The organism is Streptomyces sp. NPDC085481 (genome assembly GCF_044541845.1).
Classification (GTDB): Bacteria; Actinomycetota; Actinomycetes; order Streptomycetales; family Streptomycetaceae; genus Streptomyces.
Map to the genome: position 1 here is coordinate 1 of NZ_JBITTJ010000009.1, position 54,665 is coordinate 54,665.

General features: G+C 72.6%; 52 protein-coding genes, 1 rRNA gene, 1 pseudogene and 3 riboswitches. Of the genes and pseudogenes, 32 read left to right on the forward strand and 22 right to left on the reverse strand.

The window, feature by feature from the left end:
* The 11 genes from rrf to ACIGEZ_RS19880 all read left to right on the forward strand — a co-directional run.
* Positions 1-92: ribosomal RNA gene (gene rrf / locus ACIGEZ_RS19830) — 5S ribosomal RNA — on the forward strand; the annotation flags it as partial.
* Positions 93-231: 139 nt separating this feature from the next.
* Positions 232-840: a CDP-alcohol phosphatidyltransferase family protein gene (locus tag ACIGEZ_RS19835; RefSeq protein ID WP_399832750.1), complete on the forward strand. Its 609-nt coding sequence runs from the start codon at positions 232-234 to the stop codon at positions 838-840.
* A gap of 116 nt (positions 841-956) precedes the next feature.
* Positions 957-3,452: a sugar phosphate nucleotidyltransferase gene (locus ACIGEZ_RS19840; protein ID WP_399832752.1), complete on the forward strand. Its 2,496-nt coding sequence runs from the start codon at positions 957-959 to the stop codon at positions 3,450-3,452.
* 111 nt (positions 3,453-3,563) lie between these two features.
* Complete coding sequence (locus tag ACIGEZ_RS19845; protein WP_399832754.1) at positions 3,564-4,493, forward strand: DUF881 domain-containing protein; 930 nt, start codon at positions 3,564-3,566, stop codon at positions 4,491-4,493.
* Positions 4,490-4,822, forward strand: coding sequence for a small basic family protein (locus tag ACIGEZ_RS19850; RefSeq protein ID WP_015032176.1), 333 nt, complete (start codon positions 4,490-4,492; stop codon positions 4,820-4,822). Before ACIGEZ_RS19845 ends, ACIGEZ_RS19850 begins: the two co-directional genes overlap by 4 nt.
* 5 nt (positions 4,823-4,827) lie before the next feature.
* Positions 4,828-5,778, forward strand: coding sequence for a DUF881 domain-containing protein (locus tag ACIGEZ_RS19855; protein WP_399832756.1), 951 nt, complete (start codon positions 4,828-4,830; stop codon positions 5,776-5,778).
* Between the two features lie 60 nt (positions 5,779-5,838).
* Positions 5,839-6,801, forward strand: a complete 963-nt coding sequence (locus tag ACIGEZ_RS19860) for an FHA domain-containing protein (RefSeq protein WP_399832758.1) — start codon at positions 5,839-5,841, stop codon at positions 6,799-6,801.
* A 28-nt stretch (positions 6,802-6,829) separates the two neighbouring features.
* A complete protein-coding gene (locus ACIGEZ_RS19865) occupies positions 6,830-7,573 on the forward strand; it encodes a MerR family transcriptional regulator (RefSeq protein WP_399832760.1) in 744 nt (247 codons plus the stop codon).
* 53 nt (positions 7,574-7,626) lie between these two features.
* A complete protein-coding gene (locus ACIGEZ_RS19870) occupies positions 7,627-8,100 on the forward strand; it encodes a bifunctional nuclease family protein (RefSeq protein ID WP_265866874.1) in 474 nt (157 codons plus the stop codon).
* A gap of 240 nt (positions 8,101-8,340) precedes the next feature.
* Entirely contained in the window at positions 8,341-8,964 is a 624-nt protein-coding gene (locus ACIGEZ_RS19875; RefSeq protein ID WP_399832762.1) for a MerR family transcriptional regulator, read from the forward strand.
* Between the two features lie 81 nt (positions 8,965-9,045).
* Positions 9,046-10,440 (forward strand): DNA polymerase IV, encoded by a 1,395-nt coding sequence (locus tag ACIGEZ_RS19880; protein ID WP_399832764.1) that lies wholly within the window; start codon positions 9,046-9,048, stop codon positions 10,438-10,440.
* Positions 10,441-10,478: 38 nt separating this feature from the next.
* Here ACIGEZ_RS19880 and ACIGEZ_RS19885 read toward each other — a convergent pair whose 3' ends face one another.
* Complete coding sequence (locus ACIGEZ_RS19885) at positions 10,479-10,853, reverse strand: PRC-barrel domain-containing protein (RefSeq protein WP_399832766.1); 375 nt, start codon at positions 10,851-10,853, stop codon at positions 10,479-10,481.
* Positions 10,854-10,967: 114 nt separating this feature from the next.
* Positions 10,968-11,066: riboswitch (glycine riboswitch) on the forward strand.
* A gap of 179 nt (positions 11,067-11,245) precedes the next feature.
* Here ACIGEZ_RS19885 and gcvP point away from each other — a divergent pair.
* A complete protein-coding gene (gcvP, locus tag ACIGEZ_RS19890) occupies positions 11,246-14,131 on the forward strand; it encodes an aminomethyl-transferring glycine dehydrogenase (protein ID WP_399832768.1) in 2,886 nt (961 codons plus the stop codon).
* Positions 14,132-14,220: 89 nt separating this feature from the next.
* Here the strand turns inward: gcvP and ACIGEZ_RS19895 are convergent, their stop codons facing one another.
* Both ACIGEZ_RS19895 and ACIGEZ_RS19900 read right to left on the reverse strand, forming a co-directional pair.
* Positions 14,221-14,427: a DUF5999 family protein gene (locus tag ACIGEZ_RS19895; RefSeq protein ID WP_399832770.1), complete on the reverse strand. Its 207-nt coding sequence runs from the start codon at positions 14,425-14,427 to the stop codon at positions 14,221-14,223.
* 304 nt (positions 14,428-14,731) lie between these two features.
* Positions 14,732-15,343 carry a hypothetical protein gene (locus ACIGEZ_RS19900; RefSeq protein WP_399832772.1) on the reverse strand — a complete coding sequence of 204 codons (612 nt, stop codon included), beginning with the start codon at positions 15,341-15,343 and terminating at the stop codon, positions 14,732-14,734.
* 482 nt (positions 15,344-15,825) lie between these two features.
* On the opposite strand from ACIGEZ_RS19900, the gene ACIGEZ_RS19905 reads away from it, so the two are divergent.
* Positions 15,826-17,334 (forward strand): glutamate--cysteine ligase, encoded by a 1,509-nt coding sequence (locus tag ACIGEZ_RS19905; protein WP_399832774.1) that lies wholly within the window; start codon positions 15,826-15,828, stop codon positions 17,332-17,334.
* A 48-nt stretch (positions 17,335-17,382) separates the two neighbouring features.
* Positions 17,383-18,189: a CPBP family intramembrane glutamic endopeptidase gene (locus ACIGEZ_RS19910; protein WP_399832776.1), complete on the forward strand. Its 807-nt coding sequence runs from the start codon at positions 17,383-17,385 to the stop codon at positions 18,187-18,189.
* Between the two features lie 70 nt (positions 18,190-18,259).
* Here the strand turns inward: ACIGEZ_RS19910 and ACIGEZ_RS19915 are convergent, their stop codons facing one another.
* On the reverse strand, positions 18,260-19,069 hold the full coding sequence (locus ACIGEZ_RS19915) for a PhzF family phenazine biosynthesis protein (RefSeq protein WP_399832778.1): 810 nt from the start codon (positions 19,067-19,069) through the stop codon (positions 18,260-18,262).
* A gap of 231 nt (positions 19,070-19,300) precedes the next feature.
* Between ACIGEZ_RS19915 and ACIGEZ_RS19920 the strand changes: the two genes are divergently transcribed.
* Positions 19,301-19,921 carry a PadR family transcriptional regulator gene (locus tag ACIGEZ_RS19920; RefSeq protein ID WP_399832780.1) on the forward strand — a complete coding sequence of 207 codons (621 nt, stop codon included), beginning with the start codon at positions 19,301-19,303 and terminating at the stop codon, positions 19,919-19,921.
* Positions 19,922-20,002: 81 nt separating this feature from the next.
* Here the strand turns inward: ACIGEZ_RS19920 and ACIGEZ_RS19925 are convergent, their stop codons facing one another.
* Both ACIGEZ_RS19925 and ACIGEZ_RS19930 read right to left on the reverse strand, forming a co-directional pair.
* Positions 20,003-20,431 carry an SRPBCC family protein gene (locus ACIGEZ_RS19925; RefSeq protein WP_399832782.1) on the reverse strand — a complete coding sequence of 143 codons (429 nt, stop codon included), beginning with the start codon at positions 20,429-20,431 and terminating at the stop codon, positions 20,003-20,005.
* Between the two features lie 71 nt (positions 20,432-20,502).
* A complete protein-coding gene (locus tag ACIGEZ_RS19930) occupies positions 20,503-20,715 on the reverse strand; it encodes a hypothetical protein (protein WP_399832784.1) in 213 nt (70 codons plus the stop codon).
* A 253-nt stretch (positions 20,716-20,968) separates the two neighbouring features.
* Here ACIGEZ_RS19930 and ACIGEZ_RS19935 point away from each other — a divergent pair, with 253 nt between their 5' ends.
* The 3 genes from ACIGEZ_RS19935 (at position 20,969) to ACIGEZ_RS19945 (ending at position 23,779) form a co-directional block, all read left to right on the forward strand.
* Positions 20,969-21,499, forward strand: coding sequence for a Clp protease N-terminal domain-containing protein (locus ACIGEZ_RS19935; RefSeq protein ID WP_399832786.1), 531 nt, complete (start codon positions 20,969-20,971; stop codon positions 21,497-21,499).
* Between the two features lie 41 nt (positions 21,500-21,540).
* Positions 21,541-22,572: an EamA family transporter gene (locus tag ACIGEZ_RS19940; protein WP_399832788.1), complete on the forward strand. Its 1,032-nt coding sequence runs from the start codon at positions 21,541-21,543 to the stop codon at positions 22,570-22,572.
* A gap of 175 nt (positions 22,573-22,747) precedes the next feature.
* The gene (locus tag ACIGEZ_RS19945; RefSeq protein WP_399832790.1) at positions 22,748-23,779 is read left to right on the forward strand and encodes a DMT family transporter; all 1,032 of its coding nucleotides are present in this window, start codon (positions 22,748-22,750) and stop codon (positions 23,777-23,779) included.
* An 11-nt stretch (positions 23,780-23,790) separates the two neighbouring features.
* Here the strand turns inward: ACIGEZ_RS19945 and ACIGEZ_RS19950 are convergent, their stop codons facing one another.
* Both ACIGEZ_RS19950 and ACIGEZ_RS19955 read right to left on the reverse strand, forming a co-directional pair.
* Positions 23,791-24,438: an FMN-binding negative transcriptional regulator gene (locus tag ACIGEZ_RS19950; RefSeq protein ID WP_399832792.1), complete on the reverse strand. Its 648-nt coding sequence runs from the start codon at positions 24,436-24,438 to the stop codon at positions 23,791-23,793.
* 9 nt (positions 24,439-24,447) lie between these two features.
* Complete coding sequence (locus ACIGEZ_RS19955; RefSeq protein WP_399832794.1) at positions 24,448-25,116, reverse strand: pyridoxamine 5'-phosphate oxidase family protein; 669 nt, start codon at positions 25,114-25,116, stop codon at positions 24,448-24,450.
* Between the two features lie 35 nt (positions 25,117-25,151).
* Here ACIGEZ_RS19955 and ACIGEZ_RS19960 point away from each other — a divergent pair, with 35 nt between their 5' ends.
* Positions 25,152-26,483 carry an aminotransferase class I/II-fold pyridoxal phosphate-dependent enzyme gene (locus ACIGEZ_RS19960; RefSeq protein WP_399832796.1) on the forward strand — a complete coding sequence of 444 codons (1,332 nt, stop codon included), beginning with the start codon at positions 25,152-25,154 and terminating at the stop codon, positions 26,481-26,483.
* A 14-nt stretch (positions 26,484-26,497) separates the two neighbouring features.
* Here ACIGEZ_RS19960 and ACIGEZ_RS19965 read toward each other — a convergent pair whose 3' ends face one another.
* Positions 26,498-27,487, reverse strand: a complete 990-nt coding sequence (locus ACIGEZ_RS19965; RefSeq protein ID WP_399832798.1) for a DMT family transporter — start codon at positions 27,485-27,487, stop codon at positions 26,498-26,500.
* A gap of 74 nt (positions 27,488-27,561) precedes the next feature.
* Between ACIGEZ_RS19965 and ACIGEZ_RS19970 the strand changes: the two genes are divergently transcribed.
* Positions 27,562-28,467: a LysR family transcriptional regulator gene (locus ACIGEZ_RS19970; RefSeq protein WP_399832800.1), complete on the forward strand. Its 906-nt coding sequence runs from the start codon at positions 27,562-27,564 to the stop codon at positions 28,465-28,467.
* A gap of 66 nt (positions 28,468-28,533) precedes the next feature.
* On the opposite strand, the gene ACIGEZ_RS19975 is transcribed toward ACIGEZ_RS19970, so the two are convergent.
* Positions 28,534-29,001, reverse strand: coding sequence for a pyridoxamine 5'-phosphate oxidase family protein (locus ACIGEZ_RS19975; RefSeq protein WP_399832802.1), 468 nt, complete (start codon positions 28,999-29,001; stop codon positions 28,534-28,536).
* Between the two features lie 91 nt (positions 29,002-29,092).
* Here ACIGEZ_RS19975 and ACIGEZ_RS19980 point away from each other — a divergent pair, with 91 nt between their 5' ends.
* Positions 29,093-29,773, forward strand: coding sequence for a cysteine hydrolase (locus ACIGEZ_RS19980; RefSeq protein WP_399832804.1), 681 nt, complete (start codon positions 29,093-29,095; stop codon positions 29,771-29,773).
* Here the strand turns inward: ACIGEZ_RS19980 and ACIGEZ_RS19985 are convergent.
* Positions 29,760-30,242 (reverse strand): Rieske (2Fe-2S) protein, encoded by a 483-nt coding sequence (locus ACIGEZ_RS19985; protein ID WP_399832806.1) that lies wholly within the window; start codon positions 30,240-30,242, stop codon positions 29,760-29,762. The genes ACIGEZ_RS19980 and ACIGEZ_RS19985 overlap by 14 nt on opposite strands.
* 140 nt (positions 30,243-30,382) lie before the next feature.
* Between ACIGEZ_RS19985 and ACIGEZ_RS19990 the strand changes: the two genes are divergently transcribed.
* Complete coding sequence (locus ACIGEZ_RS19990) at positions 30,383-31,990, forward strand: SDR family oxidoreductase (protein WP_399832808.1); 1,608 nt, start codon at positions 30,383-30,385, stop codon at positions 31,988-31,990.
* Positions 31,987-32,287 (forward strand): annotated as a pseudogene (locus ACIGEZ_RS19995) (deoxyribodipyrimidine photo-lyase); the annotation flags it as partial. The gene ACIGEZ_RS19990 and the pseudogene ACIGEZ_RS19995, both read left to right, overlap by 4 nt.
* 103 nt (positions 32,288-32,390) lie before the next feature.
* On the opposite strand, the gene ACIGEZ_RS20000 reads toward ACIGEZ_RS19995, so the two are convergent.
* The gene (locus ACIGEZ_RS20000) at positions 32,391-33,725 is read right to left on the reverse strand and encodes an ROK family protein (RefSeq protein WP_399832810.1); all 1,335 of its coding nucleotides are present in this window, start codon (positions 33,723-33,725) and stop codon (positions 32,391-32,393) included.
* 125 nt (positions 33,726-33,850) lie between these two features.
* On the opposite strand from ACIGEZ_RS20000, the gene ACIGEZ_RS20005 reads away from it, so the two are divergent.
* The 5 genes from ACIGEZ_RS20005 (at position 33,851) to ACIGEZ_RS20025 (ending at position 40,810) form a co-directional block, all read left to right on the forward strand.
* The gene (locus ACIGEZ_RS20005) at positions 33,851-35,167 is read left to right on the forward strand and encodes an extracellular solute-binding protein (protein ID WP_399832812.1); all 1,317 of its coding nucleotides are present in this window, start codon (positions 33,851-33,853) and stop codon (positions 35,165-35,167) included.
* A gap of 13 nt (positions 35,168-35,180) precedes the next feature.
* A complete protein-coding gene (locus ACIGEZ_RS20010) occupies positions 35,181-36,179 on the forward strand; it encodes a carbohydrate ABC transporter permease (protein ID WP_399832814.1) in 999 nt (332 codons plus the stop codon).
* Entirely contained in the window at positions 36,172-37,026 is an 855-nt protein-coding gene (locus tag ACIGEZ_RS20015) for a carbohydrate ABC transporter permease (RefSeq protein ID WP_399832816.1), read from the forward strand. The genes ACIGEZ_RS20010 and ACIGEZ_RS20015 overlap by 8 nt, the downstream gene beginning before the upstream one ends.
* Positions 37,027-37,130: 104 nt before the next feature.
* On the forward strand, positions 37,131-38,513 hold the full coding sequence (locus ACIGEZ_RS20020) for a GH1 family beta-glucosidase (RefSeq protein ID WP_399832818.1): 1,383 nt from the start codon (positions 37,131-37,133) through the stop codon (positions 38,511-38,513).
* Positions 38,514-38,632: 119 nt separating this feature from the next.
* Entirely contained in the window at positions 38,633-40,810 is a 2,178-nt protein-coding gene (locus ACIGEZ_RS20025) for a discoidin domain-containing protein (RefSeq protein ID WP_399832820.1), read from the forward strand.
* Here ACIGEZ_RS20025 and ACIGEZ_RS20030 read toward each other — a convergent pair.
* The 6 genes from ACIGEZ_RS20030 to ACIGEZ_RS20055 all read right to left on the reverse strand — a co-directional run bounded on the left by ACIGEZ_RS20030 (position 40,801) and on the right by ACIGEZ_RS20055 (position 44,326).
* Positions 40,801-40,995: a hypothetical protein gene (locus tag ACIGEZ_RS20030; protein ID WP_399832822.1), complete on the reverse strand. Its 195-nt coding sequence runs from the start codon at positions 40,993-40,995 to the stop codon at positions 40,801-40,803. The two genes, ACIGEZ_RS20025 and ACIGEZ_RS20030, sit on opposite strands and share 10 nt — an antisense overlap.
* Positions 40,981-41,191, reverse strand: a riboswitch (cobalamin riboswitch). (Overlaps the previous gene by 15 nt.)
* An 11-nt stretch (positions 41,192-41,202) precedes the next feature.
* Positions 41,203-41,604, reverse strand: coding sequence for a hypothetical protein (locus ACIGEZ_RS20035; protein WP_399832824.1), 402 nt, complete (start codon positions 41,602-41,604; stop codon positions 41,203-41,205).
* A complete protein-coding gene (locus tag ACIGEZ_RS20040) occupies positions 41,597-42,460 on the reverse strand; it encodes an energy-coupling factor ABC transporter ATP-binding protein (RefSeq protein WP_399832826.1) in 864 nt (287 codons plus the stop codon). The genes ACIGEZ_RS20035 and ACIGEZ_RS20040 overlap by 8 nt, the downstream gene beginning before the upstream one ends.
* A 1-nt stretch (position 42,461) precedes the next feature.
* Complete coding sequence (cbiQ, locus tag ACIGEZ_RS20045) at positions 42,462-43,217, reverse strand: cobalt ECF transporter T component CbiQ (RefSeq protein ID WP_399832828.1); 756 nt, start codon at positions 43,215-43,217, stop codon at positions 42,462-42,464.
* A 6-nt stretch (positions 43,218-43,223) separates the two neighbouring features.
* A complete protein-coding gene (locus ACIGEZ_RS20050; protein ID WP_399832830.1) occupies positions 43,224-43,616 on the reverse strand; it encodes an energy-coupling factor ABC transporter substrate-binding protein in 393 nt (130 codons plus the stop codon).
* A complete protein-coding gene (locus tag ACIGEZ_RS20055; protein WP_399832832.1) occupies positions 43,613-44,326 on the reverse strand; it encodes an energy-coupling factor ABC transporter permease in 714 nt (237 codons plus the stop codon). The genes ACIGEZ_RS20050 and ACIGEZ_RS20055 overlap by 4 nt, the downstream gene beginning before the upstream one ends.
* 29 nt (positions 44,327-44,355) lie before the next feature.
* A riboswitch (cobalamin riboswitch) is annotated at positions 44,356-44,539 on the reverse strand.
* A gap of 260 nt (positions 44,540-44,799) precedes the next feature.
* Here ACIGEZ_RS20055 and ACIGEZ_RS20060 point away from each other — a divergent pair.
* Positions 44,800-45,996, forward strand: coding sequence for an MFS transporter (locus ACIGEZ_RS20060; RefSeq protein WP_399832834.1), 1,197 nt, complete (start codon positions 44,800-44,802; stop codon positions 45,994-45,996).
* Positions 45,993-47,072: a sugar ABC transporter permease gene (locus ACIGEZ_RS20065; RefSeq protein ID WP_399832836.1), complete on the forward strand. Its 1,080-nt coding sequence runs from the start codon at positions 45,993-45,995 to the stop codon at positions 47,070-47,072. The genes ACIGEZ_RS20060 and ACIGEZ_RS20065 overlap by 4 nt, the downstream gene beginning before the upstream one ends.
* On the opposite strand, the gene ACIGEZ_RS20070 is transcribed toward ACIGEZ_RS20065, so the two are convergent.
* Positions 47,059-48,267 (reverse strand): acyl-CoA dehydrogenase family protein, encoded by a 1,209-nt coding sequence (locus ACIGEZ_RS20070; RefSeq protein WP_399832838.1) that lies wholly within the window; start codon positions 48,265-48,267, stop codon positions 47,059-47,061. The two genes, ACIGEZ_RS20065 and ACIGEZ_RS20070, sit on opposite strands and share 14 nt — an antisense overlap.
* A gap of 148 nt (positions 48,268-48,415) precedes the next feature.
* On the opposite strand from ACIGEZ_RS20070, the gene ACIGEZ_RS20075 reads away from it, so the two are divergent.
* Positions 48,416-50,212: a CoA transferase gene (locus tag ACIGEZ_RS20075; protein WP_399832840.1), complete on the forward strand. Its 1,797-nt coding sequence runs from the start codon at positions 48,416-48,418 to the stop codon at positions 50,210-50,212.
* Complete coding sequence (locus ACIGEZ_RS20080) at positions 50,209-51,894, forward strand: class I adenylate-forming enzyme family protein (protein WP_399832842.1); 1,686 nt, start codon at positions 50,209-50,211, stop codon at positions 51,892-51,894. Before ACIGEZ_RS20075 ends, ACIGEZ_RS20080 begins: the two co-directional genes overlap by 4 nt.
* A gap of 154 nt (positions 51,895-52,048) precedes the next feature.
* Here the strand turns inward: ACIGEZ_RS20080 and ACIGEZ_RS20085 are convergent, their stop codons facing one another.
* From ACIGEZ_RS20085 to ACIGEZ_RS20095, 3 genes are read right to left on the reverse strand one after another with little or no spacing between them, the layout of a single operon-like run.
* Positions 52,049-52,894, reverse strand: a complete 846-nt coding sequence (locus ACIGEZ_RS20085; RefSeq protein ID WP_399832844.1) for a metal ABC transporter solute-binding protein, Zn/Mn family — start codon at positions 52,892-52,894, stop codon at positions 52,049-52,051.
* A complete protein-coding gene (locus tag ACIGEZ_RS20090) occupies positions 52,852-53,721 on the reverse strand; it encodes a metal ABC transporter permease (RefSeq protein ID WP_399832846.1) in 870 nt (289 codons plus the stop codon). The genes ACIGEZ_RS20085 and ACIGEZ_RS20090 overlap by 43 nt, the downstream gene beginning before the upstream one ends.
* A complete protein-coding gene (locus ACIGEZ_RS20095; protein WP_399832848.1) occupies positions 53,718-54,353 on the reverse strand; it encodes an ATP-binding cassette domain-containing protein in 636 nt (211 codons plus the stop codon). The genes ACIGEZ_RS20090 and ACIGEZ_RS20095 overlap by 4 nt, the downstream gene beginning before the upstream one ends.
* Between the last annotated feature and the right edge of the window lie 312 nt (positions 54,354-54,665).

Sequence of the window (54,665 nt, forward strand, 5' to 3'; positions counted from 1 at the left end):
CGCCCGGTTACATTCCGAACCCGGAAGCTAAGCCTTTCAGCGCCGATGGTACTGCAGGGGGGACCCTGTGGGAGAGTAGGACGCCGCCGAACAATTTTTAGCCTCAACCCCCGGACCTTGTCCGGGGGTTGAGGCATTTTTGCGTTCCGGGTCACCCCTGTGCACCCGGCCCTCGTGGCTGAGGGTAAGGTCATGGGGAATTGTCAGCTCGTTACCACAGGAGGCCCCCGGGTGGAGGTCCAGGAGACTCGCGTTCAGACGGACCGGGTGCTCACCATCCCCAACATCCTCAGCATGGCCCGCCTTGCCGGCGTGCCGCTCTTCCTGTGGCTGATCCTCCGACCCGAGTTCGGCGGGCCCAACAGTGACGGCTGGGCGCTGCTCGTCCTGGCGCTCAGTGGTGTCAGTGACTATCTCGACGGGAAGCTCGCCCGGCGCTGGAATCAGGTCAGCAGTCTCGGCCGGCTGCTCGATCCGGCCGCCGACCGGCTGTACATCCTTTCCACCCTCGTGGGACTCACCTGGCGGGAGATCCTGCCGCTCTGGCTGACCCTCGTCCTTTTGGCCCGTGAGCTCATGCTGTTGGTGGCCGTGGGAATCCTCCGCCGGCACGGCTATCCGCCGCCGCAGGTGAACTTCCTCGGCAAGGCCGCCACTTTCAACCTGATGTACGCGTTCCCGCTGCTGCTGCTCAGTGACGGAACCGGCTGGCTTTCGTCACTCGCTGAAGTTTTCGGGTGGGCCTTCGCCGGATGGGGTACAACTCTGTATTGGTGGGCAGGGATCCTCTACGTGGTCCAGGTCCGTCGACTCGTGAAGGCGGATACCGCGGCCGATTGAGCCCGTCCGTCCTGTGCCGTGCAACGTCGCCGGCAGGATCGAGGACGCCCGTGGGCCTAAGAACGGACAGGTGAAGTCGGCAGGACCGTCGTCTCTTCAAGGAGGACGCTTCCGACATGAAGGCCGTCGTGATGGCTGGTGGCGAAGGCACCCGCCTTCGCCCCATGACCTCGAGCATGCCCAAGCCTCTCCTGCCGGTGGTCAACCGGCCGATCATGGAGCATGTCCTGCGACTGCTCAAGAGGCACGGTCTCAACGAGACCGTCGTCACCGTGCAGTTTCTCGCTTCCCTCGTCCGGAACTATTTCGGGGACGGCGAAGAGCTCGGAATGGAGCTCACGTACGCGAACGAAGAGAAGCCGCTCGGGACCGCGGGGAGTGTGAAGAACGCCGAGGAGGCGCTGAAGGACGATGCCTTCCTCGTCATCTCAGGGGATGCGCTCACCGACTTCGACCTCAGCGACCTCATCGCCTTCCACAAGGCGAAGGGTGCTCTCGTCACCGTCTGTCTGACCCGCGTGCCCAATCCCCTCGAATTCGGCATCACGATCGTCGACGAAGAGGGAAAGGTCGAACGATTCCTGGAGAAGCCCACCTGGGGACAGGTCTTCTCGGACACCGTGAACACGGGCATCTACGTCATGGAGCCCGAGGTCTTCGACTACGTCGAGGCCGACGTTTCGGTCGACTGGTCGGGTGACGTCTTTCCGCGGTTGATGAAGGACGGCAAGCCGATCTACGGCTATGTCGCCGAGGGCTACTGGGAGGACGTCGGCACCCACGAGAGCTACGTCAAGGCGCAGGCCGACGTCCTGGAGGGCAAGGTCCAGGTCGACATCGACGGCTTCGAGATCTCCCCCGGCGTCTGGGTCGCCGAGGGGGCGGAGGTCCACCCCGACGCCGTACTGCGCGGGCCGCTCTACATCGGCGACTACGCCAAGGTGGAGGCCGGCGCGGAGATCCGCGAGCACACCGTCATCGGATCCAACGTCGTCGTCAAGAGCGGTGCCTTCCTGCACAAGGCCGTCATCCACGACAACGTCTACATCGGGCAGCAGAGCAACCTGCGCGGCTGTGTCATCGGCAAGAACACCGATGTCATGCGGGCGGCCCGGATCGAGGACGGGGCCGTCATCGGGGACGAGTGCCTGATCGGCGAAGAATCGATCGTGCAGGGCAATGTGCGGGTCTACCCGTTCAAGACGATCGAGGCCGGCGCGTTCGTCAACACCTCCGTCATCTGGGAGTCCCGAGGACAGGCTCACCTGTTCGGCGCACGGGGTGTGTCCGGCATCCTCAACGTGGAGATCACGCCCGAGCTGGCGGTCCGGCTGGCCGGCGCGTACGCCACCACGCTGAAGAAGGGCTCGACCGTCACCACCGCGCGCGACCACTCCCGGGGTGCACGCGCGCTCAAACGGGCGGTGATCTCGGCGCTGCAGGCCAGCGCCATCGACGTACGCGACCTGGAGAACGTGCCGCTGCCCGTGGCCCGGCAGCAGACGGCGCGGGGCAGTGCCGGCGGGATCATGGTGCGGACCTCGCCCGGTGTGCCGGACTCCGTCGACATCATGTTCTTCGACGAGCGGGGCGCGGACCTCTCCCAGGCGGGGCAGCGCAAGCTCGACCGGGTCTTCGCACGTCAGGAGTACCGGCGGGCCTTCCCCGGTGAGATCGGTGACCTGTCGTTCCCGGCGAGCGTCTTCGACTCGTACACGGGCTCGATGCTGCGGAACGTGGACACCTCGGGGGTCGCCGAGGCGGGCCTGAAGGTGGTCGTCGACGCGTCCAACGGCAGCGCTGGGCTCGTTCTGCCGAGCCTGCTCGGCAGGCTCCAGGTGGACTCGCTGACGATCAACCCCGGTCTCGACGAGTCGCGGCCGACCGAGTCCGCCGAGAGCCGGCGTGCCGGTCTCGTGCGGCTCGGGGAGATCGTGGCGTCGGCGCGGGCCGCGTTCGGGGTGCGCTTCGATCCGGTGGGTGAGCGGCTCTCGCTCGTCGACGAGCGGGGGCGGATCATCGAGGACGACCGGGCGCTGCTGGTGCTGCTCGACCTGGTGGCGGCCGAGCGGAGGTCCGGGCGGGTGGCGCTGCCGGTGACGACCACGCGGATCGCCGAGCAGGTCGCCGCGTACCACGGCACGCAGGTCGAATGGACGACGACCTCACCGGACGACCTCACGAGGGTCGGCCGGGAGGAGTCGACGATCTTCGGTGGTGACGGCCGGGGCGGGTTCATCGTGCCGGAGTTCAGCAGTGTCTTCGACGGTGCCGCCGCGTTCGTCCGGCTGATCGGTCTGGTGGCGCGTACCCAGCTCACGCTGAGCCAGATCGACGCGCGGATTCCGCGCGCCCATGTGCTCAAGCGGGACATCGCGACGCCGTGGGCCGTCAAGGGTCTGGTGATGCGCCGGGTGGTGGAGGCGGCCGGGGAACGGTCCGTGGACACCACCGACGGCGTGCGGGTGGTGGAGGCCGACGGGCGCTGGGTGATGGTGCTGCCGGACCCGGCGGAGGCGGTCACCCATCTGTGGGCGGAGGGTCCCGACGACACGTCCGCGCAGGCGCTCCTCGACGAATGGTCGGCCGTGGTCGACAGCGCAGGTCACTGAGCGGTCGAGGGACGGACGAGGCCGCGGAGCCGGGTGGTGCCTTCGGGTACCGCCCGGTTCCCCGGTGGGGCCATTCGGCGGTAGGGCGTGCGACGTGCGACGATGTGCGGCATGTCGCAGCAGCCCCCCGTTCGGAGCACAGGAACGCCACCTCCGCGTCCGGACGCTTCCATGTCGCTGCTGAACAACGTGATCGACCACGCCCTGGACGACGGGTACGCGGAGGCGTCGGCCCGTCGCGCGGCGGAGGGCGGCGGGCTCCCCCGTACGCTGCGGGCCAAGCTGGGACTCGCGGCCGGGCTGGTGCTGGCGGCGGCCGTGGTCACGCTGGGTGCGGCCGAGGCGCGGGTGTCCGCGCCGGTCGTCGCCAAGGAGCGGCAGGACCTGATCGACCGGATCGAGTCGGAGACGTCGGCGGCCGACAAGCTGGAGCAGGACGTCGAGCGGATCCGTGCCGAGGTCGGCGAGCGTCAGCGCAAGGCGCTGGAGCAGCACGGTGGTGACCAGGCGGAGCTGGTGGCGCTGCTGTCCGGGGCGACCGCCGTGCACGGTCCGGGCGTGAAGCTGGTCGTGGACGATGCCAAGGACGCCGACTCGGGCGGGGGCGGTCCGCGGGAGAGCGCGGGTTTCTCGGACACGGGGCGGGTGCGTGACCGGGACATGCAGCGGGTCGTGAACGGGCTGTGGGAGTCGGGCGCGGAGGCGGTCTCGATCAACGGGCAGCGGCTGACCGCGCTGTCGGCGATCCGGGCCGCGGGCGACGCCATACTGGTCGACAACAAGCCGCTGGTGCCGCCGTACACGATCCTCGCCGTCGGCGACGGGCAGCGGCTGAGCACCGCGTTCCAGGACAGCGCCGACGGGCAGTATCTGCACGCGCTGCAGGAGAACTTCGGGATCCGTACCAGTATCTCGGCCGAGGGCGACGTGCGTCTGCCGGCCGCGCCGAGCCTGATCGTACGTACAGCAGAGCCGAGGGGAGCCGGGGCGGCCAAGGCCACCGGGCGGGCCACGGCCGACACAGGGAAGGGCACATCTTGATCGCCGTACTGGGCCTGATCGTGGGAGTCGTGGTCGGACTGTTGGTCCGGCCCGAGGTTCCGGCGGTGGTCGAGCCCTATCTTCCGATCGCCGTGGTCGCCGCCCTGGACGCGGTCTTCGGCGGGCTGCGAGCCATGCTCGACGGGATCTTCGTCGACAAGGTCTTCGTGGTGTCGTTCCTGTCGAACGTGGTGGTGGCCGCGCTGATCGTCTTCCTGGGCGACAAGCTCGGTGTCGGTGCGCAGCTGTCGACCGGTGTGGTCGTCGTGCTCGGTATCCGGATCTTCTCCAACGCGGCCGCCATCCGGCGGCACGTGTTCCGGGCGTGAGGCCGATGAGCGAGAACGACAGGAATCCGCTTCCGGGCGAGGGCGCCGAGGGATCCGAGGGCGTCAGCGGCACCGAGGGCGTCAGCGGCGAGGGCGTCAACGGCGGCGACCGCCGCGATGGCGGCGATGCCGGCAACCGTGCCGACGGCGCCGAGCGCGCGCAGGACGAGGTCGTGACGGGCGACGGCGTGCGGGACGAGACGCCCGCGTCGCCTGCGGCCCCCGTCGCGCCGGTGGTCAGCGGCAGGCAGCGGCTTGCCGCCAGTCTGTGGCCGCCGCGGGTGAGCCGGGCCCAACTCATCGTCGCCCTGCTGCTGTTCGTGCTCGGTCTCGGGCTCGCCATCCAGGTGCGGTCCACCAGCGACAACAGCGCGCTGCGCGGCGCCCGCCAGGAGGACCTGGTGCGGATCCTCGACGAGCTCGACGACCGTACCCAGCGCCTGGAGGACGAGAAGACCCGGCTGGAGAGCCAGCGCTCGGAGCTGGAGTCCAGCTCGGACCAGGCCGAGGAGGCCCGCAAGCAGACCCAGGAGAAGGAGCAGCAGCTCGGCATCCTGGCCGGCACGGTCGCCGCCGAGGGGCCCGGCATCACGCTGACGATCACCGACTCCGCCGGTGCGATCGAGTCGGACATGCTGCTCGACGCCATCCAGGAGCTGCGGGCCGCGGGCGCCGAGGCGATCCAGGTCAACGACGTGCGGGTGGTTGCGGACAGCTACTTCTCGGGTAGCGGCGGTGACATGCAGATCGATGGAACGAAGGTCACCGCTCCGTACGTCTTCAAGGTCATCGGCAAGCCGGAGGATCTCGAGCCCGCGCTCAACATCCCCGGCGGCGTCGTTCAGACACTGGAGAAGGAGCAGGCCACGGCCACGGTGCAGCGTTCAACGAAGATCGTCGTCGACGCCTTGCGACCTGCGAAGCGGCCTGACTACGCTCAGTCGTCGTCGCAGTGAGGCGGGGGCGATGACGGTCACGCAGCAAGGACATGACGTTGCGGGGGGTCGCCGCACCACATGGGTGGTGCGTGGTGGAAACTGTCGAGTGGCTACGGACGTTGTGAAGATGTCCGGGTCGGCAGGTGTGTTCAGTCAGGGTTCGTCCTGCCCCACGGGCGGGTCTGTTTCGGTCAAGGGGAATCGCCCGTGAAGTTGTTTGCGAAGTTGTTCGGCAAGAGCGCACGCGAGGACGGCGGCAACGCCAAGCACCGCGCGCCGCGCCACGCCCAGAGCGAGGAACAGGGTGCCGAGCGCCCGCTCTTCCGCGATGAGGTCGGTGGGCAGGGCGGTGACATTCCGGGCACTCAGGGCGCGTCTTCTGTTGACCCTGCCGGTGCCGCGCGCATAGGTTTCGGAGAACCATCAACCTCAGGTACGGGTGGAGGGTTCACGCCTGACCCGTACGCGACCCAGACTTCCGCGGGCCAGCCGCGGCAGGAGGACGCGTCCATGCCGGTGTGTACGAGGTGCGGTCACCGCAATACCGCGGACAGCCGCTTCTGCTCGCACTGCGGTGCGCCGCTGCGCGGCGGGGTGGCTCCGGAGCGTCCCTCCGAGACCACCTCGACGATCTCCATCTCCGGGCTCGAGGCCTATGACGCCGAGGTCACCGGCCAGACCGCGCTCCCGTCGCTGTCGCCCGAGGCGCTCGCGGCCGTGGAGGCCCTGCCGCTCGGTTCCGCGCTGCTCATCGTGCGCCGCGGCCCGAACTCCGGCAGCCGCTTCCTCCTGGACGGCGACCTGACCACGGCCGGCCGTCACCCGCAGAGCGACATCTTCCTGGACGACGTGACCGTCTCGCGCCGTCACGTGGAGTTCCGGCGGCAGCAGGACGGCACCTTCACGGTGTCGGACGTCGGCAGCCTCAACGGCACGTACGTCAACCGGGAGCCGATCGACTCGGTCGTGCTGTCCAACGGTGACGAGGTGCAGATCGGCAAGTACCGGCTCGTGTTCTTCGCGAGCCAGCGGGGCGTGTGACGCTCCGGAGAACCTTCAGGGAAGGTCCATGCTGCGAACACCGACGGGCGGTGCCGGCCTCGGCACCGCCACCGCGGGCGAACGGCTGGTCAGCATCGGGACGGTGCTGAGTCAGCTGCGTGACGAGTTTCCCGAAGTGACCATCTCCAAGATCCGGTTCCTGGAGGCCGAGGGGCTCGTCGAGCCCCAGCGGACGGCCTCCGGGTACCGGAAGTTCAGCCCGCAGGACGTGGAGCGGCTCGCCCAGATCCTGCGGATGCAGCGGGACCACTACCTCCCGCTCAAGGTCATCAGGGAGCACCTGGACGCCCTCGCCCGGGGCGAGCAGATCAGGCTGCCCTCGCCCAGCCCGCAGCGGGACCTGCTCGACGGGGCCTGGGAGGCGGAGGGCGAGCGGCCGACCGCCGCGCGGATCGGGCGGGCGGAGCTGCTCGCCGCCGCGGAGGTGAGCGAGGCCCAGTTGGCCGAGTGGGAGTCGTACGGTCTGATCGCCCCGGTGGAGGGCGGCGGGTACGACGCCGAGACCGTCACGGTGGCCAAACTGGTGGCGGATCTGGGGAGATTCGGTCTGGAACCCCGGCACCTGCGGGCCGTCAAGGCCGCCGCGGACCGGGAGGCGGGGCTGGTCGAGCAGATGGTGGCGCCGCTGCGCCGGCACCGTAATCCGCAGACCAGGGCGCATGCCGAGGCGACCGCCAAGGAGCTCGCCGGGCTCTCCGTACGGCTCCATGCGGCACTGGTCCAGACCGCGCTGGGGCTGCGTCTGCAGTGATCTAGGGAGGGCCCGACTACCCAAACCGGTCGGGCACGTCCTAGGGTTGCTGTGTGAACGAGCTCGACGTTGTGGGTGTCCGGGTGGAAATGCCCTCCAACCAGCCGATCGTGCTCCTGCGTGAAGTGGGAGGCGATCGGTACCTCCCCATCTGGATCGGACCGGGGGAGGCGACCGCGATCGCCTTCGCCCAGCAGGGCATGGCCCCCGCCAGGCCCCTGACGCACGACCTCTTCAAGGACGTCCTGGAGGCCGTGGGGCAGGAGCTCACCGAGGTCCGCATCACGGATCTGCGTGATGGGGTCTTCTATGCGGAGCTGGTCTTCGCCAGTGGCGTCGAGGTGAGTGCCCGGCCGTCCGACGCGATAGCGCTGGCGCTGCGCACCGGGACGCCGATCTACGGCAGCGACGGAGTGCTCGACGACGCGGGGATCGCGATTCCGGACGAGCAGGAGGACGAGGTGGAGAAGTTCCGCGAGTTCCTCGACCAGATCTCGCCGGAGGACTTCGGGACGGGCAACCAGTAGGCCGCGGGCCCGGGTGATCCGGAGGTCGCCCGGCCGGCCGATCGAGGCCGCGTCCGAGGCTCCGGTGGCCGCTTCCGAGGAGTGCCCTCGGGGCATTCGAGTAGCCTTTCCCCGGAGAGGGGCACGGGAAACCACTCTCAGGGTGATTATCACTCGGCGTGCCGAGTGTGGCGATCGTTGACGCACCCCGAGTGACTGCCTACCTTCGAGTGGGCAGGTCAAGGACGGAGGGTCGGCGTGATGAGCAGCGGCGACGGTACGGCAGGGGGCTTCCTGGGGCGTGCCCCCGGGGAGAAGGGGCCGTATCCGCTTCACGGCGGTGTGGTCGACTTCGGCGGGGACGTGAGCGCGGGTTCGGGCGTGGGTTCGGACGCGGTCGGCTACCGGGGCCCCACGGCCTGCGCCGCCGCCGGCATCACCTACCGGCAGCTGGACTACTGGGCGCGCACCGGACTCGTGGAGCCGAGCGTACGGCCCGCGTACGGCTCCGGGACGCAGCGGCTCTACAGCTTTCGCGACGTCGTGGTCCTCAAGATCGTCAAGCGTTTCCTGGACACCGGGGTCGCCCTCCAGAACATCCGGGCCGCCGTGCAGCACCTGCGGGCCCGCGGCTTTCGCGACCTGGAGCGCATGACGCTCATGAGCGACGGCGCGACCGTGTATGAGTGCTCCTCTCCGGACGAGGTCGTGGACCTGCTCCAGGGCGGGCAGGGCGTCTTCGGGATCGCGGTCGGCGTGGTGTGGCGGGACGTCGAGGCGGCGCTGTCGCAGTTGCACGGGGAGCGCATCGACACGGGTGAGACGCTCGTGGGGCACAACCCGGCGGACGAGCTGGCGCGGCGGAGGCGGGACCGGGCGGTCTGAGCCGGGTTCCGGGGTGATCCGTCGGATGGCTCGTACGTGTGTGCGGGTGCGTTGTCAGTGGCGTAGGGCAGCATCGGATCTGTGAGAGCCGCGCCCACGATCCTGCATCTCGACATGGACGCCTTCTTCGCCGCCGCGGAGCAGGCGTCGAAGCCCAGCCTGCGCGGAAAGCCGGTGGTCGTGGGCGGGCTCGGCCCGCGTGGCGTCGTCGCGACCGCGTCGTACGAGGCGCGGCGGTTCGGGGTCCACTCGGCGATGCCGATGGCGCAGGCGCGCCGGCTCGCGCCGAACGCCGCGTATCTGGTGCCTCGCTTCGCGTTCTACCGGGCGATCAGCGGGCAGGTCATGGAGCTGCTCGGCCGGCTCTCGCCGCTCGTGGAGCCGCTCAGCCTCGACGAGGCCTTCGTCGACCTGGAGGCCGGGGGAGTGGCGGACGACAGCGCGGGGGCGCGGGAGGCGGGGGAGCGGTTGCGGCGGGAGATCCTCGCGGTGACCGGGCTCACCGGTTCGGTGGGGCTCGCCGGGTCGAAGATGCTCGCGAAGATCGCCTCCGAGGAGGCCAAGCCGGACGGTCTCGTGCTGATCGAGCCCGGTACGGAGCGGGAGCTGCTCGGGCAGCGTTCGGTGCGGATCATCCCGGGGATCGGGCCGGCCACCGGGGAGCACCTGCGGCGGGCCGGGATCACGACGGTGGCCGAGGTGGTGGAGGCGGGCGAGGACGAGCTCGTACGGCTCCTCGGGCGGGCGCACGGGGGCTCGCTGTACCGGATGGCGCTCGGGCACGACGACCGGCCCGTGGTGGCCGAGCGGGACGCGAAATCGGTGTCCGTGGAGGACACCTTCGACGTCGACCTGCTCGACCGGCTGCGGATCCGGCTCGAGGTGGAGCGGCTCGCCGAGCGGTGCGTGGCGCGGTTGCGGAGCTCGGGGCACTCGGGGCGGACCATCGTCCTGAAGGTGCGGCGGTACGACTTCTCGACGCTGACCCGCTCCGAGACGCTGCGCGGGCCGACGGACGACCCGGTGGTGGTGCGGGAGGCGGCGGCGCGGCTGCTCGACCTGGTGGACACGACGGGTGGGGTGCGGTTGCTGGGGGTCGGGGTCAGTGGGCTTGCCGACTACACGCAGGAGGACCTGTTCGCGCAGGCGGAGGCCGGCGCAGCGCGTGCGGGCTCCGGGGCGGGGGAGGGTGTGGCGGGCGCTGAGGAGCTCGCCGCCGCTGTGCCGGCCGTACCCGTCGTGCCGGAGGCCACCGAGCGGCGGTGGGCGGCCGGGCACGACGTACGGCACGCGGTGTACGGGCCCGGGTGGGTGCAGGGCAGTGGGGTCGGGCGGGTCACCGTCCGCTTCGAGGAACCCGGCTCAGCGCCGGGGCGGGTCCGCACCTTCCCGGTCGACGACCCGGAGCTCGAGCCCTCGGACCCCTTGCCGCTGGTACCCGGCGGGGCGACGGGCGCGGCGGCCTGGCCGGCCTGAGGCCGGCAGGGCGGGACGCCCCGCCCCCCAAGGCCTTGTCACGGCTCCTCCTGGCCTGCCAGGCGGCCGAAGTCGCGGGGCGAGGTGTCGGGGGGCGGGGGCGGGAGGGCGAGGCTGTAGTGGCGGTAGAGCTGGAGTTCCTGTTCGGGGGAGAGGTGGCGGCCCACGCCGAAGTCGGGGGCGTCCTTGATGAGGGCGCGCTCGTAGGGGATGTGGAGGCCGTCGGCCACCAGCTCGCTCGGCTCCAGCGGGACGAACGCGTCCCGGCTGAACAGGCCCGTGCGGACCGCCGCCCATTCGGGGACACCCGTCGCGTCGTCCAGGTACACCTCGTCCACGGTGCCGATCTTGTGCCCGTTCCGGTCGAAGGCCTTGCGGCCGATCAGGCTGCGCGGATCGATATCGGTCTGCACGGTCCCTCCAACTGGTCGCAACTGCTCTACAAGCACTACGAAAGTGCACATCTGGGATGTCGGCCACTTGAGCGATGGGAGTGGCAAGCGCGCTGGTAGGCTGGCTGTGGCTGTCGACCCCGCGCGGGAGAGTCCTCCGGAGAAACCTTTCGGAGGCGCCGAAGGAGCAAATCCTCCCCGGAATCTCTCAGGCCCCTGTACCGCGCGGACGAGGTCACTCTGGAAAGCAGGGCGGGCGTCGACGGCATCCGCTCTCACCGACGGTGAAAGCCGGCCGGCCCGCGAGGCATGGCCGGTGAAGCTCTCAGGTTGAGATGACAGAGGGGGAGGCCGTCCGGGCACCCGCGCCGAGGTGCCCCTCGCAGGTCGTGACGACCAGGAGGCCCCCGTACATGACCGCCAACCGCATTCCGCTCTCCGAGCTCGAGCAGGGGATTCCCTTCGAGCAGCGGCACATCGGGCCCGACGCCGAGGCGCGGGCGAAGATGCTCGCCCAGGTCGGTTACGGCTCCCTCGACGAGCTCACGGCCGCGGCCGTGCCGGACGTCATCAAGAGCGCCGAGGCGCTCGGCCTGCCGGCCGCCCGCACCGAGGCCGAGGTGCTGGCCGAGCTGCGCGGTCTCGCCGACCGCAACCAGGTCCTCGCCCCGATGATCGGGCTCGGGTACTACGGCACCTTCACTCCGCCGGTGATCCTCCGGAACGTGATGGAGAACCCCGCTTGGTACACGGCGTACACGCCGTACCAGCCGGAGATCTCGCAGGGCCGCCTGGAAGCGCTGCTCAACTTCCAGACCATGGTCGCCGACCTCACCGGTCTGCCCACCTCCGGCGCCTCGCTGCTCGACGAGGGCACCGCCGCCGCCGAGGCCATGGCGCTCTCGCGCCGCGTCGGCAAGGTCAAGGACGGCGTCTTCCTCATCGACGCCGACGCCCTGCCGCAGACCATCGCCGTCATCGAGACCCGCGCCGAGCCGACCGGTGTCGAGGTCGTCGTCGCCGATCTCCGGGACGGGATCCCGGCCGAGATCGCCGAGCGCGGTGTCTTCGGTGTGCTGCTCCAGTACCCGGGCGCCTCCGGGGCCGTGCGTGACATCAAGGCCGTCATCGAGCAGGCCCACGGGCTCGGTGCCATCGTCACCGTCGCCGCCGACCTGCTGGCCCTCACCCTGCTGGCCTCGCCCGGTTCGCTCGGTGCCGACATCGCGGTCGGGACCACGCAGCGGTTCGGCGTGCCCATGGGCTTCGGCGGCCCGCACGCCGGCTACATGGCCGTCCAGGACAAGCACGCCCGCTCGCTGCCCGGCCGCCTCGTCGGCGTCTCCGTCGACGCCGACGGCAACAAGGCCTACCGCCTGGCGCTGCAGACCCGCGAGCAGCACATCCGCCGCGAGAAGGCCACCAGCAACATCTGCACCGCCCAGGTGCTCCTCGCCGTCATGGCCGGCATGTACGCCGTCTACCACGGCCCGGACGGTCTGAAGCAGATCGCTCAGCGGACGCACCGGTACGCCGGGATCCTCGCGGCCGGTCTGACCGGCGGGGGCGTCGAGCTCGTCCAGGGGGACTTCTTCGACACGCTCACCGCTCGCGTTCCCGGCAAGGCCGACGAGGTCGTCGCCGCCGCCCGCGAGGCCGGGGTCAACCTGTACCGCGCCTCCGCGGACCTGGTGTCGATCTCCTGTGACGAGACCACCACCCGCGCCCAGCTCGCCGCCGTCTGGTCCGCCTTCGGCGTCGACGGTGACATCGAGGCCCTGGACGCCGCCGTCGAGGACACCCTGCCCGCCGGTCTGCTGCGTACCGACGCGTACCTGACCCACCCGGTCTTCCACGCGCACCGCTCCGAGACCTCGATGCTGCGCTACCTGCGCCGGCTCGCCGACCGCGACTACGCGCTCGACCGCGGCATGATCCCGCTCGGCTCCTGCACCATGAAGCTGAACGCGACCACCGAGATGGAGCCGGTGACCTGGCCGGAGTTCGGCCAGATCCACCCGTTCGCCCCGGTCGAGCAGGCGCAGGGCTACCTCACGCTCATCACCGAGCTGGAGGAGCGCCTGGCCGAGGTCACCGGCTACGACAAGGTGTCGATCCAGCCGAACGCCGGTTCGCAGGGCGAGCTGGCCGGTCTGCTGGCCGTTCGCGCGTACCACCGCGCCAACGGCGACGAGCAGCGCACCGTCTGTCTCATCCCGTCCTCCGCGCACGGCACCAACGCCGCCTCCGCGGTGATGGCCGGCATGAAGGTCGTGGTCGTCAGGACCGCCGACGACGGCGAGGTCGACGTCGCTGACCTGCGCGCCAAGATCGAGCAGTACCGCGACGAGCTGTCCGTGCTGATGATCACCTACCCGTCCACGCACGGTGTGTTCGAGGAGCACGTCTCCGAGATCTGCGGCCTGGTGCACGAGGCCGGCGGTCAGGTGTACGTCGACGGCGCCAACCTCAACGCGCTGGTCGGTCTCGCCAAGCCGGGTCACTTCGGCGGCGACGTCTCGCACCTGAACCTGCACAAGACCTTCTGCATCCCGCACGGCGGCGGCGGCCCCGGCGTCGGCCCGGTCGGCGTGCGCGAGCACCTCGCGCCGTACCTGCCGAACCACCCGCTCCAGCCCACCGCGGGCCCGGAGACCGGCGTCGGCCCGATCTCGGCCGCCCCGTGGGGCTCCGCGGGCATCCTGCCGATCTCCTGGTCGTACGTGCGCCTGATGGGCGGCGAGGGCCTCAAGCGCGCCACCCAGGTGGCCGTCCTCGCGGCGAACTACATCGCCAAGCGCCTGGAGCCGCACTACCCGGTGCTCTACACCGGCCCGGCCGGGCTCGTCGCCCACGAGTGCATCGTGGACCTGCGCCCGCTGTCCAAGGCGACCGGGGTCAGCGTCGACGACATCGCCAAGCGTCTGATCGACTACGGCTTCCACGCGCCGACCATGTCCTTCCCGGTGGCCGGCACGCTGATGATCGAGCCCACCGAGTCCGAGGACCTGTTCGAGCTCGACCGCTTCTGCGACACGATGATCGCGATCCGGGCCGAGATCGAGAAGGTCGCCTCGGGCGAGTGGCCGGCCGAGGACAACCCGCTGCGCAACGCCCCGCACACCGCGGCCGCGCTCGGCGGCGAGTGGGACCACCCGTACAGCCGTGACGAGGCGGTCTTCCCGGCCGGCGTCTCGGCAGCCGACAAGTACTGGCCGCCGGTCCGCCGGATCGACGGCGCCTTCGGCGACCGCAACCTGGTCTGCTCCTGCCCGCCGCTGGACGAGTACGAGCACTGAGCCCGAGTGCGGTCCTGAGCACGGTTCGAGGGCCGGTCCGGAAGCTTTCTCCGGGCCGGCCCTCGGGCTTTTCCCTCGTACGGATCCGGTCAGGCAGCCGTGATCACCCGGGCCGCCGTCAACGGGCGGTGCGGGGCGATGATCTGCCCGTCCGGCAGCAGCTCACCGGTGTCCTCGAAGAGCAGGACGCCGTTGCACAACAGGCTCCAGCCCTGCTCCGGATGGTGCGCCACGAGTCGGGCCGCCTCCCGGTCAGGGGAGTCGGCGTGGGGACAGGCAGGCTGGTGCTGGCACATGGGTGGGTTCTTTCGCTGGGTCGTGGTGGATGTCCTGCGGCTCTTCGTCTTCATTGGCCGCCCCCGTCGGTCGGTTCGGTTCCGGTCCAGTGTTGCCCCACGGACGGCGTTCCGCAGGTATTTCGCGGCAGCTCGTCCTCTCCCGGGAAGACGCATCACCCGCAGGGGCGGTTCAGGTCAACTGCACGGTCTCTTCGGGGGGTTCGGGGTGGTCCCAGCGGGCTAGTCCGAACGGGACGGTGCTCGGACAGCAGTGCGCCCCGGGGCCGTCGGGCCGCGGGGCGCAGGGTGCTCGTGCGGTGGATCAGGCGGGCGCCGCGGAGCCCAGCAGGGGCGGCGGCGCGAGACGCAGGCTGAGCACGGGCAGGAGATCGGCGACCTGGTACGGGTGGTCGGCGGCGATACCGGGCGGGGCCGGGGCCAGCGGTACGAGGAGATCGGCCGGTCCGGGCGCGGCGGTGGCCCCGTCGGCCTCGGTGTCGGCGTCCAGCCACAGGGTGAGCATGTACAGCTCCGGTACGGACAGCAGGCGCGGCTGGTACGGGGTGACCAGGGCCTCGGCCTGGATCAGGGCCCGTTCGGTGGCCGCGATGTAGGGACCCTCGAAGAAGTGCGAGAAGGACCAGCCGTCGGGGGTGAGCATGGTGTCCGCGGCGGCGATCGCCCGGTCCCCGTTCCTGATCAGGAAGCGCCACCCGGCGAGCCGGGTGCGGGGCGGTTGCCCCGTCGTCAGGACGGTCCCGGGGGTGGCGCCCGAGACGCCGAGTACGTGCACGGGCAGGGGGAGTTCGGGGCTCAGCGGTCCTTGGGCGGCCCGCAGTGCCGGGGTTCGGGCTTCGCGGACCGCGGTGGGCGAGCCGAGGGCCGCGAGGACACTGCGGAGAGCCGGCGCGGGGGCCGGGGAGGGTCGGAGCATGGTGGGTCGCCTCTCACTCAGGAGACACGGTGATGCTGGGCAGGTACGACGGCGCTGTCGGCGGCGGGGCCAGAGGGGGGCCATGAGGCCATGGCCGGGCGCCAACACTCTGCCTCGTCCGCGGAGTTTATACGACGCGTGTTCACACAGTGTTTCCGCTAGACGGCGCCGATATTCCTGACAAGGCGTCATTCGGTCTTATTTCTCGGGTGATTCAGTGGAATGTTCGCGTCCGGCGGAGCGCCTGCCTGCGCTTTCTCCGGCGAGCCGGTCGGCCGAATCTCGACCTCCGGTCTCGGGACAATATGACTTTGGTATATGTCCATTGCCCGATGCGCTCGGAGACTGCCCATGGAGAACCCGCTCCAGACTATCCGTCAACGCGTACGTCCCGCAGGCGTTATGGATCAGTCGGGTGGGCATCATCGTCCGTGACGCTCGCGGCCGTCGTGGCGGCTGCCCACTCGGGGAGGGACGCTTCGATGGGGGAGAAGGTCGTGACGGACAGCTTCGGGCTGTCCGATCGACAGCGCTACCGCAGGAAACTCCAGCAGTGCCTGGCGGGACTCGCGCGGCTGCTCGCGGAGAAGCGGTTCGACCGGCCGCGCAATCTCATCGGGCTGGAGATCGAACTCAATCTCGCGGGCGAGGACGGCCTGCCCAGGATGCTGAACGCACCGGTGCTCGACCGGATCGCGAGCCCCGATTTCCAGACCGAACTCGGATTGTTCAACCTGGAAGTGAACATCGCCCCGCACCGGCTCGGCGGCCATGTTTTCGACCGGCTCGCGGAGGAACTCAGGACCGGCCTCGGATATGCCGACCGGCAGGCCGCGAAACTCGGCGCGGGCGTGGTGATGATCGGAATACTGCCGACCCTCACCCAGGACGACGCGGTGTTCGCCAACCTCTCGGCCGCCGAGCGCTACACGCTGCTCAACGACCAGATCCTCGTCGCCCGCGGGGAGGACTTCACGCTCGACATCCACGGCGTGGAGCGGCTGCTCTGCACCTCGGCGTCGATCGTGCCCGAGGCGGCCTGTACGTCGGTGCAGCTGCACCTGCAGGTCACCCCGCCCCGGTTCGCCGCGGTGTGGAACGCGGCGCAGGCGATCGCCGGCGTGCAGATAGCCGTCGGCGCCAACGCGCCCTTCCTCTTCGGCCGGGAGCTGTGGCGCGAGTCCCGGCCGCCGCTGTTCACGCAGGCCACCGACACCCGGCCGCCGGAGCTCCAGGCGCAGGGGGTCCGGCCCCGCACCTGGTTCGGGGAGCGCTGGGTGGACTCCGTGTACGACCTCTTCGAGGAGAACCTGCGCTACTTCCCGGCCCTCCTGCCGCTGTGCGACGACGAGGACCCGCTGCGCGTCCTGGACGAGGGCGGGGTGCCCCGGCTGCACGAGCTGGTGCTGCACAACGGCACCGTCTACCGGTGGAACCGGCCGGTGTACGGCTGGGTCGACGGCGTCCCGCACCTCAGGGTCGAGAACCGGGTGCTGCCGGCCGGGCCCACCGTCACCGACGTCCTCGCCAACGCGGCCTTCTACTACGGGCTCGTACGGGCGCTCGCCGACGAGTCGCGGCCGATCTGGAAGCGGATGGCCTTCGAGGACGCCGACCACAACTTCGACACCGCGTGCCGCCACGGCATCGACGCGGAGCTGCGCTGGCCCCGGGCGGGCCGCTCGGGCGGCGTCGCGACCGTGCCGGCGGTCCGGCTCGTCCTCGACGAGCTGCTGCCGCTGGCCGCGGCCGGTCTCGACGCCTGGCACGTGGAGCCCCGGGACCGCGACTTCTACCTGGGCGTGATCGAGGAGCGCTGCCGGCGGCGGGTGAACGGGGCCTCCTGGCAGGCCGACACCTTCCACCAGGCCCTGGACTCCGGTCTCGACCGGCACGCGGCCCTCGCGGCGACCACCCGCCGCTACCGGGAGCTGATGCACACCGGGGAGCCGGTGCACACGTGGCCGGTGGGGGTCCGCGGCGGGGCGTAGGTAGGGTTCCCATACCCGGATCGCTATGGGGAATGGGAGACAGGTGTGGTGTCGGAGCAACGAGTGGTGGACGCTTCCCCGCCTCCCGACGGGCTGCCGCGCCGGGTGCTGCGCTCCGAGACGCTGATCGTCCTCGCGCTGTCGCTCGGCGCCAGCGGCGTCTCGGCGCTCATCAGCTTCATCGGTTCCCTGACCAAGCCGGGCGCCCTGAAGGAGCAGGCGGCCACGCTCAACGGCTCGTACGCGCCCGGGCGGCCCTGGCTCGACCTCTCCTGGCAGCTCTTCGGCATCGCCACCGCGCTCGTGCCGGTCGTGCTCGTCGCGCATCTGCTGATGCGCGAGGGCGCCGGGGTGCGCGGGCTGCGGGCGATCGGCTTCGACCGCACCCGGCCGTGGTCGGACCTGGGGCGCGGGGCGCTCGTGGCGGCCGGCATCGGCAGCGTGGGGCTCGCCTTCTACCTGGCGGCGCGGGCGAGCGGGTTCAACCTCACCGTGGTGCCCGAGTCGCTGCCGGACGTGTGGTGGAAGTACCCGGTCCTGGTGCTGTCGGCGATCCAGAACTCCGTCCTGGAGGAGGTGATCGTCGTCGGCTATCTGCTGCGCAGGCTCGACCAGTTGGGGTGGTCGCCGCGGGCCTCGCTGGCGGCGAGTTCGGTGCTGCGCGGCTCGTACCACCTCTATCAGGGCATCGGCGGCTTCGTCGGCAACATGGTCATGGGCGTGGTGTTCGTGTGGCTGTACCGGCGCTGGGGGCGGGTGGGGCCGCTGGTGGTCGCGCACGCGCTGCTCGACATCGTGGCCTTCGTCGGATACGGGCTGCTCGCCGGGAAGGTGAGCTGGCTGCCCACCGTGTGAGTGAGCGTGGACGAAGAGGGGCGTACGGCCGTGAGCCGTACGCCCCTCTTCGCGTACTGCGAGCCCTCACTCAGGCGTGCAGTTCGCCGTCGATGACGGTGACGGCGTGGCCGTTGAGCAGGGTCCGGTCGCCGCGCAGCCGGGTGCGGACGATGCCGGTGCGCGCGCCGCCCTGGAAGCCGGTCAGTTCGTCGCGGCCGAAGCGGGCGGACCAGTAGGGGGCGAGCGCGGTGTGCGCGCTGCCGGTGACCGGGTCCTCGTCGACGCCGACGCCGGGGAAGAAGCCGCGCGAGACGAACTGGTACGCGCCCTCGGGGGCGTCCGCGACGGCGGTCGCGATGATCCCGCGGTCGGAGAGGCCGGCGAGGGCCGCGAAGTCCGGTGCGAGGCCGCGCACGGTCGTCTCGTCCGCGAGCTCGACGACCAGGTCGCCGATGTGGCCGGCGGTGTCGAGGACGGCGACGGGCTCGGCGCCGAGCGCCTTCGCCAGGCCGTCGGGGGCCGGGACCGGTGTCAGCGGGGAGGTCGGGAAGTCCAGCGTGATCGTGCCGTCCGGCTCGGCGGTGGCACTGAGGATGCCGCAGCGGGCGGCGAAGCGCACGGTGCCGGTCGCGATGCCGGTGCTGTGCAGGACATGGGCGGTGGCCAGGGTCGCGTGGCCGCACATGTCGACCTCGGTGGCCGGGGTGAACCAGCGCAGGGCCCAGTCCGCCTCGCCGCCGGGCGGCAGGGGGTGGGCGAAGGCGGTCTCCGACAGGTTGACCTCGGCGGCCACCCGCTGGAGCCAGGTGTCGTCCGGGAAGGAGTCGAGGAGCAGGACTCCGGCGGGGTTGCCCGAGAAGGGCCGGTCGGTGAAGGCGTCGACGATTCGAATCCGCATGGTCCGGACCGTACCGGACCAGGAAAAGGGCAGGCCAAGGCCAATTCGGGAGCACTGGACCGGTCGGATGGGGGCCGGCTGCCGGGGCGGGGTGCCCGGGCGGGGTGCCCGGGCGGGGTGCGGGCGGCCGTCGGTCGGTTGTCGGTTCGGTGTTGCCCAACGAACTGTTCCGATATATCGTTGAGGCATCGCGACAGTTCAACGATGAATCCCGATGGAAGGAGCGTTGCGATGCGTACACACGGACACGAGCACCAGCACGGACCTGGACGTGGCTACTGCGGGCCCGGCCCTCGCGGTGACTTCGAGGGGCGGCGCGCCGCCTTCGGCCCCTTCGGGCCGGGCTTCGGCGGTGGCGGCCCTTGGGGCGGCGGCGGCTTCGGCGGCCGGGGACGCGGCGGCGGCCGTGGCCGGGCGCGGCGCGGCGATGTGCGCGCCTCGATCCTGGCGCTGCTCAAGGACCGCCCGATGCACGGCTACGAGATGATCCAGGAGATCGTCGAGCGCAGTGGCGGGGCCTGGAAGCCCAGCCCCGGTTCGGTCTACCCAACCCTCCAGATGATGGAGGACGAGGGCCTGATCGCCAGCGAGAGCGAGGGCGGCAAGAAGCTGTTCACGCTCACCGACGCCGGGCGTACGGAGGCCGAGGAGGGGCCGGAGGCCCCGTGGGAGGAGGCCGGGCGCGGCGTCGACTGGGACGCCGTGAACGAGATCCGGCAGGCCGGCTTCGGTCTGATGGAGGCGTTCGGTCAGGTCTGGAAGACCGGCAGTGCCGAGCAGCGGCAGAAGGCCGTCGACGTCATCAACGAGGCTCGCAAGAAGCTCTATCTGATCCTCGCCGACGAACACTGATCGGCGAGCGTCGATGGGGGCGCCCCCAGGGCCCCGTGGCGATACCGCCGCGGGGCCCCTTCGCCGTACGGGTGTGCCCGGTCAGGCGACCAGGCCGGCCAGCTTGCGCAGCGACTCCGTCAGTGCCGCCGTCGCGGAGTCCTTGAGCTTGCCCGCCATGAGGGAGACGGCCGCACCCGTGAACTCCCCGTCGATCCGTACGGTCGTGGCTCCGCCGTCCGCGGCGAGGGAGTAGCGGGTCCCGACGATCACCCCCATCGGGCCCTTGCCGCGGATCGCGAACACCCGGGCCGTCTCCAGCTCCTCCACCGTCCAGGTCACCTCGGCGGGGAAGCCCATGAGCTTCATGTTCTCGTTGAAGGTGGCGCCGGTCTCCAGGGTGGCCGGGCCGCCGTTCGGGAAGTTGGTGTGGGTGGCGTTCCACTCCCCGTACGAGGCGAAGTCGGTGAGCTGCGCCCACACCTTCTCGGCCGGTGCCTCGATCCGTGCCTCCGCGCTGACTTCGGCCATTGCGACCACCCCTTCAGGCGTCCCAGTCGGGCTTTCGGTGTCGCGGAACGTAGCCGTAGCGGCGTGAACATTCAATACTGATGAACCGTCAGTTCTGCGGTCTCGCCGCCGATCCACCAGATCTGCGCGGAGTCGAACCAGTCCGAGGCGCGTGGACCGCCGCTCTCGTCGTGACAGTGGAACGCGGCCCAGAAAAGATCGGCCGGCAGCGCGTCCCGCGGTGCGTACACGCGGTAGACGTACTGCCGCCCGTCGAGCGCGAGAAGGGCCACCATCCAGAACATGCCTCAACGACGATACGGGACGGGCCTGTGGTTGCGTACGGGGCGCATGGCAAGGCGGCGCGCGCCCCTCGGGGAGAACTCGCGCGATCTCATCCGTAAGGAGGAGGAACCGCTCGACCGTGCCCAACTCCGGTGGGATGCACACATGCTTCTCGGCGGGGATGCTCAGGCCTCCCCGGGCTGATGGGGTGGCAGGGTGCGCTCTTTCGTCCCTCCCGGCTCCTCCGCCGGCAGTCCCGTACCCGTTCCCCGTATGCCCCGGCTCCCCGCCTCGCGGCGCTCCGGACTCGACGACGCCCTGGCCGTGGAGCTCGCGGCCGTGGTGACCGGGGCCCGGCGGCGCGCCCTGCGGGACGGCGACCGGCAGATCGACACCGCACACCTGTTGCACTCCCTCGTCGAGACCGACCCCGAGGTCGGCGCCGCCTTCGACGGCGGCCACCAGCTCGCCCGGGTCCTCGGCTATCTCGTCCAGCGCTCCATCGGCTACGGGCTGCGCTGGCAGCGCTCCGTCGAGGACACCGGCTCCGCCCTGCCCGTCGTGCGGGCCGGAGCCGACAGCGCCGCCGCCGGCTGGTCGCCGGCCGCGGCCGCCGCCCTCGCCGGCGCCTTCGAGCGCGCCGCGCGCCGCGGCGACCGGCGGGTCCGTGGGCTCGACCTGCTCGCCGCGCTCGCCGCCGACCCCGACAGCCGGGCCGTCGAGGTGCTGCGCAAGGCGGGGGTCGACCCGGTCGTCCTGGCCGGGCGGACCGGTCCCGCCGGGGGGCCGTCTCAACAGGTGTAACGGGGGTTACGCGCCTGACCGGGTCCTGCCATGATGGCCCGATGCACGCGTCTCAGGGGAGAAGCGCCGGCCTGGGACTCGCCCTGGCCTCGGCCTTCGCATTCGGTGGTTCAGGAGTGGCGGCCAAGCCGCTCATCGAGGCGGGACTCGACCCGCTGCACGTGGTGTGGCTCCGGGTGGCGGGCGCCGCCCTCGTCATGCTGCCGGTGGCCTGGCGCCACCGCGACCTGCTCCGCCGCAAGCCCGCCCTGCTCGCGGGCTTCGGACTGCTCGCCGTCGCGGGCGTCCAGGCCTGCTACTTCGCGGCCATCTCCCGTATCCCGGTCGGCGTCGCCCTGCTCATCGAGTACCTGGCCCCCGCGCTCGTCCTGGGCTGGGTCCGCTTCGTCCAGCGGCGGCCGGTGACCCGCGCCGCCGCGCTCGGCGTCGTCCTCGCCGTCGGCGGCCTCGCCTGCGTCGTGCAGGTCTGGTCCGGGCTGAGCCTCGACCTGCTCGGCCTGCTCCTCGCGCTCGCCGCCGCCTGCTGCCAGGTCGGCTACTTCGTCCTGTCCGACCAGGGCAGCGACGAGGCCGAGCCCGCGGACCCGATCGGCGTCATCGCGTACGGGCTGCTCTTCGGCGCCCTCGTCCTCACCGTCGTCTCCCGACCGTGGGACATGGACTGGTCGGTCCTGGGCGGCACCGCCGACCTGAACGGCACCGCGGCCCCGGCCTGGCTGCTGCTCGGCTGGATCGTGCTGATCGCCACCGTGCTCGCCTACGTCACCGGGGTCATCTCGGTGCGCAAGCTCTCCCCGCAGGTGGCCGGTGTGGTGGCCTGCCTGGAGGCCGTGATCGCGACCGTCCTCGCCTGGGTGCTGCTCGGCGAGCACCTCGCGGCGCCGCAGATCGTCGGCGGTGCGGTGGTGCTGGTCGGCGCCTTCATCGCCCAGTCGTCCACGCCCAAGACGGCGGCGGGGGAGCCGGTGGCCGGGTCGGCGGAGCCGCCGGCGGGCGGCCCGGAAGCGGTGGCCGGGGCGGCGGAGACCGCGCCCGACGAGGCCGGGTTGTCCGCCGGACGGACCGCGCCGTAGGGTGCCGATCATGCCTTCGACCGTTCTTCCGCCTCCCGCCGCCTAGCGCGGGCGGCAAACCTCCCCGACGAGGACCGGGCTCGGGCGGGCCTGTACGGGCCCCCGAGCGGTTCGTCGCTGCCCGCCCGCGGAGCCGAGCGACCACCCTTCCCTCGTCCTCACACGGAGAACGCACGTGTCGAACACCTCCGGTTCCGCCCTGTCCACCGGGCGGAGCCTCACCTACCTGATCGTCGCCGGAATCGCCTGGGGCACCGCGGGAGCCGCCGCCTCCCTGGTCTTCCGGGCCGGCGACATGGGTCCCCTGGCCCTCTCCTTCTGGCGCTGCGTCGGCGGGCTCGTCCTGCTGCTCGGCGTGCTCGCGCTACGCCGCGGGTCCAGGCCCCGGGCCGCCGAACCCCGCGGGCGCCGGCTGGTCCGCATCCTCGGTACCGGGACCGGCCTGACCATCTTCCAGAGCGCCTACTTCGCCGCGGTCGAGGCGACCGGCCTCGCCGTCGGCACCGTCGTCACACTGGGCGCCGGGCCCGTGCTCATCGCGGTCGGCGCGCGGCTGCTCATGGGCGAGCGGATCGGCGCGGGCGGCGCCGCGGCCGTCGGCGGGGCGCTCGCCGGGCTCGGCGTCCTCGTCCTCGGCGGCGGCAGCGCGGAAGTACGGCCGCTGGGTGTCGGCCTCGCCGTCCTGTCCGCCGCCGGGTACGCGGCCATCACCCTGCTGACCCGGTGGCTCGGCCGCGACGGCGGCGCCGCGGACGCCCTGTCGACCACCACCTGGGCCTTCGCGATCGGGGCCGTGGGGCTGTTGCCGATGGCCGCGCTGGAAGGCCTCGTCCCGCACACGGACGCGCCGGCGCAGGTACTGGGGCTGCTCGTGTACGTGGCCGCCGTGCCGACCGCGCTCGCCTACGCCCTGTACTTCGCCGGGGCGGCCGTGGTCCGTGCCGCCACGGTCTCCGTGATCATGCTCCTGGAGCCGGTGAGCGCCGCGCTCGTCGCTGTCACGCTCCTCGGGGAGCGGCTGACCGCCGCGACCGTGGTCGGGACGCTGCTGTTGCTGGTCGCCGTCACCGGCCTCGCCTTCGCGGAGGCGAGGACGGCGGCCTCGCGAAGGCGTCGCGCCGGGGTCGCGGCGGCCGGGGTCGCGGCGGCCGTGGCGGCCGAGGGCGTGTCGGCTCAGGGCGTGTCGGCTCGGGGCGTGTCGGCTTAGGCCGGGCCCGCTCAGGCCGTGCCGGTGCGGCGGCGCAGTTGGTGGGCGCGCGCCGCGCGGTCGGAGGGGCCGTCGCGTTCGGCAAGCCGGGCCGCGACCCGCGCCTGGATCTCCGGTGCCTTGTTGCCCGCGTACTTGAACTTCGCCCGTACGTCGTCCACTTGCAGGCGCAGGACGCGGAGGCCCGGGAGCATCCGCCCGAACGGGGGCTCGCCCGGGCGCACCTGGGCGGTGCCGCCCTCCGGCTGGAAGTGGGCCACCTGGCGGTTCAGGAGGGTGGCCTTCTCCTCCGGGTCGTCGACGACGTGTGCGGTGCAGCGGAGCTGGACGGCCGCGTAGTACGAGGTGGGGGTGCCGTGCTCGGAGGGGGCGCCCTCCGGGGCGGTCCAGTGCCCGGGTACGAAGACGTAGTCGTCGACCACGCTCAGGAGCACGGCCGGGTTGCGTTCGAGGTCGCGCCAGAGCGGGTTGGGGCGGGCCAGGTGGGCGATCACCTGGCCATGCGGGCCGGGCTCGGGCTCGTAGCGGAAGTGCACCGGCTGCACCCACGGCGGCTCGCCGGAGGCACCGTTCACGGCGAGCTGGCCGAAGTCGTGGGCGGTCAGCCAGGTCCGCCACTCGTGCTCGTCCTGCGGCGCGTCCCAGGGGTGGATCAGCATCGCGGGTCCTCAGAGGGAGGTGAGGTAGTCGGGGAGGGCGATGGCCGGGTCCAGGTCCGCGGCCCGGACCGGCGTGCCATAGCCCCGGTGTACGGGGACCACGCCCGCCCAGTGCGGGAGTGCGGCGTCCTCGGGCTCGTCGTTGGGGCCGCCGGTGCGGACCTTCGCGGAGACCTCCGTCAGGTCGAGGCGCAGCACGGCCGTGGCGGCGAGCTCCTTGGCGTCGGCCGGGCGGGAGTCGTAGGAACGCCCGGGGACGACGTGGTCGACCAGCGCGTCGAGGGCGGTGCGCAGCTCCTCCGGGTCGGTGACCTGGTGGGCGGTGCCGTGCACGACGACCGAGCGGTAGTTGATCGAGTGGTGGAAGGCGGACTTGGCGAGGACCAGGCCGTCCACGTGGGTCACGGTCAGGCAGACCGGGAGGCCGGGGGCGCTCTCGCCGCGGCCCGCCATCCGCAGCGGCCGGGAGCCGGTCGAGCCGTGCACGTAGAGCCGCTCGCCGACCCGGCCGTACAGGGTCGGCAGGACGACGGGCGCGCCGTCACGGACGAAGCCGAGGTGGCAGAGGTAGGTCTCGTCGAGTATCGCGTGCACCAAGGCGCGGTCGTACGAGGCGCGCTTGCGGGAGCGGCTGGGGACGGTCCGCTCGGTGGGCTCGTAGGCCGCCGTCTCCGTCATGGCGTTCTCCATTGCACTAGTGCATACTGTTGTTTGTGCTAGGAGAGTATCGGATCGAGGGTCGTCGCGCATCGGACATTGCCGCCAGCGTGGAGCGGGGGGTGGGCTCCGGGTCTCTCCGGCCGGGGCAACTGCTACCGCCCATGCGGGAGTTGGCCGGGCTGTTGGGGGTGAACCCGAACACCGTCGCCGCCGCCTACCGCACCCTGCGCGAGCGCGGAGTGATCGAGACCGACGGGCGGCGGGGCAGCCGGGTGCGGTCCGCGCCCGCGACGACGGCCCGCGGGTCGATCCGGGTCGAGGCCCCCGAGGGGGTGCGGGACGTGAGCAACGGCAGCCCTGACCCGGCGCTGCTGCCCCCGCTCGACGCGGCCTTCGCCTCGGTCGCGAGGGAGTACGCCGTGCGGCCCCCGATGTACGGGGAGGCGCCGGTCGACGAGGAGTTCGCGCGGCTCGCGCGGGCCGCCTTCGACGCCGACGGCGTGCCGGACGGGCCCCTCGGTGTCGCGTCCGGTTCGCTCGACGCGATCGAGCGGGTGCTGCTCGCGCATCTCAGGCCGGGGGACGCCGTCGCCGTCGAGGACCCGGGCTGGGGCAGCCTCCTCGATCTCGTGCCGGCGCTCGGGCTGCGGCCGGTGCCGGTCGCCGTCGACGACGAGGGGCCACTGCCCGAGGCCGTGGCGCGGGCGCTGCGGGGCGGGGCGCGGGCGGTGATCGTCACCGACCGGGCCCAGAACCCGACCGGCGCGTGCGTCACGGAGCGGCGGGCAGCGGAGCTGCGCACGGTCCTGGCCGCCCACCCGGAGGTGCTGCTCATCGAGGACGACCACGGGCACGGCATCGTCGCCCAGCCGCTGCACCCGCTCGCCACCGGCGCGGGGCGGTGGGCGCTGGTGCGGTCGGTGGCCAAGGCGTACGGGCCGGACCTGCGCATCGCCGCCTTCACCGGGGACCCCGAGACCGTCGACCGGGTCCTCGGGCGGCAGCGGCTCGGCCCCGGCTGGGTCAGCCGGCTGCTCCAGCGGGCCGTGGTGCACCTGTGGGCCACCGGGGCGGTGGATCCGGCGGAGGTGTCGGCCGCGTACGGGGAGCGGCGCGACGGTCTCGTCCGCGCGCTCGGGCTGCGCGGGGTGGAGGCGCACGGGTGCGGCGGCATGAACGTGTGGGTCCCCGTCGCCGACGAGACCGGCGCCGTCGCCCGCATGCTCGGCGCGGGCTGGGCGGTCGCCCCCGGCGCCCGCTTCCGCATGGACGCCGGCCCGGCGATCCGCCTCACCGTCTCCGGTCTGACCCCGGCCGACCTCGCCCCACTCGCCGACGCGGTCGCCTACGCGGCCGGGCCCGCGCCCGCGCGGAGTTACGGCTAGGAGACAGCCCCTGGCTAGGGCCTGGCCGCGGGGGTGCGTGCGGGGGCCGGGGAGGCGGCCGCTGTCGGGGTCCGGGTGGGGTTCTGGCGGCGGAGGGGGCCGCGGGTCTGGGTGAGGGCCGCGCCCGCGAGGACGATGACCGCGCCTACCGGGGTGTTCCAGGTGAGGTGCTCGCCGAGCAGGGCCACGCCGGCGGCCGTGGCGATGACCGGGATGAAGTACGTGACCATGGACGCCGTCGTCGGGCCGACCTCGGCCACCACGCCGTACTGGAGCAGCATCGCGTACCCCGTGCCCAGCGCGCCCAGGGCGATCACCGCGAGCAGCGGCAGGACCTCGACGCTGCTCGGCCAGGTGGTGAACAGGGGAGTCACGACGGCGAGTTGAAGGGTCGCCACGCCGACCTGCGAGCCCGCGAGGGCCAGGTTCGACGCGCCCGTGCCGGCCAGCGTGCGGCGGACGTAGATCCAGCCCACCGCGTAACTGGCCGAGGCGAGCAGGGCCAGTGCCGTGCCCGTGACGTCCAGGCCCGAGAAGCCCTGCCAGGCGCCGAGCACCGTCAGGACGCCGATGAAGCCGATGCCCAGACCCGCCGCCCTCACCCGGGTCGGACGGTCCTCGGAGAGCGCGACGAGCGACAGGAGCATGCCCCACAGCGGGGTGGTGGCGTTGCAGATGCCCGCGAGCGTCGAGGGGATGCTCAGCTCGGCGTACGAGAAGAGGGAGAACGGAAGGGCGTTCAGGAGGAAGGCGGCCACCGTCAGATGGCCCCAGGTGCGGGCGCCGCGCGGCAGCCGGTCGCGCTTCACGGCGAGGGCGACGGCGAGCACCGCCGTGCCGAAGAGCAGCCGGCCGAAGGTCACCTGGAACGGGGCGAAGCCGTCCGTGCCGACCTTGATGAAGAGGAAGCTGAAGCCCCAGATCAGGGCCAGGACGCCGAAGCGGACGCGCCAGTCGACACCGTGCGGCCGGCGGGCGGGGGAGGAGGGGGCGGAGCTGCTCATGTCCTTCAGTCTGAGGCAGGCCACCTCTTAGCACCAGTGAGATTTCCTGGAGTCGTTGCCTTAGGATTGCTTATATGTTGAATCTGGAGCGCCTGCGGACCCTGGACGCCCTCGCCCGGCACGGCTCCGTCAGCGGCGCCGCCGAAGGGCTGCACGTCACCACGTCCGCCGTCTCGCAGCAGCTGTCCAAGCTGGAACGCGAGGTCGGCCAGCAACTGCTCGCCAAGAACGGGCGCGGCGTCCGGCTCACCGACGCCGGGCTGCTGCTCGCCGAGCACGCGGCCCGCATCCTCTCCCAGGTCGAGCTCGCCCAGGCGGACATCGAGGCGCAGCGCGGCCAGGTCGTCGGCGAGGTGCGGCTCGCCGCCTTCCCCACGGCCATGCGCGGCCTCTTCCCCCGTGCGATCCGCGCCCTGCGCGCCGACCACCCCGAGCTGCGCGTGCATACCACCGAGCTGGAGCCCGACCAGGGTGTCCGCGAGGTGCTGCGCGGGGACAGCGACCTCGCCCTCGTCCTGGACTGGAACAACAAGCGGGCCCCGCTGCCGGGCGGTCTCGAGCGGGCCCATCTGCTCGACGACTCCGCCGATGTCGCCCTGCCCGCCGACCATCCGCTCGCCGGGCGCGAGACCGTGGACCTGGAGGACTTCGCGGGCGAGGAGTGGGTCTCCTGGCCCGCGGGCGAGTTCTGCCACGACTGGCTGATGTTCACCCTGCGCTCCAAGGGCGTCGAGCCCCGGGTCACCCATGTCGCCGGCGACCACCACACCCAGCTCGCCCTGGTCGCCGCCGGACTCGGCGTCTGTGTCGCGCCCCGGCTCGGCCGCCTGCCGATGGGCGAGGACATCGCCTTCGTGCCCGTACGCCAGCCGGTGCGCCGGCACATCTACGCGACCTGGCGCACCGACGCCGGCCGCCGGCCGTCGATCCGCGCCGTGGTCGACGCGCTGCGGACGGCCGGGGGGCCGCTCGCCGGCTGATGCCCAGGGCGGGAGCGGGCACCTGAGCGCGGCGGGCTTCACGGAAGTCCCGGGCGGGGGCGGGCCTCAGAGTGCGGCGAGCTTACGGAAGTCCCAGGAGGCGACGGCCTGCGGGGTCAGCCGCATCCAGGCGTGCCGGCCGTCGTGCGGCATCGCGTCCAGGCCGAAGTTCTTCGCCGCGAAGAGCCGTTCCACCGCCTCGAGTTCCGGGCAGGGCTCGCCCGTGCGCGGCGCCTCGCCCACGAACTCCACGGTGCCCGACAGCTCCACCCCGCGCAGCTCCCCGTACTCCTCGCCGTCGTCCACCACCACCGCGATCCGCGGCCGTGCCGTCAGCTCGGCCCAACGGCGGCTGCGGGTCAGCGAGTAGAGCCAGAGCGAGGTGCCGTCCCAGGCGAACCAGAGCGCGCTGACGTGCGGCCTCCCATCGGCCGAGACGGTCGCCACCCGGCAGGTGCGCTGTTCGGCGAGGAACGTGTCGAGCTCGGCCGGGGTCATCATGATCCGGCGTCCATGGCGCTGTGCGACGGTCATCGTCCGCACCCTTCTGGATTTCTGATGGAGTGTCAGAAATCATGGGGGGTCTTCCGCCCGGGTGCAAGGCGGTGACCGCGAGGAGGAGACCGTGAGGCAGTGGGAACAGCTCAGGGAACAGCTCGCCCCCGACGGCGCGGCGCTGCTCACCGTCGAGTGCCAGCAGGGCGTCGTCGGCAAGGACAGCGCGCTGCCCGAACTCGCCGCCGTCGCCCGCTCGTCGGGCGCCCTGCGCAACGTGGCCCGGCTGGTGGCCGCCGCGCACGAGGCCGACGTGCAGGTCCTGCACGCCGTCGCCGAGCGGCGCCCCGACGGGCGCGGCGCCAACCGCAACGCCCGCCTCTTCCGGGCCGCCGCCCGGCTGCCCGTACAGCAGCACAGCGGGAGCACCGCCGTACGGATCGCCGAACCCATCGAGGTCGCCGAGCAGGACCTCGTGGTCCGGCGACTGCACGGGCTCTCGCCCATCGCCGGCACCGACGTCGACGCCCTGCTGCGCAACCTCGGCTGCCGGACCCTGGTCGTGACGGGGGTCTCCGCGAACGTGGCGATTCCCAACGCGGTCTTCGACGCCGTCAACCTCGGCTACACGGTGGTCGTGCCGTCGGACGCCATCGCGGGCGTGCCGGCCGACTACACCCCCGCGTTGGTCCGCCACACCCTCGCGCTCGTCGCCACCATCGCCACCACCGACGAGATCCTCGGCTGCTGGAAGGCCCCGCGCCGGGCGGGTGCGCGGCGGACCGGACCGGACGGCGTCAGGCCAGCCTGATCGCGTCCCCGGTCACCTCGATCGGGGCCGGCTCCAGCGGTGCCGTCGCCGGGCCCTTCTTCACGCTGCCGTCCGAGGCGTCGAAGCGGCTCTGGTGGCAGGGGCACACGATGACCCCGTCCGAGACCCCGCTGACGGCGCAGCCCTGGTGGGTGCAGCGCGAGGAGAAGGCCTTGAACTCGCCCTTCTTGGGCTGGGTGATCACCAGGCCCTTGCCCTCGATCACCTTGCCGCCGCCCACCGGGATGTCGCCGGTCCGCGCGAGCGGCGCGCTCTGCTCGGTGCCACCGGACGCGTCCGTACCGCCCGAGCCGTCGCCGCCCCCCGAGCCGTCGGTGCCCTCCTTGCCTCCCGTGCCGCCTCCCGTGCCGCCGCCGTCCGCGCCGCCGCCACCGCAGGCCGCGAGGGCCGCGACCAGACCCGCTCCACCGGCCGCCGAGACCACCGTCCTGCGCCCCACTCCGCTCATGCAGCACTCCTCCGTTTCACCGTCGTCACGATCATCTGCGCGTCATGGTGTCCGACGAAACGACCTCGCGCCATGGTTCCGGGTGCATCCGAAACCCCCTCGGGCGGGGAAACATGGTCGTCAACGGAAGGGAACAGCCCATGGCGACCCATCAGCCCACCCCACCGGGCCAGGCCCGCTGCCTGGTCACCGGCGCCGGCGGCTACATCGGCGGCCGGCTCGTCCCCGAACTCCTCGACGCCGGGTACCCCGTGCGCTGCCTGGCCCGGACCCCGGCCCACCTCGCGGACCACCCCTGGGCGGACCGCGTCGAGATCGTCCGGGGAGACGTCACGGACGCGACGAGCCTGCGAGCGGCGTTGCGCGGCATCGGCGTCGCGTACTACCTCGTCCACTCCATGGGGTCGGGTCCGGATTTCGAGGAGACCGACCGGCGCGCTGCCCGTACCTTCGCCGAGCAGGCCCGCGCCGCGGGCGTCCGGCGCATCGTCTACCTCGGCGGTCTCACCCCTCGCGACGTGCCGGAGGAACGGCTCTCCCCGCACCTGCGCTCGCGCGCCGAGGTGGGCCGGATCCTGCTCGACTCCGGCGTGCCCACGACCGTGCTGCGGGCCGCCGTGGTCATCGGCTCCGGGTCGGCGTCCTTCGAGATGCTCCGCTATCTGACCGAACGCCTGCCCGTGATGGTCACCCCGAGCTGGGTCGGCACCCGGGTCCAGCCCATCGCGGTGCGCGACGTCCTGCGCTGTCTGGTCGGCAGCGCGCGGATGCCGCCGGACGTCAGCCGGAGCTTCGACATCGGAGGCCCGGACATCCTCACGTACCGCGAGATGATGATCCGTTACGCGGCCGTCGCCGGGCTTCCCCGGCGGCTCATCGTGTCCGTCCCGGTGCTCACCCCGCGCCTGTCCAGCCAGTGGATCGGACTCGTCACCCCCGTGCCCGCCTCCCTCGCCCGGCCGCTCGCCGAGTCCCTGCGGTACGAGGTGGTCTGCGCGGACTCCGACATCAGGCGCCACGTGCCCGACCCTCCTGGTGGGCCGGTCCCCTTCGACCGGGCCCTCGCGCTCGCGCTCCAGCGGGTCCGCGACGCCCAGGTGGCCACCCGGTGGTCCTCCGCCTCCCTTCCCGGCGCCCCCAGCGACCCCCTGCCCACCGACCCGGACTGGGCGGGCGGCAGCCTCTACACCGACGAACGCGCCCGCGCGGTCGCCGCGTCCCCGGCGGCGCTGTGGCGGGTCATCGAGGGGATCGGCGGCGAGAACGGCTGGTACTCCTTCCCCCTGGCATGGGCCGTGCGCGGCTGGTTCGACCGGTTCGCCGGCGGGGTCGGCCTGCGTCGAGGGCGCCGGGACGCCCAGCGGCTGCGGGTCGGCGACGCCCTCGACTTCTGGCGGGTCGAGGAGATCGAACGCGGGCGGCTGCTGCGGCTGCGCGCGGAGATGCGACTGCCGGGGCTCGCCTGGCTGGAGATGGCAGTCGAACGCGACGACGGCGGCCGCACGCGCTACCGGCAGCGCGCGCTCTTCCACCCGCGCGGGCTCGCGGGGCAGGTGTACTGGTGGGGCGTGGCCCCGTTCCACGCGGTGGTCTTCGGCGGCATGGCGCGGAACATCGCGCGCACGGCGGAGAAGGCGGAGCCGACCGCCGAGAAGCCGGGGGAGACGGGGGAGAAGCCGGGGGAGACGGGGGAGAAGCCGGGGGAGGCGGGGGAGAAGCCGGGGGAGAAGCCGGGCGCGGCCTCATGAGCGTCTCCGTCGTCCTGTTCACCGCGGACCTCCGCCTTCATGACCACCCGCCGCTGCGCGCGGCCGCGGCGGGCGGGCGGGACGTCGTGCCGCTCTTCGTCCGCGACCCCGCCGTGGACCGGGCCGGCTTCGCCGCGCCCAACCGGCTCGCCTTCCTCGCCGACCGCCTCGCCGACCTGGATCGCTCGCTGCGCGCCCGGGGCGGCCGCCTGGTCGTCCGCTGCGGCGACACCGTGGCCGAGGTGTGCGCCGTTGCGCGGCGCGCCGGGGCCGAGGAGGTGCACCGGGCGGCCGGCTGTGCGGGGGACGGGCCCGCCGGACGGGCCCCCGGACCTGCCCCAGGACGGGCCGCCGGCCCGGTCCGCCGCACGGTGCACGGAGGATGCGGTGGCGAACCGGCTCAGTGCGCCGCCCGCTCGCGGACGGTCGTCGCCCACCCGGGCTGTTCCTCGGCGCTCTCGCCGGGCCCCGTCTCGGTGCGGCGCCCGCCGCGGGCGAAGAAGTCGGCCAGCGGGAGGATGGCCGCCCCGACGGTGACCGCCTCCGGGCCGAGGGTGCCGAGACCGATGGTGACCCGGGCCGCCGGGTAGCGCAGGGCGTACTCCCGCGCGTACTCCTGCACGGTGTCCAGGAAACGGGTGCCGAGTTGGAGGCCGGCCCAGCCGCCGACGAGGATGCGCTCGGGCTGGAAGAGGTTGATGAGGTCGGCGAAGCCGGCGCCGAGGTATTCGGCGGTCTCCTCCAGGACGGCCAGGGCCGTGGCGTCGGGTGTGTGCTCCGCGCCGGCCGCCGGGTAGGCGGCGGTCAGCATCGCGGTGAGCGCGGTCTCCTCGTCCGCGCCCGCCGGGGGCCGTCCGCCCGCCTCCCGCCACCGTTCGAGCAGCGACTCGGCGCCCGCGTACGCCTCCAGGCAGCCCCGGGCGCCGCAACGGCAGCGGCGTCCCCTGACCCGTACGGTCAGATGGCCCCACTCCAGGGCGCGGCCGGGACCCAGCGGATCGGTCGCGACACAGGCCCCGACGCCGGAGCCGAAGAGCACGAACACGGCGCTGTGCGCACCGCGTCCGGCACCGAACCACAGCTCGGCCTGGCCGAGGGTGCGGGCGCCGTTGTCGATCCAGTACGGGACGGTCTGCGGCAGGTCGACACTCTCGCGCAGCAGCCGCTCCAGCGGGACCGCGTCCCAGCCGATGGTCTGGCCGTGCACGACCGCGCCGTCCGCCGCCCCGTCCGCGGCGGTGCGGGCGACGATGCCGGGGACGCCGACGCCCATGCCGAGCAGGCGGGCGGGGTCCACGCCGGCGGTGCGCAGCACCTCGGCGATGCCCTCGCGGATGTGGCCGACGACCAGGCCGACCTCGTAGCGGTCGTGCGGCGCACGGCTGTCGACCGCCAACGGACGCTCGGTGCGGGCGAGTTCGGTCAGGGTGAGGTCGAACAGCTCGATCCTGACCCGGGTCTCGCCGACGTCCACGCCGATCATGCAGCCGCTGCCGGGGCTGATCCGCAGCAGGGTGCGGGGCCGGCCGCCCGCCGAGTCGACGCTGCCGGCCTCCTCGACCAGGCCCTCCGCGACCAGTTCGGCGACCACGTTGCTCACCGAGCCCGAGCTGAGTCCGGTCGCGGGTCCCAGCGAGAGCCGGCTCATCGGCCCGTCGAAGTACAGCCGTTGCAGCACCGCGGTGCGGTTCTCCCGCCGCAGGTCACGCACCGTGCGGCCACTCGTTGCTCGCACCGTACCCCCAGTTCGTAAGCGCCCGGTTCGCAAGATACACCCGGCGCAAAGCCTTGACGCACCCTTCCCCTGGAGTTTAACTCACGTCCTAAATTAAGCCCCGTGTGAAAGGTTTCCGAGGAGTCATGCGCACTATCAGAGCCGCAGTCACCGGCGCCGTCACCCTCTCCCTCGCCCTCACCGCGACCGGCTGCGGAGGGGGCACGACCGACGGCTCGGGCTCCGGCTCCCAGCCGAAGACCCTCACCTACTGGGCTTCGAACCAGGGCCCCAGCGTCGAGGCCGACAAGAAGATCCTCCAGCCCGAACTCGACCGGTTCGAGAAGGAGACCGGCATCAAGGTCAAGCTGGAGGTCGTGCCCTGGTCCGACCTGCTCAACAGGATCCTCACCGCCACCACCTCGGGCCAGGGCCCCGACGTCCTCAACATCGGCAACACCTGGAGCGCCTCGCTCCAGGCGACCGGCGCCCTGCTGCCCTGGGACCAGAAGAACCTCGGGAAGATCGGCGGCAAGGACCGCTTCGTCGAGTCCGCCCTCGGCTCCACCGGCGTCCCCGGCCAGGACCCGGCCGCCGTCCCGCTCTACTCCATGGCCTACGCGCTCTACTACAACAAGAAGATGTTCGAGGACGCCGGCATCGACAAGCCGCCGGCCACCTGGGACGAGCTGAACACGGTGGGCAGGAAGCTCGCCGTGGACGGGAAGTCGGCCATCGGCGTCGAGGGCGGCAACCTCGCCAACAACATCCACCAGGTCTTCGTGCTCGGCAAGCAGCACGGCGCGGACTTCTTCACCCCGGACGGCAAGGCCGACTTCACCTCCGACGGCGCCGTCGCCGCCGTGAAGCAGTACGTCGACCTCATGGCCGCCCAGAAGATCGTCGCCCCCGGCAACGCCGAGTACGCCCAGAACCAGTCCCTCAGCGACTTCGCCAAGGGCCGCACCGCCATGGTCCTGTGGCAGACCCCCGCGCAGACCTTCGCCTCCCAGGGCATGAGCGCCGACGAGTGGGGCGTCGCCCCCGCGCCCGTCCCCTCCGGCAAGCCGGGCCAGGGTGCCCAGACCAACTCCATGGTCGCCGGCATCAACATCGCCGTCTTCAAGAACACCAGGAACCTCGACGGCGCCCTGAAGTTCGTGAACTTCATGACCGGCGACGCCGAGCAGAAGACCCTCAACTCCGCCTACGGCTCCGTCCCGCCGGTCCGGTCCGCCCAGCAGGACCCGGCCTTCTCCGGCCCGTCCCTCGCCGTCATCCGCGACACGCTCGCGAGCAGCGCCGCCGCCCTGCCGCAGGTGCCGGAGGAGTCCCAGTTCGAGACCGTCGTCGGCACCGCCGTGAAGGAGCTCTTCGCCGACGCCGCCGCCGGCCGCCCCGTCACCACCCAGTCCGTGCGCGCCAAGCTCGACAAGGCCCAGCAGCAGATGCCCAAGAAGTAGGCCCGGACCCGCCATGACCACCACCGTCACCCCCAGCCGGGGCGAGCGGACGGCGCGGAGCACCCCGCCCGGGAAGCGGCGCACCGCACCGCGCCGCTCCCGGCGGCCGCTCCGGCACGCCGCACTGCCGTACGTGCTGCTGCTGCCCGCCCTCGTCCTCGAACTCCTCGTCCACCTCGTGCCGATGCTCATGGGCGCGCTCATGAGCTTCAAGGAACTCACCCAGTTCTCCGTCCGCGACTGGTCGGCCGCCCCCTGGGCCGGGTTCGACAACTTCGCCGTGTCCGTCGACTTCGACGCCCCCGTCGGCGAGGCGCTCCTGAAGTCCTTCTTCACGACCTGCCTGTTCACGCTGGCGTCCGTCGGCCTGTGCTGGCTGCTCGGCACCGCCGCCGCGGTCTTCCTCCAGGAGGACTTCCGCGGCCGCGGCCTGCTGCGCGCCGTCTTCCTCGTCCCGTACGCACTGCCCGTCTACGCCGCCGTCATCACCTGGGCGTTCATGTTCCAGCGGGACAACGGCCTGATCAACCACGTCCTGCACGACCAGCTCGGCATCGGCGAGAGCCCCGCCTTCTGGCTCATCGGCGACAACAGCTTCTGGGCGCTGCTCACCGTCTCCGTGTGGAAGGGCTGGCCCTTCGCCTTCCTCACCGTGATGGCCGGCCTGCAGAACATCCCCCGGGACCTGTACGAGGCCGCCGCCCTCGACGGAGCCGGCGTATGGCGCCAGGTCCGCCACATCACCCTGCCGTCCCTGCGCCCGGTCAACCAGGTCCTCGTCCTCGTCCTGTTCCTGTGGACGTTCAACGACTTCAACACGCCCTTCGTGCTCTTCGGCAAGGCGGCGCCCGAAGCGGCGGACCTGATCTCCCTGCACATCTACCAGTCGTCCTTCCAGACCTGGAACTTCGGCACCGGCTCGGCCATGTCCGTGCTCCTGCTGCTCTTCCTCCTCCTCGTCACGGGCGGCTACCTCCTGCTCACCTCGCGCGGACGGAGGGCCCATGGCTAAGTCCCCGACGGCGCCGCCCCGTTCCTTCCTCTGGACCCGGCGGATCTTCCTCACCCTGCTCACCGGCTTCGTCCTGCTGCCGGTGTACGTGATGGTCTCCAGCTCCCTCAAACCGCTTCAGGACGTCTCGGGGAAGTTCCGGTGGATCCCCTCCGGGCTGACCTTCCGCCCGTACGCCGACATCTGGCGGACCGTGCCGCTCGCCGACTACTTCATCAACTCGTTGATGGTGGCGGGCGCGGCGACCGTCTGCTCCGTCGCCGTCGCCGTCTTCGCCGCGTACGCCGTCAGCCGCTACGACTTCCGCGGCAAGCGGGTGTTCACGGTGACCGTCCTGTCCACGCAGATGTTCCCCGGCATCCTCTTCCTGCTGCCGCTCTTCCTCATCTACGTCAACATCGGCAACGCCACCGGCATCGCGCTGTTCGGCTCGCGCGGCGGACTGATCCTCACCTATCTGACCTTCTCGCTGCCGTTCTCGATCTGGATGCTCATCGGGTACCTGGACTCGATCCCGCGCGACCTCGACGAGGCCGCCAGGGTCGACGGCTGCGGACCGGTCGGCGCCCTTTTCCGGGTGATCGTCCCCGCCGCCGTCCCCGGCATCGTCGCCGTCGCCGTCTACGCCTTCATGACCGCCTGGGGCGAGGTGCTCTTCGCCTCCGTGATGACCAACGACACCACCCGCACCCTGGCCGTCGGGCTCCAGGGCTACGCCACCCAGAACGACGTGTACTGGAACCAGGTGATGGCCGCGTCGCTGGTGGTGAGCGTGCCCGTGGTCGCGGGCTTCCTGCTCCTCCAGCGCTATCTCGTCGCCGGGCTCACCGCGGGAGCGGTCAAGTGACGTCCGCTCAGGGCCGTGTCGAAGCTTTCCGCACCGCAGCCCCCCGCACCGCAGCCCCCCGCACCGCAGCCCCCCGTATCGCAGAAAGGTCCTCAGTGTCCGACGTGTCCGACGCCCGCACCGCCCCCCTCGACCTCACCGCCTTCCCGCCCGGCTTCTCGTGGGGCACGGCCACCGCCGCGTACCAGATCGAGGGCGCCGTCGCCGAGGACGGCCGCGCTCCCTCCATCTGGGACACCTTCGCCCACACGCCGGGCGCGGTCGACAACGGCGACAACGGTGACACCGCCTGCGACCACTACCACCGCTGGCCCGAGGACATCGCCCTCATGCAGGAGCTCGGCACCGACGCCTACCGGCTGTCCGTCGCCTGGCCGCGCGTCCTGCCCGGCGGCGACGGACCGGTCAACGCGGCGGGGCTCGACTTCTACGACCGGCTCGTCGACGGACTGCTCGACGCCGGCGTCACCCCCTCGGTCACCCTCTACCACTGGGACCTCCCGCAGGCCCTGCAGGACCGGGCCGAGGCCAGCCGGGGCGGCTGGACCGAACGTGCCACCGCCGAGCACTTCGCCCGTTACGCCTCCGTGGTCGCCGAGCGCCTCGGCGACCGGGTCACCCAGTGGGCCACCCTCAACGAGCCGCTCTGCTCGGCCTGGATCGGCCACCTCGAAGGGCGCATGGCCCCCGGCCACACCGACCTCACCGCCGCCGTCCGCGCCTCCTACCACCTGCTCCTCGGCCACGGCCTCGCCACCGCCGCCGTCCGCGCCGCCGCTCCCGGCGCCCGGGTGGGCCTCGTCACCAACCACTCCACCGTGGCGCCCGCCTCCACCCGGCCCGAGGACGTCGCCGCCGCCCGCCGCGCCGACGGCCACACCAACCGGTGGTGGCTCGACCCGGTCTACGGCCGCGGCTTCCCCGCCGACATGCGCGAGCTGTACGGCGTCGAGCTGCCCGAGCGCCCCGGCGACGCCGAGACGATCGCCGTGCCCCTCGACTGGCACGGCCTCAACTACTACTTCCCGGTGACCGTCGCCGACGACCCGGCCGGCCCCGTCCCGTACGCGCGGGAGGTCCGGCTGCCCGACGTGCCGCGCACCGGCATGGACTGGCAGATCGACGCCGGGGGACTGGAGGCCTTCCTGCTGCGGCTCACCGAGGAGTACGGCGTACGCCGCCTGTACGTCACCGAGAACGGCTCGGCCTTCCCCGACACCGTCGGTCCCGACGGGCGGGTCGACGACCCGGACCGCGCCCGCTACCTGGAACAGCACCTCGCGGCCTGCGCCGGCGCCCTGCGCAAGGGCGCCCCGCTGGCCGGCTACTACGCCTGGTCCCTGCTCGACAACTTCGAGTGGGCCTACGGCTACGCCAAGCGGTTCGGTCTGGTCCACGTCGACTACGCGACCCAGCGCAGGACGGTGAAGGCGAGCGGCCGGCGGTACGCGGACATCATCCGCGCCCATCGGGCGCAGGCCGGCTGACCGCCCCTCAGGGGTGTCTCGTGACGACACCCCCTGGAGCCTGTCCGGCGGATCAGCGCCGGACAGGCCCCGGACCCCGGACCCCGGACCCCGCACCCCACACCCCACAAGGAGCCGCCATGTACCGCCCGTTCGCGACACGCACGGCCGCCCCGTCCCGCTCCCGACCACGCACCCGGGCGCTCGCGCTCGTCACCGCTCTGCTCGGCGGACTGCTCGCGCTCGCCCCCGCGACCGAGGCCCAGGCCGCGCCCGTGCTGCTCTCCCAGGGCCGGCCGGTCACCGCCTCCAGCCAGGAGAACGGCGGCACCCCCGCGACCGCCGCCGTCGACGGCGACCTCGGCACCCGATGGTCCAGCGCCTTCGCCGACCCGCAGTGGATCCAGGTCGACCTCGGCGCGCCCGCCGCCCTCGGCCGGGTCGACCTGCGCTGGGAGGCCGCCTACGGCAGGGCGTACCGCATCGAGACCTCCCTCGACGGCGCCGCCTGGACCACCGCGTACGCCACCACGACCGGCCCCGGCGGCAACGAGTCCCTCCCCGTCTCCGGCACCGCGCGCTACGTACGCCTCCAGGGCCAGACCCGCGGCACCGGATACGGCTACTCGCTCTGGGAGTTCCAGGTGTACGGCACCGCCGACGGCGGTACGACGCTGCCCGGCGGCGGCGACCTCGGGCCCAACGTGCACGTCGTCGACCCGTCGACGCCGGGGATCCAGGCACAGCTGGACGAGGTGTTCCGGCAGCAGGAGTCGGCACAGTTCGGCGCCGGCCGGCACGCCTTCCTCTTCAAGCCGGGCACGTACAACGGCCTCAACGCGCAGCTCGGCTTCTACACGCAGATCGCCGGTCTCGGCCTGCGCCCGGACGACACCACCATCAACGGCGACGTGACCGTCGACGCGGGCTGGTTCAACGGCAACGCCACCCAGAACTTCTGGCGCTCCGCCGAGAACCTGGCGCTGAGTCCCGTCAACGGCACCGACCGCTGGGCGGTCTCCCAGGCGGCCTCGTTCCGCCGCATGCACGTCAAGGGCGGGCTCAACCTGGCGCCCACCGGCTACGGCTGGGCCAGCGGTGGTTACATCGCCGACAGCCGGATCGACGGCCAGATCGGCAACTACTCGCAGCAGCAGTGGTACACCCGGGACAGCGCCGTCGGCGGCTGGTCCAACTCGGTCTGGAACCAGGTCTTCTCGGGCGTCGAGGGCGCGCCCGCCACGTCCTTCCCCGAGCCCCGCTACACCACGCTCGACACCACCCCGGTCTCCCGCGAGAAGCCCTTCCTCTTCTGGGAGGGCGGGGAGTTCAAGGTCTTCGCCCCGGCGAAGCGGGTCAATGCCAGGGGAGTGAGCTGGACCGGCACCCCGCAGGGCGAGTCCATTCCGCTCAGCCGCTTCTACGTGGTGAAGCCGGGGACCACCGCGGCCACCCTCAACCAGGCCGTGGCGCAGGGGCTCCATCTGCTCTTCACACCGGGCGTCCACCACGTCGACCGCACCGTCGAGATCGGCCGGCCGGGCACGATCGTCCTCGGTCTCGGCCTTGCCACGATCGTCCCGGACAACGGGGTCACCGCCCTGCGCGTCGCCGACGTCGACGGCGTACGGCTGGCCGGATTCCTCGTGGACGCGGGCCCGGTCAACTCCCCGACCCTCCTGGAGATCGGCCCGCAGGGCGCCTCCGCCGACCACGCGGCGAACCCGACCACCGTCCAGGACGTCTACCTCCGGGTCGGCGGCGCGGGCCCCGGCCGGGCCGGCGTCGGCATGGTCGTCAACAGCGACGACACGATCGTCGACCACACCTGGGTCTGGCGCGCCGACCACGGCGACGGCGTCGGCTGGGAGACCAACCGGGCCGACTACGGCGTCCGCGTCAACGGCGACGACGTGCTGGCCACCGGCCTGTTCGTCGAGCACTTCAACAAGTACGACGTCGAGTGGTACGGCGAGCGCGGCCGCACGATCTTCTACCAGAACGAGAAGGCGTACGACGCCCCGAACCAGGCCGCCATCCAGAACGGCGCCGTCAGGGGCTACGCCGCCTACCGCGTGGACGACTCCGTGACCACGCACGAGGGCTGGGGGCTCGGCAGCTACTGCTACTACAACGTCGACCCGGCCATCCGGCAGGACCACGGCTTCCGCGCCCCGGTGAAGCCGGGCGTGCGGTTCCACAGCCTGCTGGTCGTCTCCCTCGGCGGCAACGGCCACTACGAGCACGTCATCAACGACACCGGCTCCCCCACCTCGGGGACCGACACCATCCCCTCCACGGTCGTCTCCTACCCCTGACCCGACGCCGGGCCCCCCGCCCCCAGGTCCTTGCTCGACCAGCCGTAGCCGACCCCGTAGAAGACCGCGCTGGTCACGTCGAGGAGCGCGCCGGCGATGCCGATCCCCAGTCCGGCGGCCATGAAGAACGGGGTGGCGGGAGCGAGGGGAGTGAAGGAGAGGCCGATCGAGACCGTCTGCCACACGCGGGCACGTCGTCCGCCGAGAGTGGTCGGAGGACACCTACTGGCCGTCGCTTCCCGGACCCGTACCGGGTCCAGTGCTGTGTGACGGCGGTCGTTCCCGCTCACGGCTGCGGGGCAGTCCCGGATTCTCACCGGGTTCCCTCTTACGACGCATCCCGTCTGGCTGACGGGGCGAACCAGCTACCCCGTCAGCCAACGGCGGCGATCTCAGTCCCCTCCGGGCGGGGGAGGATCGCCCGGATGACGGGCCGAGCCGGGTGGCGGGTGGTCGCCCGGCGGTCGTCGCGGCGCGGCGGAGCGGGCGCGACCGCTGCGGGGGAGAGCGCGTCGTGCCGTCTCCACCTGGCCGAGGCCGTCGGCGACGAGCGCGCATAACCGGCACCCGGCACCCTCGCAGACGTGAACGCCGGCCAGTTCGGCGAAGAGAGGTCCGAGCACGTCCAGGGTTTCCGTGAGGCGTGCCACGGAAGACATGAGGGCGCGGATGCGGTCGCTCTGCCCGCCGACCTGACGCCGGATGGCCATGAACCGGGCGAGATCCGTGCCGGAGATCGCGAAGAGTTCCTCGCCGTCCACCACGATCCGTCGAGCCTCGGGGGCGTCACCCATCGGCCGGCATCGTCGGCCTGAGAGGCGAGGGGGACAGGGCGATGAGTTCGGCCGGGGTGCGAGGGATCGCCGTCTGCTCCGGCAGGAGCCCGCGGCTGCGAAGCAGTTCGGCGGCCGCGACACCCCAGGGCAGCCGCAGGCCGGCCTGCTCCAGGAGGTCGGTGCGGGACAGGGACGTGACCGCGGGGCCGATGTGCGCGCCGGACGGGGTGAGCAGGGCAGCGTCGTCCGCCCAGCGGAGTGCCAGGTCCACGTCGTGGGTGGCCATCACGACGGTGGTGCCCTTCGCGCGCAGCTCGTCGAGCGTGGTGAGGAGGAGCTCCTGGCCGTCGGGATCGAGGCCCGCGGTCGGTTCGTCGAGGATGAGCACCCGCGGTCGCATGGCGACGGCTCCCGCGATGGCGGTGCGCTTGCGCTGGCCGAAGGAGAGCAGATGGGTGGGCCGGTCGGCGAGGGCGGTGATGCCCAGTGCGGCAAGGGCCTCGTCGACGCGCGTGCGTACCTGCGTGTCGGGCAGGCCGAGGTTGAGGGGTCCGAAGGACACGTCCTGGGCGACGGATGCCGCGAAGAGCTGGTCGTCCGGATCCTGGACCACCAGCTGCACGGTGGTACGCAGCCGGGTCAGGCCCTTCCGGTCGTACGCCACCGGTTGCCCGTGCAGCGTCAGTTGCCCGGTGCGTGGTCTCAACCCGCCGCTGAGCAGCCGCATCAGCGTGGTCTTGCCGCTTCCGTTGCGGCCGAGCAGTGCGAGGGCACGGCCTTCCTGGATGTCGAAGTCGAGACCGCTGAGCACGGTGGGGCCGTCCTCGTACGCGAAGGACGCGTCGCGTAGGGCGACGAGGGGGAGCTCGCTCATGTCAGCTGCCTTTCCCGTACGAGTGCAGTACGAGGGTGAGGGTGGCAAGGGCGGCGAGCAGGGTGAGGCTCGCGGCGACGAACCGGCCGGAGATCCGGACCTCGGGCAGCAGGACCCGCAGCGTCCCGTCGTAACCGCGTCCGGCGAGTCCGTCCTGGAGCCGGGCGGCGCGGTCGAAGGCGCGGACGAACGCGGTCGCGCCGAGCCCCCCGAGAGAGCGCCAGGTCGCCGCCCTCGTGGTGTGTCCGAGCCGGGCGGCCTGCGCCTCCCGGATGCGGCGGACCGAGTCGAGGAGCAGGAAGCTCATGCGGTACGTGACGAGGGCGACGTCCACGACCGGCGCGGGCACCCCGGCGCGGACCAGGCGGGGCAGCAGATCCGACATCGGAGTGGTGAACGCGAAGAGGAGGACGCCGAGGGAGGCGGCCGAGGTGCGCAGCAGCAACTCCCCGGCGCGGGCCGGGCCGCCAGGGGCGAGGGCCACCAGGCCCTCGGGCCCGCCGACCTGGACGAGCAGGGTGGCGGCTCCGGTCACGCAGAAGCCCAGCGGAACCTTGTAGGAGCGCCACAGCCGCCGGGCGGGGACGCCCGCCGGCCCCAGCAGCACGGCGAGCGCCGCGATCAGGACGAGGGCCGCGCCGGGCCACGGTGGCAGCGAGATGGCGAGGAGGGTCAGGCCGAGTCCGAGCACGGCCTTGTCCACGGGATGGCGGCGGCGCCAGCGACTGCTGTGCGCCGCCGCGTCGATCGGCAGCACGGTCGTTCAGGACCGCTCGGTCGCCGCACCCGACGGGGCGCCGTCCGCGGCGTCCCCGGCCGAGACCCGGCCCCCGTCGCCGTCGCCTGCTGCCCGTGCCCGCTCCGCGCCCTGCCGACGGCCTCGGTGCAGGCCGAAGTAGTAGGCGAGGACACCCGCGCCGAGGGCGGCCTGGAGGGCGAAGAGCGCCGACTCGATCTCGCCCGACGGAGGCTCGTAGAGGGGGGAGAACCAGGGCTTGTAGTCCGGCTTGATCTCGGTGATCGCCGTCTCCGCCTCGGCGTCCGCTCCGGCGAACGGCTCTTTCTTGTGGTCGCCGAGGCCGAGGGCCAGGGGCAGGACGGCGAGGGCCGCCACGAGGAGCAGCAGCACCGTGTTGATCTTGGCGTTACGGCTCATCGGGCCACCGCCTCGGCGTCGGCGTCGGCCCGACGGTCCCGCCTGCCACCGGTCACGAGCACGCCGAGCCGGGTGAGCTCGCCCTTGCTGGACTGCACGAGCAGCCGCATCACGAGGACGGTGAGCAGGCCCTCGCTGACCGCGAGCGGGATCTGCGTGACGGCGAAGATGGAGCCGAACTTGGTGAGCGCCCCCGCGAAACCGCTGCTCGGGTCGGGGAAGGCGAGCGCGAGCTGCACACTCGTGACGCAGTAGGTGGTGAGGTCGGCGACGAACGCGCCGAAGAACACCGTCACCATCAGCGGGACGTCGTACCGGCGAAGGAGCCGGTAGACGCCGTAGCCCGCCCAGGGGCCCACGATCGCCATCGAGAAGACGTTGGCGCCCAGGGTGGTGAGACCGCCGTGTGCGAGCAACAGGGCCTGGAAGAGCAGGGTGATGGTGCCGAGGACCGTCATGATCGGCGGCCGGAACAGGATGGCACCGAGACCGGTGCCGGTGGGATGAGAGCAACTACCGGTGACGGAAGGCAGTTTCAGAGCGGACAGCACGAACGTGAAAGCGCCGGAGGCGCCCAGGAGCAGCGTGCTCTCCGGGTGCTCCTTCACTTCGCGGCTGAGTGACCGTACTCCGTGGACGACGAACGGCGCGGATGCGACGCCCCAGGCGACCGCGTGCGCCGGAGGAAGGAAACCCTCGGCTATGTGCATGGTTCAGCGAACCCTCTCCAGCACCTCGTGGATGGTTGACGTGCCCTGGCCGGTCTCCTGGCTGACGGGTACCACCGCCCGTGCTCCGCCTTCCCGGGTCCGAGGACCCAGTGGCTGCCCGCGAGGGCTGGAGCCGGACTTCCCGGTCACAGTGGCGAGGGCCGCACCGGTTTCGCACCGGATTTCCCGCTCACCAAGGCGTGGCGACCCTAACGGGCCCTCATGGGCAGTGACAAGCGGAGCCAGGCGCGCGGACGGGGCACGCGGACGGCGCGCGGAGGCGCCGGCAGCGCGGTCGCTCCGACCGGGCGCCGTGGGGCCGATGGCTCGGGAGCCGCCCCGCCCGGCCGGTGGCCGCGCGGTGTGTTTCACGCCATAGGGGTCGTCGGGAACCCGCGGAAGACCGCCCACGACTGACTGTCCGACCGGTTCGTATCACCCCCAGCGCACCGCGAGAAACGGAGACGAGATCTGTGGTGTCACACGGGACGGAGGCGGCCGCCCCGCCGGACGGGCGGGCGAATCCGCGGCTCACGGCCCTGCTCACCTGCGCGATGGCGTTCTCCATGCTCCAGTTGTTCCTGCTGGGGGCGCTCGGCCCGCGTCTGGTGGACGACATGGGTGTCTCGCCGGCCGTGCTCGGTCTGACCACGACCGTCGGCTTCGGCACCGCCGCCCTCCTCTCCCCGGTCGGGGGGCGGATCGTGGACCGGACCGGGCCTCGCCGCTCGCTGGTGCTGCTGCTGGTGGCCTCGGCCGCCGCCCTGGCTCTCATCGGTGCGGCTCCCGGTGCCGGGCTGCTGCTTGGCTCGGTGGCCCTGGGCGGGGTGCCGCAGGCGCTCGCCAACCCGGCCACCAACAAGGCCGTCCTGGCCGCGGTGGCCCCCGGCCGGCGCGGAGCCGTGACCGGCATGAAGCAGTCGGGCGTGCAGCTCGGGGCCTTCGCGGCGGGACTTCCGCTGGCCGGGCTCGCCGCCGGTCTGGGCTGGCGTGCCGCCGTGTGGACGGCCGCGTGCGCGGCGTTGCTGGCCGCAGGGTGGGCGCACCGGTCCCTGCCCGCCGATCCCGAGCCGCCCGCGTCCCCCGCCGGCCGTGTGCGGGCTCCGCGGGGCATGACGGCCTGGCTGTGCGGCTACTCACTCTTCCTCGGCGCGGGGATCGCCTCGGTCAACACGTATCTCGCGTTGTACGGGTCGGGGCCGCTGGACCTGGGACCGGCCGTCGCCGCGGTCCTGGTCGCCGTCCTCGGCGTCACGGGGATCGTGGGCCGCGTCGGGTGGTCCCGGGCCGCCCGGCCCGGGCGGGCCGAGTGGCTGCCCGCGCTCCTGGCGTGCGGGGCCGTCGGTGCGGCGGCCCTCATCGGTGCCGCGCGGTGGGCGGGCCCCCTGGTGTGGGCCGGTGCCGTCGCGGTGGGCGTGTTCGCGGTCTCGGCGAACGCCGTGTCCATGGTGCTGGTGATGCAGCGGGCCGAACCGGGCCGGGCCGGCCAGGATTCGGCCCTCGTCGCGGCGGGCTTCTTCGCCGGATTCGCGATCGGCCCCGCCGCGTTCGCGCCGTTCGCGGAGGCCGGCCACTACGGCCTGGGCTGGCTGCTCGTGGCCGCCGAGTTCACGGCCGCCGCGGCCGTCGCGTACGCGTGGTCCCGTCGCGACCGGGTGTCCGCCGCATGAGCGGCGTCGTGGGCGACTGGGCCGACCGGGCCCTGGCCGCCGTGATGGAACGCGTCACCACCACCGAGTCCCAGGTCGGGGAGCGGTTCCCGCTGTACGCGGATCCCCGGGACGGGGTCTGGAAGACGACCGGCGGCGGATCCTGGACCGGCGGCTTCTGGGCCGGACTGCTGTGGCTGCGGGCCCGGTACAGCGGAACGGCGGCCGATCGGCGCGCGGCCGCCGGGCGTATGACGGTTCTGGCGCCCTGGGCCGACGCGGACACCGTCACCCGGGGCCTGATCCTCTGGTACCCGACCGCCCTGGCCGACGGCGACGCGGGAGCCGCCGCGCTCCAGGAGCGGGCCGCCCGTGCCGTTCTCGCGGCCCGCCACCCGGAACTCGGCCTCGTTCCCTGGGGCGACGCCTTCGGCGGCTCCCGGCTGCAGGCCCGCGCCGACGGAGTGCCCGGGACCGTACCGCTGCTGTCCGGGGTCGCGCCCGGGGCCGCGGCCGAGCACCTCCACCGGCACCTGGACCTGTGCCTCGCGGCCGGCGGGGAACCGGTCCCCGCCTGGCGGTTCCAGGAAGGGGGCGCCGGCTGGCAGCCGTGCGAGGAGCCGGGGCGGGGGTGGAGCCGCGGCCGGGCCTGGCTGCTCCTCGCGGTCGCGGACGCCCTGCTCCGCCCTGAGGTCGTCGCCCATGACCGCGGTCGCCTGACAGCGGCGGCCCGGCAGCTGCTCTCGCTGGAGGGCGTGCTGTCCGGTCCATTCGTACCCCCGTCCGACACCACGGCCCCGCACGGCACCCTGGACACCTCGGCCGCGGCCATCACCGCGGTCGCCCTGCTCAAACTCGCCCGTCTGCCCGAGGACTGGGCGCCCGCCTGCTCGTACCGGGGGGTCGTCACCCTGAGCACCCTGGCCGCGCACCACCTCACGTACGGGAGCTGCGGACGTCCCGCGGGCATGCTGCTGGACGGCTGCTACGACGCGGGCCGGGGCCTGGCCGAGTGCCACGAACTGGTCTGGGGTGACTTCTTCCTGGCCCTCGGCCTGGCCTCGCTGAACGGCCTGGTCGACCTCACCCGCGTGTAGCGGCGCCCTCGGCGTGGTCGCGGAGGACCCTGCGGGCGACCGAGGTGACGTGGAGTTCGTCGGGGCCGTCGAGGATCCGCGCGACCCGTCCGCCGCGGAACAGGGCGGGCAGGGGGGTGTCCGGGCCCAGGCCGGCCGCACCGAACACCTGGATCGCCGCATCGGCGACCTGCTGGAGCATCCGCGCCGCGGCCACCTTCGCCAGGCCCACCTCGGTACGGGCGTCCTGTCCGGCGGCGATCAGCGCCACTGCCTCGTGGACCAGCGGCCGCGTGGTGCGCAGGGCCAGCAGTGCGTCGAACACGTGCTGCTGGACGAGCTGGTGGTCCGCCAGCGGGCCGCGCGACCCGCGACGGGTGACGGCACGCTCGCACATGAGGTCGAAGGCCCGCTGAGCCTGGCCGAGCCAGCGCAGGCAGCGCAGCGTCCTGCCCATCGCGAGCCGCTCGCCCGCGACGGTCAGGGCGCCGCCCTCCGGCCCCACCAGATGGTCGGCCGGAACCTCGACGCCGTCGAACTCGATCTCGTACTGACCCGTCGCGCCGAGCACGGGCAGCTCCCGCACCACCCGGAACCCGGGCGTGTCGGTCGGGACCAGGAACAGCGACAGGCCGTGCCGGTCGCCCGGGGCGCCTCCGGTCCGGGCCAGCACGGTCACCAGGTCGGCTCCGGCCGCCCCGGAGACGAACCACTTGCGGCCGCTCACCCGCCAGGCGCCGTCCGGCGTGCGGGTGGCAGTGGTCGAGGACAGCCAGGGTTCGGTGCCGCAGGCGTCGGGTTCCGTCATCGCGTAGCAGGTCCGCAAGGATCCCGCGACCAGGGGACCCAGGTAGGCGTCGCGGACCGGGCCGGTCGCGTGCCGGGACAGCATGGTGACGTCCAGCAGGGGCGCGGAGCCGAGGGCCGCGGGTCCGTGGTCGCTGGCTCCCTCGGCCTCGGCCAGCCGCGCGTACGCGGCGAACGACAGCCCGCCGCCGCCGAGTCCGGCGGGGAGCGGGAGGGCCCAGAGCCCTTCCGCGCGGGCCCGCGCGTGGATCTCGGCCAGGGCTTCGGCCGCCGCCGGTCCGCCGGCGTCGAGCACCCGCTCCGCCGGGACGATCACGGAGCCGACGAACTGTCGTACGCGCTCGCCCAACTCGGCCGGGGCCGGCCCGGATCGGGTGGGGCTGTCCACGGGCGCGGCGGGATCCTGCACGGCGATGCCTCCTCGGCTGCCCGGGAACTCCCGGGAACGTGTGTCCGACTCTCTCTTCGTGGAACTGGTCGGGCGCGCCGGCGTCCTGGTTCCCGTCTTCGGTACGACTCGGGCGCCGGCCACCGCTGCGCGCCGGGAGAGGAGAGGCATGGCGTCACCAGCAACCACGGCGGCCCTTCGACCACTCGACGCGATGGACGCCACCGTCTCGGGGCCCGCCGAGATCGCCGGCGTCGTCGCCGCGCACCTGGAGCTGCTCGGGGCCCGTACGGATCGTGCGCAGGGCGCGGCCGGGAACGGAGGGATCACGGTGAGCGGTCATGGCTTCGACCCCGTGTCCGCCACCGCGCACTGGGGCGGGCCCGGCAGCGGTCTGGTCGACGAGGCCACGGTCCAGGCCGCGACCGGCGTGATGGCCGTCCACGGCCGCCGGACCGGCGCCCCGGCCGGACTGGCCGCCGACTACACCGCGACCGCCACCGCCGTGCTCACCGTCCAGGGGCTGCTCGCCGCCCTGATCGGGCAAGCCCGCGTGGCCTCCGGAACGAGCTGCCTGAGCACCGGCGCGGACCGGGCAGGACTGCTCGTGGTCTCCCAGTACCTGGCCGCCGCCGGCGCCGACGAGGGCGAAGCGGCCGAACTCTCCCCGGGAGGGCCGCCTTTCACTTCCGCCGAGGGAGTCCTCTTCGAGTTGGAGACCCTCGACCCGGGCGCGTGGGCCGCCTTCTGGCGGGCGCTGGAGGTACCCGCCGACGCGATCCGGGCGGGATGGCGCCCCTTCCAGTTCCGTTACGCCATGGCGTGCGCGCCCTTCCCGCCGGTGCTGCACGAGGTCACGCGCGGCAGGCCACTGGCGGAGATCCGCCGGGCCGCGGCACTGTCGGGTGCCGAGGTGTGCGTGATAAGGACCCTGGTGGAGCGGCATGCCGAGGCTGACGGCGCACCCCCGTGGTCCTTCCGGCCGTTCAGCGGCGAAACGTCACAGCGGCCCGCGCACACGGCGAAGCCCACCGGACCGGCGGCCGACGGCGGTCCGCTGGCAGGACTGACCGTGCTGGAGGCCGGCCGGCGCATCCAGGCGCCCCTGGCCGCCCACCTCCTGGGCCTGCTGGGAGCCGAGGTGATCCGGATCGAGCCGCCGGGCGGGGACCCGCTGCGCGGCATGCCGCCCACTTCCTCGGGCATATCGGCGCGCTGGCTCGCCCTCAACCGCGGCAAGAAGGCCGTCGAGATCGACATCAAGGCGGCGGCCGACCGCCGCAGGCTCACCGAGATGGCCGCCGGGGCGGACGTCTTCCTCCACAACTGGGCCCCGGGCAAGGCAGCCGAACTGGGCCTGGACGCGGAGGACCTGGCCAGGGTCAACCCGGCCCTCGTCTACGCGTACACCGGCGGCTGGGCGGACCGTATCGACGACGCCCCCATGGGCACCGACTTCATGGTGCAGGCCCGCACCGGCGTCGGCGAGGCGGTCCGGGCCGAGGGAGAACCGCCCGCTCCGTCGCTGATGACGCTGCTCGACGTGCTCGGCGGACTGCACGGCACCGAGGCCGTCCTGGCCGGCCTCCTCCTGCGCGAGCGCACCGGCCATGGAGTCCGCGTGGACTCCTCCCTGCTGGGCGCGGCCGACACCCTCATCGCGCCCGTGCTGGCACGGGTCGGACGCGGTGAGAACCCCCGCCGCCCCGCCGGGTTCCGCCGTCCCCTGCCCACGGCCGACGGCTGGATCGCCCCCGCGGACCGTGATGCCCGGGCCGCCGCGGCCCACGACCTGACCGCGCTGCCCACTACGGAAGCGCTGGCCCGGCTGCACGGTCACGGACTGGCCGCGACCGCGGTCACCACGGACCTGTCCGACCTGCACCACGATCCGCGCTTCGCCGGTGCCATTCACCGCGACGAGCACGGTGCCCCCGCCGTCATCGCCCCCTGGAGCTTCGCATGACCGTCGACCTGCACGACCTGCTGCCCGCCGGACTCCGCCGCTCCTGGGCGACCGACGGAACCTGCCCCGACCTCGACCTGTACAGCCTCTTCCGGGCCCGCCAGATCGCCGACCCGCACCACACCGCGATCCTCGACGCCAAGGGCAAACTCTGCTACACCTCCCTGGACCGCAAGGTCCGATGTCTGGCAGCCGGCCTCAGAGACCTCGGCATACGCGAGGGCGACGTGGTCGGCGTACAACTCCCCAACCACCGCAACGCCGTCATCGCCGACCTGGCCCTGGCCGCGCTCGGCGCCGTCGCCCTGCCCTTCCCGGTGGGCCGTGGTGTCCTGGAAGCCGAATGCCTGCTGCGCCGTGCCCAGGCCGTGGCCGTCATCGCGGCGGTTCAGCACCGGGACTTCCACCACGCCGCCGACCTCCACACCCTCACCCGGTCCATGCCCGACCTGCGCCACGTCGTCGCGGTCGGCCCCGGGGAGGCACCCGAGGGCACGGTGGCCTGGGCCGGGCTGATGCGCAGCGACCCGGAGGCGTTCGTGCCGGCCCGGCCCGACCCGGACAGCGCGGCCCGCATCCTGGTCTCCTCCGGCTCCGAGGCCGAGCCGAAGATGATCGCGTACTCGCACAACGCGCTGGCCGGCGGGCGCGGCAACTTCCTCGCGTCGCTCATGCCGGACCGGACGCCGCCCCGCTGCCTCTTCCTCGTCCCGCTGGCCTCCGCATTCGGCTCCAACGGCACGGCGGTGACCCTCGCCCGGCACGGCGGCACGCTGGTCCTGCTCGACCACTTCACCCCGGACGCCGCCCTCGCGGCCCTCCGGGAGCACCGGCCCACTCACGTCCTGGGCGTGCCGACGATGGTCCGCATGATGCTCGAACGTCTTGATGCCGATGCCGAGCAACTTCCGGCGCCCACCGCGCTCGTCCTCGGTGGGGCCCCGCTGGACGAGACCACCGCGGCCGCAGCGGCGAAGGCGTTCGGCTGCCCGGTCGTCAACCTCTACGGCTCGGCCGACGGCGTGAACTGCCACACCGGGCTGGCGCACGCGGTCCCGCCCACGGACGGCTCGGGTGTCGTCGCCGGCCGCCCCGACCCGCGCGTCACCGAGATCCGGATCGCCGACCCGGACACCCACGACGCGCTCGCCGACGGTGCCATAGGCGAGATCATCTCCCGGGGCCCGATGTCCCCGCTGTGCTACGTCGGCGCCCCCGACCTGGACGCCCGCTACCGCACGCCCGAGGGCTGGGTCCGCACCGGAGACCTGGGGTTCCTCGACGCCGAGGGCGTCCTGCACGTGGTCGGGAGGCTGAAGGACATCGTGATCCGCGGTGGCGCCAACATCAGCCCGGCCGAGGTCGAACGCGAGCTCACCGCGCACCCGCAGGTCCGGGATGTGGTGTGCGTCGGGGTCCCCGACCCGCTGATGGGCGAGCGGCTGGCGGCGTGTGTGGTCCCCCGGGGTGAGGAGGCTCCCATCCTGGAGTCCCTCGGCGCACATCTGGCGGCCCGTGGCCTGGACCGCCGCAAGCACCCCGAACGGCTCCTGGTCGTCCAGGCGATGCCGCTCACGGCGGCGGGCAAGCCCGACCGGGCCGCACTGCGGGAACGCCTCACCGCGAGTGCCACCGGCCCCGACGCTGCGACGGGCAGGCCGCCGTTCGCCCAGGCGGGCTGACGAACCGGGGCCGGCCACACGCGGGACGCGTGGCCGGCCCCGGTTCGGGTCGGGTGTTCATGGCGAGTTGGAACGAGGCGGAAGCCGCACTCGGGTGCGTTCGCCGGGGAACGCACCCGAGTGAGCCGCCGCGCGGCGCGCGCCGCCTACGGGGTCAGGACCCGCCCATCCCCTTCTTGATCTCGGCCGCCGCGTTGCGGTAGACGGCCAGCAGGTCGAGGTCCTCGCCGGGGTAGTTGACGATCTGCACCTGCTTGGCGCCGGAGTCGGGCAGCACGGTGCCGGTCGACATGTGGGCGTTGTCCAGGACCAGGGCCGGCTTCTTGGCGGACAGTTCCGCCAGCTGCGCCGGGGTCACCGCCTCCGGCCCGTACGTGCCGGCCGGGGTGACGCCCGCCAGCTTCGCCGCCCACGTCGTGAAGACCTGGGTGACCGTGACGGGGCTCTTGCCGCCGGGCCAGTCCGCCTGGACGTCCTTGTTGAGCTTGCCGTACTCGCTGTCGAATCCGGCCTTCCACTTCGTCGCGGCGCCCGCCGTGCCGAACAGCGCGGCCAGCTTGTCCACCTCGGCCTTGACCTTGTCAGGGTCGTTGTCGAGGTTCACCTCGACCAGCTTCGCCTTCGAGCCCGCCGCCTCCTTGATCTTCGCCGCGTACGGCTCGAACGGCGCGTACAGCACGAAGTCGGCCTTGGCGACGGCGGCGAGGTCGGAGGGCTTCGGGTCGTAGTCGGGGGCGTGGTGCACCGACTGCGGGACGATGACCTTGACGTCGTCGGCGCCGGCCGCCTTGGCGAAGGCGCCCTCCCAGGTCGTGGTGACCACGACCACGGGCTTCTGCTTGCTGTCGGCCGGCGCCGAGGAGGCACCTGCCCCGGCCGCGGGTGCCGAGGCGGAGGGGGCGGACGTGTCGTCCTTGTCGCCGCCGCAGCCGGTGACGAGGGTCAGGCCGAGCGCGCTCAGTGCGAGGAGGGAAGGGATGCGGACGCCGGTGCGCGCCATGAGGTGGTTCTCCGTTCGGATATGAGGTGCACGGCGAGGACGACCGCCCCCGCCGTCAGGACGAGGACGGGCCCGGGGGGCCAGTCCAGCCACAGGGCCAGCAGGAACCCGGTCAGGTTCACCGCGACCCCGATACCGATCGCCCAGAGGGTGATCGACTTCAGTGAGCTGCCCAGCCGCCGGGCGGCCAGGGCGGGCAGCAGGGTCAGCGCGTCGACGAGCAGCGCCCCGGTCAGCTTGATCGCTCCGGCGACCGCCACCGCCACCAGGACGAGCAGCGCGGCGGTGAGGGCACGGACCGGGACGCCCGAGCACTCGGCCAGCTCCCGGTCGTACAGCAACAGGCCGACGTCCCGCCGCCGCCACCAGAACAGCGCCGGCACGACGACGGCCAGCACGCCGAGCACGGCCAGATCCGGTGTGCCGACGGACAGGATCGAACCCCACAGCAGCGCGAACGCGCCCGAGGCGTTCACCCCGGACACCGCCAGGAGCAGCAGTGCCCCCGCGATGGCCAGGCTCATCAGCAGCCCCATCGCACCAGACAGCCCGTCGGGGGTCCGGGCCAGGGGCGCGACGCCGGCCCCGGCCAGGGCGCAGGCCACCAGCGCACACAGCATCGGGTCGAGCCCTGTGATGAGGCCGACGGCGATCCCGAACAGCGCGACGTGCATCATCGCGAACCGGACCGGCATGATGTCCAGACCGACGATGATCACGCCGATGACGGGCAGCCCGACGGCCGCCAACAGCAGGGCCAGCCCGGCCCGCTGTACCGGGACGAGCTGGAGTAGCGTGCCGACGTCGGCGGTCGCGAGGGTGCTCACCGGACCTCCCGCAGCCGGCCCGCCGCCATCTCCAGCACGCGGTCGCAACGTTCGGCGAGCGCTCGGTCGTGCGTGACCACGACCAGGGTCACCGGCAACGACGCCAGCACGTTCGCCGCTTCCGCCTGCCCGTCGAAGTCGAGTGCGGCGGTCGGCTCGTCGGCCAGCAGCACCTGCGCTCCGGCGGCGACACAGCCGATCGCCCGCGCGAGGTACATACGCTGGAGCTGTCCGCCGGACAGGGTGTGCAGCGGCCGCTCGACCAGCCCGCCCACCCCGAGCCGGCCGGCCGCTTCCGTGGCCTCCGCCGGTGCGGTGCTGCTGGCGAGCAGTTCGGCACCGAGCAAGGGGAACCGGCCGGCGGCCGGCTTCTGCGGGATCCAGGCGCAGGAGCGCCGCCGCCAGGCCCACTCGGCGGCCGTACGCGTGCCGCGCCCGCCGACCAGGATGGAGCCGCCGGCCTGCCGGTGCAGACCGAGCACGGCGCGCAGCAGCGTCGTCTTGCCCGAGCCGTTGGTCCCGGTCAGTGCCACCCGGTCTCCGGCGGCGACCTCAAGGTCCACCTCCGAGACCGCCTCCACCCGGCCGTGCCGACACGTGACGCCGCGCATCCGCACGTCCAACCCGCCCATCCCACACCCTTCACCGCAGCGCACGGAAAGGGCCTGTTCACCCCTCCCACACGCAGGAGTCGGACGGCGCGACGCGCTGGTTCCACGACGTGACGACTTCCTGGGCCGGCACCCCGGTGCCCCGCAGCGCATCGCCCGGGCCGGACCGGGTGGAGTTCCCGGTGGGGTGACGGCCGGGACCGTTCGCGCGGCAAGAGTCGGTACCGGAACCGTCCGGGTTCCCGCAGGCCGGGGGATGATCCTCACGTGGGAATCGCATCGCGCGGCGGGGTTCCAGGAGATTGCGCGTGCCAGGATGACGGCGCCGGACCA

What these genes read in the sequence shown, in the direction of transcription:
- ACIGEZ_RS19840 (WP_399832752.1), top strand. Translation starts at nt 957, where the DNA reads ATGAAGGCCGTCGTGATGGCTGGTGGCGAAGGCACCCGCCTTCGCCCC.
- ACIGEZ_RS19845 (WP_399832754.1), top strand. Translation starts at nt 3,564, where the DNA reads ATGTCGCAGCAGCCCCCCGTTCGGAGCACAGGAACGCCACCTCCGCGT.
- ACIGEZ_RS19855 (WP_399832756.1), top strand. Translation starts at nt 4,828, where the DNA reads ATGAGCGAGAACGACAGGAATCCGCTTCCGGGCGAGGGCGCCGAGGGA.
- ACIGEZ_RS19860 (WP_399832758.1), top strand. Translation starts at nt 5,839, where the DNA reads ATGGGTGGTGCGTGGTGGAAACTGTCGAGTGGCTACGGACGTTGTGAA.
- ACIGEZ_RS19865 (WP_399832760.1), top strand. Translation starts at nt 6,830, where the DNA reads ATGCTGCGAACACCGACGGGCGGTGCCGGCCTCGGCACCGCCACCGCG.
- ACIGEZ_RS19875 (WP_399832762.1), top strand. Translation starts at nt 8,341, where the DNA reads ATGAGCAGCGGCGACGGTACGGCAGGGGGCTTCCTGGGGCGTGCCCCC.
- gcvP (WP_399832768.1), top strand. Translation starts at nt 11,246, where the DNA reads ATGACCGCCAACCGCATTCCGCTCTCCGAGCTCGAGCAGGGGATTCCC.
- ACIGEZ_RS19895 (WP_399832770.1), bottom strand. Translation starts at nt 14,427, where the DNA reads ATGTGCCAGCACCAGCCTGCCTGTCCCCACGCCGACTCCCCTGACCGG.
- ACIGEZ_RS19900 (WP_399832772.1), bottom strand. Translation starts at nt 15,343, where the DNA reads ATGCTCCGACCCTCCCCGGCCCCCGCGCCGGCTCTCCGCAGTGTCCTC.
- ACIGEZ_RS19905 (WP_399832774.1), top strand. Translation starts at nt 15,826, where the DNA reads ATGGGGGAGAAGGTCGTGACGGACAGCTTCGGGCTGTCCGATCGACAG.
- ACIGEZ_RS19915 (WP_399832778.1), bottom strand. Translation starts at nt 19,069, where the DNA reads ATGCGGATTCGAATCGTCGACGCCTTCACCGACCGGCCCTTCTCGGGC.
- ACIGEZ_RS19920 (WP_399832780.1), top strand. Translation starts at nt 19,301, where the DNA reads ATGCGTACACACGGACACGAGCACCAGCACGGACCTGGACGTGGCTAC.
- ACIGEZ_RS19925 (WP_399832782.1), bottom strand. Translation starts at nt 20,431, where the DNA reads ATGGCCGAAGTCAGCGCGGAGGCACGGATCGAGGCACCGGCCGAGAAG.
- ACIGEZ_RS19930 (WP_399832784.1), bottom strand. Translation starts at nt 20,715, where the DNA reads ATGTTCTGGATGGTGGCCCTTCTCGCGCTCGACGGGCGGCAGTACGTC.
- ACIGEZ_RS19935 (WP_399832786.1), top strand. Translation starts at nt 20,969, where the DNA reads ATGCCCCGGCTCCCCGCCTCGCGGCGCTCCGGACTCGACGACGCCCTG.
- ACIGEZ_RS19940 (WP_399832788.1), top strand. Translation starts at nt 21,541, where the DNA reads ATGCACGCGTCTCAGGGGAGAAGCGCCGGCCTGGGACTCGCCCTGGCC.
- ACIGEZ_RS19950 (WP_399832792.1), bottom strand. Translation starts at nt 24,438, where the DNA reads ATGCTGATCCACCCCTGGGACGCGCCGCAGGACGAGCACGAGTGGCGG.
- ACIGEZ_RS19955 (WP_399832794.1), bottom strand. Translation starts at nt 25,116, where the DNA reads ATGACGGAGACGGCGGCCTACGAGCCCACCGAGCGGACCGTCCCCAGC.
- ACIGEZ_RS19965 (WP_399832798.1), bottom strand. Translation starts at nt 27,487, where the DNA reads ATGAGCAGCTCCGCCCCCTCCTCCCCCGCCCGCCGGCCGCACGGTGTC.
- ACIGEZ_RS19970 (WP_399832800.1), top strand. Translation starts at nt 27,562, where the DNA reads ATGTTGAATCTGGAGCGCCTGCGGACCCTGGACGCCCTCGCCCGGCAC.
- ACIGEZ_RS19975 (WP_399832802.1), bottom strand. Translation starts at nt 29,001, where the DNA reads ATGACCGTCGCACAGCGCCATGGACGCCGGATCATGATGACCCCGGCC.
- ACIGEZ_RS19985 (WP_399832806.1), bottom strand. Translation starts at nt 30,242, where the DNA reads ATGAGCGGAGTGGGGCGCAGGACGGTGGTCTCGGCGGCCGGTGGAGCG.
- ACIGEZ_RS19990 (WP_399832808.1), top strand. Translation starts at nt 30,383, where the DNA reads ATGGCGACCCATCAGCCCACCCCACCGGGCCAGGCCCGCTGCCTGGTC.
- ACIGEZ_RS20005 (WP_399832812.1), top strand. Translation starts at nt 33,851, where the DNA reads ATGCGCACTATCAGAGCCGCAGTCACCGGCGCCGTCACCCTCTCCCTC.
- ACIGEZ_RS20010 (WP_399832814.1), top strand. Translation starts at nt 35,181, where the DNA reads ATGACCACCACCGTCACCCCCAGCCGGGGCGAGCGGACGGCGCGGAGC.
- ACIGEZ_RS20015 (WP_399832816.1), top strand. Translation starts at nt 36,172, where the DNA reads ATGGCTAAGTCCCCGACGGCGCCGCCCCGTTCCTTCCTCTGGACCCGG.
- ACIGEZ_RS20025 (WP_399832820.1), top strand. Translation starts at nt 38,633, where the DNA reads ATGTACCGCCCGTTCGCGACACGCACGGCCGCCCCGTCCCGCTCCCGA.
- ACIGEZ_RS20035 (WP_399832824.1), bottom strand. Translation starts at nt 41,604, where the DNA reads ATGGGTGACGCCCCCGAGGCTCGACGGATCGTGGTGGACGGCGAGGAA.
- ACIGEZ_RS20040 (WP_399832826.1), bottom strand. Translation starts at nt 42,460, where the DNA reads ATGAGCGAGCTCCCCCTCGTCGCCCTACGCGACGCGTCCTTCGCGTAC.
- ACIGEZ_RS20050 (WP_399832830.1), bottom strand. Translation starts at nt 43,616, where the DNA reads ATGAGCCGTAACGCCAAGATCAACACGGTGCTGCTGCTCCTCGTGGCG.
- ACIGEZ_RS20055 (WP_399832832.1), bottom strand. Translation starts at nt 44,326, where the DNA reads ATGCACATAGCCGAGGGTTTCCTTCCTCCGGCGCACGCGGTCGCCTGG.
- ACIGEZ_RS20065 (WP_399832836.1), top strand. Translation starts at nt 45,993, where the DNA reads ATGAGCGGCGTCGTGGGCGACTGGGCCGACCGGGCCCTGGCCGCCGTG.
- ACIGEZ_RS20075 (WP_399832840.1), top strand. Translation starts at nt 48,416, where the DNA reads ATGGCGTCACCAGCAACCACGGCGGCCCTTCGACCACTCGACGCGATG.
- ACIGEZ_RS20080 (WP_399832842.1), top strand. Translation starts at nt 50,209, where the DNA reads ATGACCGTCGACCTGCACGACCTGCTGCCCGCCGGACTCCGCCGCTCC.
- ACIGEZ_RS20085 (WP_399832844.1), bottom strand. Translation starts at nt 52,894, where the DNA reads ATGGCGCGCACCGGCGTCCGCATCCCTTCCCTCCTCGCACTGAGCGCG.
- ACIGEZ_RS20095 (WP_399832848.1), bottom strand. Translation starts at nt 54,353, where the DNA reads ATGGGCGGGTTGGACGTGCGGATGCGCGGCGTCACGTGTCGGCACGGC.